The sequence below is a fragment of the Candidatus Xiphinematobacter sp. Idaho Grape genome, assembly GCF_001318295.1.
In the GTDB taxonomy this organism is placed as follows: Bacteria; Verrucomicrobiota; Verrucomicrobiia; order Chthoniobacterales; family Xiphinematobacteraceae; genus Xiphinematobacter.
In genome coordinates, this window is record NZ_CP012665.1 from 115,343 (window position 1) to 173,013 (window position 57,671).

Annotated in this window: 48 protein-coding genes (1 of these 48 cut by a window edge); 25 read left to right on the plus strand and 23 right to left on the minus strand. The window is 47.8% G+C overall.

Annotation, left to right across the window (positions count from 1 at the left end):
• The first annotated feature begins 388 nt into the window (after positions 1-388).
• The 4 genes from ruvB to pheA all read left to right on the plus strand — a co-directional run bounded on the left by ruvB (position 389) and on the right by pheA (position 4,238).
• Complete coding sequence (gene ruvB / locus AMD24_RS00530; protein WP_062100200.1) at positions 389-1,390, plus strand: Holliday junction branch migration DNA helicase RuvB; 1,002 nt, start codon at positions 389-391, stop codon at positions 1,388-1,390.
• A 973-nt stretch (positions 1,391-2,363) separates the two neighbouring features.
• A complete protein-coding gene (gene hpf / locus AMD24_RS00540) occupies positions 2,364-2,717 on the plus strand; it encodes a ribosome hibernation-promoting factor, HPF/YfiA family (RefSeq protein ID WP_158404303.1) in 354 nt (117 codons plus the stop codon).
• Positions 2,718-2,769: 52 nt separating this feature from the next.
• A complete protein-coding gene (locus AMD24_RS04390) occupies positions 2,770-2,928 on the plus strand; it encodes a hypothetical protein (protein WP_158404305.1) in 159 nt (52 codons plus the stop codon).
• Positions 2,929-3,350: 422 nt separating this feature from the next.
• Positions 3,351-4,238: a chorismate mutase gene (gene pheA / locus AMD24_RS00545; RefSeq protein WP_082382979.1), complete on the plus strand. Its 888-nt coding sequence runs from the start codon at positions 3,351-3,353 to the stop codon at positions 4,236-4,238.
• A gap of 257 nt (positions 4,239-4,495) precedes the next feature.
• Here pheA and AMD24_RS00550 read toward each other — a convergent pair whose 3' ends face one another.
• The 3 genes from AMD24_RS00550 to mnmG form a co-directional block, all read right to left on the minus strand.
• Complete coding sequence (locus AMD24_RS00550; protein ID WP_158404307.1) at positions 4,496-6,151, minus strand: TolC family protein; 1,656 nt, start codon at positions 6,149-6,151, stop codon at positions 4,496-4,498.
• A gap of 703 nt (positions 6,152-6,854) precedes the next feature.
• Positions 6,855-7,736 carry a polyprenyl synthetase family protein gene (locus AMD24_RS00560; RefSeq protein WP_062100206.1) on the minus strand — a complete coding sequence of 294 codons (882 nt, stop codon included), beginning with the start codon at positions 7,734-7,736 and terminating at the stop codon, positions 6,855-6,857.
• Between the two features lie 482 nt (positions 7,737-8,218).
• A complete protein-coding gene (gene mnmG, locus AMD24_RS00565) occupies positions 8,219-10,099 on the minus strand; it encodes a tRNA uridine-5-carboxymethylaminomethyl(34) synthesis enzyme MnmG (RefSeq protein WP_062100207.1) in 1,881 nt (626 codons plus the stop codon).
• Positions 10,100-10,667: 568 nt separating this feature from the next.
• On the opposite strand from mnmG, the gene pdhA reads away from it, so the two are divergent.
• From pdhA to AMD24_RS00615, 10 genes are all read left to right on the plus strand, one after another.
• Positions 10,668-11,765, plus strand: a complete 1,098-nt coding sequence (gene pdhA / locus AMD24_RS00570) for a pyruvate dehydrogenase (acetyl-transferring) E1 component subunit alpha (protein ID WP_082382981.1) — start codon at positions 10,668-10,670, stop codon at positions 11,763-11,765.
• A gap of 21 nt (positions 11,766-11,786) precedes the next feature.
• The gene (locus AMD24_RS00575; protein WP_062100209.1) at positions 11,787-12,761 is read left to right on the plus strand and encodes an alpha-ketoacid dehydrogenase subunit beta; all 975 of its coding nucleotides are present in this window, start codon (positions 11,787-11,789) and stop codon (positions 12,759-12,761) included.
• 40 nt (positions 12,762-12,801) lie between these two features.
• A complete protein-coding gene (locus AMD24_RS00580) occupies positions 12,802-14,022 on the plus strand; it encodes a dihydrolipoamide acetyltransferase family protein (protein ID WP_062100210.1) in 1,221 nt (406 codons plus the stop codon).
• Positions 14,023-14,042: 20 nt separating this feature from the next.
• Positions 14,043-15,422 carry a dihydrolipoyl dehydrogenase gene (gene lpdA / locus AMD24_RS00585; protein WP_062100211.1) on the plus strand — a complete coding sequence of 460 codons (1,380 nt, stop codon included), beginning with the start codon at positions 14,043-14,045 and terminating at the stop codon, positions 15,420-15,422.
• Between the two features lie 337 nt (positions 15,423-15,759).
• The gene (locus AMD24_RS00590) at positions 15,760-17,037 is read left to right on the plus strand and encodes a sugar MFS transporter (RefSeq protein WP_235503195.1); all 1,278 of its coding nucleotides are present in this window, start codon (positions 15,760-15,762) and stop codon (positions 17,035-17,037) included.
• Positions 17,038-17,155: 118 nt separating this feature from the next.
• A complete protein-coding gene (gpmI, locus tag AMD24_RS00595) occupies positions 17,156-18,697 on the plus strand; it encodes a 2,3-bisphosphoglycerate-independent phosphoglycerate mutase (RefSeq protein ID WP_062100212.1) in 1,542 nt (513 codons plus the stop codon).
• Between the two features lie 25 nt (positions 18,698-18,722).
• On the plus strand, positions 18,723-19,256 hold the full coding sequence (locus AMD24_RS00600) for an adenine phosphoribosyltransferase (RefSeq protein ID WP_148565155.1): 534 nt from the start codon (positions 18,723-18,725) through the stop codon (positions 19,254-19,256).
• A 307-nt stretch (positions 19,257-19,563) separates the two neighbouring features.
• The gene (locus tag AMD24_RS00605) at positions 19,564-19,851 is read left to right on the plus strand and encodes a FeoA family protein (RefSeq protein WP_062100213.1); all 288 of its coding nucleotides are present in this window, start codon (positions 19,564-19,566) and stop codon (positions 19,849-19,851) included.
• A gap of 256 nt (positions 19,852-20,107) precedes the next feature.
• Complete coding sequence (feoB, locus tag AMD24_RS00610; RefSeq protein ID WP_062100214.1) at positions 20,108-22,210, plus strand: ferrous iron transport protein B; 2,103 nt, start codon at positions 20,108-20,110, stop codon at positions 22,208-22,210.
• 42 nt (positions 22,211-22,252) lie between these two features.
• Complete coding sequence (locus tag AMD24_RS00615) at positions 22,253-22,435, plus strand: hypothetical protein (protein WP_062100215.1); 183 nt, start codon at positions 22,253-22,255, stop codon at positions 22,433-22,435.
• A gap of 476 nt (positions 22,436-22,911) precedes the next feature.
• Here AMD24_RS00615 and AMD24_RS00625 read toward each other — a convergent pair whose 3' ends face one another.
• Positions 22,912-23,856: a UDP-glucuronic acid decarboxylase family protein gene (locus tag AMD24_RS00625; protein ID WP_062100217.1), complete on the minus strand. Its 945-nt coding sequence runs from the start codon at positions 23,854-23,856 to the stop codon at positions 22,912-22,914.
• A 237-nt stretch (positions 23,857-24,093) separates the two neighbouring features.
• On the opposite strand from AMD24_RS00625, the gene AMD24_RS00630 reads away from it, so the two are divergent.
• The gene (locus tag AMD24_RS00630; protein WP_082382983.1) at positions 24,094-24,765 is read left to right on the plus strand and encodes a type I 3-dehydroquinate dehydratase; all 672 of its coding nucleotides are present in this window, start codon (positions 24,094-24,096) and stop codon (positions 24,763-24,765) included.
• A gap of 97 nt (positions 24,766-24,862) precedes the next feature.
• On the opposite strand, the gene AMD24_RS00635 is transcribed toward AMD24_RS00630, so the two are convergent.
• The 4 genes from AMD24_RS00635 to AMD24_RS00655 form a co-directional block, all read right to left on the minus strand.
• On the minus strand, positions 24,863-26,356 hold the full coding sequence (locus AMD24_RS00635; protein ID WP_148565156.1) for an NAD(P)H-hydrate dehydratase: 1,494 nt from the start codon (positions 26,354-26,356) through the stop codon (positions 24,863-24,865).
• Between the two features lie 12 nt (positions 26,357-26,368).
• Positions 26,369-27,511, minus strand: coding sequence for a molecular chaperone DnaJ (dnaJ, locus tag AMD24_RS00640; RefSeq protein ID WP_062100220.1), 1,143 nt, complete (start codon positions 27,509-27,511; stop codon positions 26,369-26,371).
• Complete coding sequence (locus AMD24_RS00645) at positions 27,508-28,104, minus strand: nucleotide exchange factor GrpE (protein ID WP_062100221.1); 597 nt, start codon at positions 28,102-28,104, stop codon at positions 27,508-27,510. The genes dnaJ and AMD24_RS00645 overlap by 4 nt, the downstream gene beginning before the upstream one ends.
• Positions 28,105-28,530: 426 nt before the next feature.
• Positions 28,531-28,953, minus strand: coding sequence for a hypothetical protein (locus AMD24_RS00655; protein ID WP_148565157.1), 423 nt, complete (start codon positions 28,951-28,953; stop codon positions 28,531-28,533).
• A 679-nt stretch (positions 28,954-29,632) separates the two neighbouring features.
• Here AMD24_RS00655 and AMD24_RS00660 point away from each other — a divergent pair.
• The 4 genes from AMD24_RS00660 (at position 29,633) to gatA (ending at position 35,292) form a co-directional block, all read left to right on the plus strand.
• Positions 29,633-31,336 carry an ABC transporter ATP-binding protein gene (locus AMD24_RS00660; protein ID WP_235503205.1) on the plus strand — a complete coding sequence of 568 codons (1,704 nt, stop codon included), beginning with the start codon at positions 29,633-29,635 and terminating at the stop codon, positions 31,334-31,336.
• 31 nt (positions 31,337-31,367) lie between these two features.
• A complete protein-coding gene (purH, locus tag AMD24_RS00665) occupies positions 31,368-32,891 on the plus strand; it encodes a bifunctional phosphoribosylaminoimidazolecarboxamide formyltransferase/IMP cyclohydrolase (RefSeq protein WP_062100225.1) in 1,524 nt (507 codons plus the stop codon).
• 660 nt (positions 32,892-33,551) lie between these two features.
• Complete coding sequence (gatC, locus tag AMD24_RS00675) at positions 33,552-33,839, plus strand: Asp-tRNA(Asn)/Glu-tRNA(Gln) amidotransferase subunit GatC (RefSeq protein ID WP_062100227.1); 288 nt, start codon at positions 33,552-33,554, stop codon at positions 33,837-33,839.
• A 4-nt stretch (positions 33,840-33,843) separates the two neighbouring features.
• Positions 33,844-35,292 carry an Asp-tRNA(Asn)/Glu-tRNA(Gln) amidotransferase subunit GatA gene (gene gatA / locus AMD24_RS00680; RefSeq protein ID WP_062100228.1) on the plus strand — a complete coding sequence of 483 codons (1,449 nt, stop codon included), beginning with the start codon at positions 33,844-33,846 and terminating at the stop codon, positions 35,290-35,292.
• Positions 35,293-35,313: 21 nt separating this feature from the next.
• Here the strand turns inward: gatA and AMD24_RS00685 are convergent, their stop codons facing one another.
• From AMD24_RS00685 to AMD24_RS00730, 10 genes are all read right to left on the minus strand, one after another.
• Positions 35,314-36,390: a 6-phosphofructokinase gene (locus AMD24_RS00685; RefSeq protein WP_062100830.1), complete on the minus strand. Its 1,077-nt coding sequence runs from the start codon at positions 36,388-36,390 to the stop codon at positions 35,314-35,316.
• Between the two features lie 82 nt (positions 36,391-36,472).
• The gene (locus tag AMD24_RS00690; RefSeq protein ID WP_062100229.1) at positions 36,473-37,399 is read right to left on the minus strand and encodes a D-alanyl-D-alanine carboxypeptidase family protein; all 927 of its coding nucleotides are present in this window, start codon (positions 37,397-37,399) and stop codon (positions 36,473-36,475) included.
• 89 nt (positions 37,400-37,488) lie between these two features.
• Entirely contained in the window at positions 37,489-38,412 is a 924-nt protein-coding gene (locus AMD24_RS00695; protein WP_062100230.1) for a bifunctional riboflavin kinase/FAD synthetase, read from the minus strand.
• Positions 38,409-39,131, minus strand: a complete 723-nt coding sequence (truB, locus tag AMD24_RS00700) for a tRNA pseudouridine(55) synthase TruB (protein WP_062100231.1) — start codon at positions 39,129-39,131, stop codon at positions 38,409-38,411. The genes AMD24_RS00695 and truB overlap by 4 nt, the downstream gene beginning before the upstream one ends.
• Positions 39,109-40,119 carry a DHH family phosphoesterase gene (locus tag AMD24_RS00705; protein ID WP_062100232.1) on the minus strand — a complete coding sequence of 337 codons (1,011 nt, stop codon included), beginning with the start codon at positions 40,117-40,119 and terminating at the stop codon, positions 39,109-39,111. Before AMD24_RS00705 ends, truB begins: the two co-directional genes overlap by 23 nt.
• 6 nt (positions 40,120-40,125) lie before the next feature.
• A complete protein-coding gene (rbfA, locus tag AMD24_RS00710) occupies positions 40,126-40,479 on the minus strand; it encodes a 30S ribosome-binding factor RbfA (protein ID WP_062100233.1) in 354 nt (117 codons plus the stop codon).
• 98 nt (positions 40,480-40,577) lie between these two features.
• Positions 40,578-42,698, minus strand: coding sequence for a translation initiation factor IF-2 (gene infB / locus AMD24_RS00715; RefSeq protein WP_062100234.1), 2,121 nt, complete (start codon positions 42,696-42,698; stop codon positions 40,578-40,580).
• Between the two features lie 268 nt (positions 42,699-42,966).
• Positions 42,967-44,259 carry a transcription termination factor NusA gene (gene nusA, locus AMD24_RS00720; RefSeq protein WP_062100235.1) on the minus strand — a complete coding sequence of 431 codons (1,293 nt, stop codon included), beginning with the start codon at positions 44,257-44,259 and terminating at the stop codon, positions 42,967-42,969.
• A 164-nt stretch (positions 44,260-44,423) separates the two neighbouring features.
• On the minus strand, positions 44,424-45,854 hold the full coding sequence (locus AMD24_RS00725; protein WP_062100236.1) for a glycosyltransferase: 1,431 nt from the start codon (positions 45,852-45,854) through the stop codon (positions 44,424-44,426).
• Between the two features lie 17 nt (positions 45,855-45,871).
• Positions 45,872-46,804 carry a glucosyl-3-phosphoglycerate synthase gene (locus AMD24_RS00730; protein WP_082383071.1) on the minus strand — a complete coding sequence of 311 codons (933 nt, stop codon included), beginning with the start codon at positions 46,802-46,804 and terminating at the stop codon, positions 45,872-45,874.
• Between the two features lie 151 nt (positions 46,805-46,955).
• Between AMD24_RS00730 and nth the strand changes: the two genes are divergently transcribed.
• Complete coding sequence (nth, locus tag AMD24_RS00735) at positions 46,956-47,696, plus strand: endonuclease III (protein ID WP_320408901.1); 741 nt, start codon at positions 46,956-46,958, stop codon at positions 47,694-47,696.
• On the opposite strand, the gene recA is transcribed toward nth, so the two are convergent.
• Complete coding sequence (recA, locus tag AMD24_RS00740) at positions 47,614-48,654, minus strand: recombinase RecA (RefSeq protein ID WP_062100238.1); 1,041 nt, start codon at positions 48,652-48,654, stop codon at positions 47,614-47,616. The two genes, nth and recA, sit on opposite strands and share 83 nt — an antisense overlap.
• A gap of 186 nt (positions 48,655-48,840) precedes the next feature.
• On the opposite strand from recA, the gene AMD24_RS00745 reads away from it, so the two are divergent.
• The 3 genes from AMD24_RS00745 to AMD24_RS00755 all read left to right on the plus strand — a co-directional run bounded on the left by AMD24_RS00745 (position 48,841) and on the right by AMD24_RS00755 (position 52,013).
• A complete protein-coding gene (locus tag AMD24_RS00745; protein ID WP_062100239.1) occupies positions 48,841-49,716 on the plus strand; it encodes a phosphatidate cytidylyltransferase in 876 nt (291 codons plus the stop codon).
• Positions 49,713-50,888, plus strand: a complete 1,176-nt coding sequence (gene dxr / locus AMD24_RS00750; RefSeq protein ID WP_062100240.1) for a 1-deoxy-D-xylulose-5-phosphate reductoisomerase — start codon at positions 49,713-49,715, stop codon at positions 50,886-50,888. The genes AMD24_RS00745 and dxr overlap by 4 nt, the downstream gene beginning before the upstream one ends.
• A 549-nt stretch (positions 50,889-51,437) precedes the next feature.
• On the plus strand, positions 51,438-52,013 hold the full coding sequence (locus AMD24_RS00755; RefSeq protein ID WP_062100241.1) for a CinA family protein: 576 nt from the start codon (positions 51,438-51,440) through the stop codon (positions 52,011-52,013).
• A 127-nt stretch (positions 52,014-52,140) separates the two neighbouring features.
• Here the strand turns inward: AMD24_RS00755 and AMD24_RS00760 are convergent, their stop codons facing one another.
• Together AMD24_RS00760 and ychF are read right to left on the minus strand one after the other, a co-directional pair.
• A complete protein-coding gene (locus AMD24_RS00760; RefSeq protein ID WP_062100242.1) occupies positions 52,141-53,031 on the minus strand; it encodes a carbon-nitrogen hydrolase in 891 nt (296 codons plus the stop codon).
• Between the two features lie 156 nt (positions 53,032-53,187).
• Positions 53,188-54,291, minus strand: coding sequence for a redox-regulated ATPase YchF (gene ychF / locus AMD24_RS00765; protein ID WP_062100831.1), 1,104 nt, complete (start codon positions 54,289-54,291; stop codon positions 53,188-53,190).
• A 66-nt stretch (positions 54,292-54,357) separates the two neighbouring features.
• Between ychF and AMD24_RS00770 the strand changes: the two genes are divergently transcribed.
• Together AMD24_RS00770 and AMD24_RS00775 are read left to right on the plus strand one after the other, a co-directional pair.
• Positions 54,358-55,113 carry a Nif3-like dinuclear metal center hexameric protein gene (locus AMD24_RS00770; protein ID WP_062100243.1) on the plus strand — a complete coding sequence of 252 codons (756 nt, stop codon included), beginning with the start codon at positions 54,358-54,360 and terminating at the stop codon, positions 55,111-55,113.
• Between the two features lie 815 nt (positions 55,114-55,928).
• Entirely contained in the window at positions 55,929-56,933 is a 1,005-nt protein-coding gene (locus AMD24_RS00775; protein WP_062100244.1) for an aspartate-semialdehyde dehydrogenase, read from the plus strand.
• Positions 56,934-56,979: 46 nt separating this feature from the next.
• Here the strand turns inward: AMD24_RS00775 and rsmI are convergent, their stop codons facing one another.
• Both rsmI and lptE read right to left on the minus strand, forming a co-directional pair.
• Positions 56,980-57,651, minus strand: coding sequence for a 16S rRNA (cytidine(1402)-2'-O)-methyltransferase (gene rsmI / locus AMD24_RS00780; protein WP_062100832.1), 672 nt, complete (start codon positions 57,649-57,651; stop codon positions 56,980-56,982).
• 9 nt (positions 57,652-57,660) lie between these two features.
• Positions 57,661-57,671, minus strand: partial view of an LPS assembly lipoprotein LptE gene (gene lptE / locus AMD24_RS00785; protein WP_148565158.1) — the end only. 514 nt of this gene lie beyond the right edge of the window; 11 of the gene's 525 nt are visible here — the last part of the coding sequence; its start codon lies off the right edge, out of view — the gene reads right to left on this strand; it ends in the stop codon at positions 57,661-57,663.

Genomic DNA, 57,671 nt, shown 5'->3' on the forward strand with positions numbered 1-57,671 from the left:
CATAGAATTCTCGCTACATTTGAAAATTACCCTGTCCTTCTATTGCTCCCCCTTTTTTTAAGGGGGCGTAGGGGTCAGTGGTAGATTAGCGATCCATTTACCGTTTTTCTCTCTAGCGCAATCCTTAAAAATTTGCTTGAGCCAGAATGGATTTCTTTACCCATATTTCTTGCTTTTTATTCCAGTTGGTTGGGGGTACAGTAGCAGCCCTGGTCTTTTTATCAACGGACCTTGGGATGTACTCTTCTGTCTTATTCCAATTGCCATATGTTTTCTCTGTCTTTTAAAAGTTTTGCTTTTGACAGGACTAGTGGTTTGTTTCTGGGTGACGTCCCTTTGTGTTGCTTATCCACACTGCTTCTCCTTATCGGAGGGTTGTTTCTCTTAGGTGAAAGGCCATCAAGAAATACCTAATACATCACTAGACTCTCTACGCCCTTCCGTATTTGAACAGTTTTATGGTCAAGAGAAGGCCGTAGGGCGGTTGCAACTAATGGTGGAGGCGGCGCAGAAGCGTGGAGATGTTCTGCGACACATCCTTCTGAGTGGTCCGCCCGGCTTAGGAAAGACTACGCTGGCTAACATTATCGGCGGTACTGTGGGCACTAATGTAAAGACCACTAGTGGACCTCTACTAGAAAAAGCGGGGGACCTTGTAGGTCTCTTGACGGATGTACCACATGGGGGGGTGTTGTTCATTGATGAAATACACCGCTTACAACCTGCCATTGAGGAATATCTCTATTCTGCCATGGAGGATTTTAGGCTGGATATTGTTATTGATCAAGGTCCTAGTGCGCGCAGTATCCGTCTCAATCTCGCTAAGTTCACTCTTATCGGAGCTACTACCCGTTCTGGGATGATTTCATCCCCACTACGTTCTCGATTTGATATGACCTGCAGATTGGATTACTATAGCGTCACTCATCTACAAAAGATTGTAGAACGTAGCGCTAGTTTGCTAGACCTTCCTATCGACGCAGCTAGTGCCTCGGAAATCGCCCGTCGCTCCCGTGGCACTCCGCGCATTGCTAACAACTTGCTCCACTGGGTGCGAGATTATGCTCAAGTTCGATTTTCCGGCATTGTCACTCAGGAGATAGTTGTTCGAGCACTGACAATGCTAGAAATCGATGAGGAAGGTGTCGACAGAATGGACAAGCACATTCTAGAGGTTCTTATTGGCAAGTTTGATGGGGGACCGGTTGGAATAAATTCACTTGCAGTGGCTGTTGGAGAGGAAGTAGGGACACTAGAGGAAGTACATGAGCCGTATCTAATTATGCAGGGATACCTCCAACGTACAGCTCATGGGCGTGTCGCTACTGCACGCGCCTACCAGAAAATCGGTATTTCCTCTCCCGTACCACATGAGTCCATTCCAAAGTAGGAATCATGGGCTTCCATTCTGAATAGAAGCTAAGGTTCATTTCATCCGGCTAAGAAAAGACCGTTCGAGGTAATTGATCATCTATCCCTGGAGGGTTTTTGTATCATTACCGTTTGGCTTTTCTCCCCGCCTCATTCGGTTTCTCGAGAAGCCTGCGTGGCCTAAACACAACAGGAATACACTCATACAGGCGCAATACGAATCCTGATAGCATCAGGAATTTAGTTCAGTTCTTCACTCCTAGCAGAGAGCAGGCGAGAGGCTACATAGCTGGCACCCTTCCTCAGGGAGAACCCAACCCCACTCGCAGTACTATTCTCCCCTGAAGCCATAGTCATGTTATTCCCTTCGAAGTAGAGCATCAATGCTACCCTAGATACTCTACATAAAGGTTTATATAGACTATAAAGAACACTGGCGGATCTGCCCTTAGGGCCGGAGGTTATTTTCCCATTTAGTAGCAGATTAAATTCTCAGTGTGTCACACTCTACACTAGGAAGTGCCTTCGGAAAGAATACACATATGCTGGACAGAACTTAGCCATCCATCTAGATCCTCTTTCCATCAGTGATGGTACTGGGATCCACTTGCTAAGCTAATACGATCACCTGGTTCTAGGTACTAGCACAGGGGGTATAGCCTTTTTGCAGGAGAGTTGCAAACGTTTCTTCTGAAAGGTTAAGTGCTAATGAAGTCTGCCTGCCCCCATGCATGGGGCGTACAGGCAGTTTTTTGGAAGTAAGACGAGAAAATCCTGCAGGAAGCATGCTCTGGTGTAGGACTGCACCGCACTGGGCATGGCCACAATCCATCCAAGAGACAACTTTTGGTAAACCCCCCATCAGCATTAAGTTTAGGGTGTCAGCTCTTCATAATTTATGGTGAAAACTATGCCTCATTTATGATTCCCGTCGATGGGGGCTATTGGTTATTTTCTCGCAGCTTCCTCTCCTATTTATTAGGATGCGTTTTATGCACATTCATCTCAGTCCTCGGCATCTAGTTCTAACTGCCGCTATTCATTCGTATGTAGCAAACAAAATTTCTCACTTAGAAGAGATGACAGAGCAGATCCTAGCAGCTCATGTGGTTCTTCTCCATGATGAGACACGAACGAAAAAATATGTAATTAAGGTTCACCTAGCAATTCCAGGTCCAGACATTTACGCAGAAGATGCTGAGGACGACCTTTATGCTGCTATCGATAAGGTCTCCACAAAGCTAGCAAGGCTTTTGCGTAAGCGTAAGACAAAAATCCAAGAACGGAAGAAGCACATTTCACAACTTGCAAAGGAGAGCAGTAAACGTGGATATGGAAGACGGTAGAGTAATGACAGCTCTTTAGAAGTGGGTATCAGCCAAAAGTTTTCAGGTGACCTTGCAGTTCATACTTCGTCCTCTAACTGGAGAGGGAGGATGGCACGAGTATAACCACAACAGCTTCGCCAAGGTTAGCCTGCAGATTTTCTTTTCAAGTCTTCAGCGCGAGGAATCTGCTGATGATCACGGTCTCGTTATGGCGGTCCGTACTTGCTGAGAAGTAGCTCGCAGCAGAGATTACCTTCCGGGATTACTTTGTTGCTTTCCCTATAGAAATCTCTTGAATGAAAGGGCTTGGACGTATTCGCAGGGTGACTACCAATGGAGAATTTTGTACTCTGGCATTTACTATACTGGATGCCTGGTTTCCTTGACTCTCTGTGGTGGAAGGGGTTGCTTTTACCTCTTCCCCTCTCCCAGAGAAAAGACGGCAGTATTCTACTTCTACTGCATCGTGCTAGATGAAGACAAAAAACAAATATTCTGCCTAAAATGAAGGGAACACGAGAGTTTGTTGCAGACCAAAGGGCAGACCTCAACAAGTCAGAGGTCTATTCAGACTATAGATCTAATAGGTTTTTGCTTCTTCCAAGAATCTAAACCATGGGAAGTAAAAAGTGAAAAGTAGGAGCTGAAGTCATGGCTGACACAATGCCCATTATCCAACAGAAGGCAGCCTCTGCTGCAGAAACTCCCGTTAAATTGGAAACGCTGAGAGAACAAATTGATGCAGTAGATGCACAGATTTTATCACTTTTAAACAAACGTGTGACTATGGTTCGCAGGATAGGAGAGCTAAAGCAGCAGGAAGGTCTTCCCATCTACGCTCCCGATAGGGAGGAGAAATTGCTTCGCCACTTAGTAGAAAAAAACAATAGCGCTTTATCTGCAGCATCGGTTCATGCTATCTATCGGGAGATTATCTCTGCCTGCCGCGCCCTGGAAAAGGAGGTAGTGGTGGCCTGTTTAGGACTTGCAGCTGGAATAACTCATCAGGCGGCCTGTCGTCGTTTTGGTTCTACTGTGCAATATGCCTTTTGTCAGGAAGCTGCGGAGGTGTTCAGACGAGTTACTAAAAATGAAGCGGATTGTGGAGTAATCCCTATCGCTACTGGTACTACTGAAGTAAGAAGTTCAGTAGCAGCACAACTATTAAGTGACTTAGCAAGGACTGAGCTAAGCATATGTGCCGAAATCTCACTAGATTCTAGGAATGGGGGGAGTGATCGGTTTTTAGTCCTCAATCGCGTTCCGACCCTCCCTTCGGGAGCGGATCGCACACTTGTCTTGCTTCGCTTGGAAAACAAACCTGGAGCACTAGCTACCTTAGAGTCTTTCAAGGAGCATTCCACTAGTTTTACCCCGTTAGCCAGTCAATCATCCACTGAGAAGAACGGTACTGGAGACCTTTTCTTCCTAATGGAAGCAGAAGGGCACAGCACGCAGCTACAAGCTAGCAACTCCCTTCTAGAGCTATCCAGATACTGTCTGACTGTAAAAATTCTAGGCAGCTATCCTAGGCAATAGTACGGTGGAATTAACACGCGAACATCATGACTTAGGGTACTGCACCAACAATAAAGGGAAAGGAGAATAACAAAATCCAAATTTTGGGCACGGACTAGCATGATAGTCAAGAGACTAGGTGGGCTATACAAGTTCATTCTATGATAGTACTATCCAACTGATAGTGGGTGTCGCCGCGGGTTGTGTGTGGTAGGCCAAATGGGGTTAAGGAACGCTTGTCTAGGCATCTCACGCGCAGGGCGCAGATAAGGGGGGATCTATCCGGCGCTATTTAGTTTCTCAAAATGTTGCTGCTCTTTGTTAGTTAAGAGGGCTTCGGTCTCTTTATACTGCGTATTGATAGAGAGCATGGCTTCATACTGTGCCAGGGCTTGGATATAACCAAACCGTGCTTGGAGGACGGCGGTTTGCGACTGGAGTAATTTGATCTTGGCATTAAAAACTTCCAGTTGGGTTCCTACGCCACTGTCAAATTGCTCGCGGGCCAGTCGAAGTGTTCCCGCCGCCTGCACTACATTGGCTTGTTGGCTCCTTATAACCTCTTGAGCCTGCCGTAAGTCGGCAATGCTCTGCTGAATACTGGCAATAACAGAGCGTGCACTGTTGTCGTATCTGATTCTAGACTGCTCCAGCAACGCCTTAGATTGTATGACCTCGCTGCTATAGGCATTGAGTCCACCAAAGACGTTCCAAGTCCCATTAAGACCGAAAAACCATCCACCCGTAGCTCTCCTAGGATGGGAGCGGGTATTGTTTTGAACGAGATATCCACCACCTAAAGTGATCTTAGGATACCTATTAGAAATAGCTTCCCTGACCGAAGCTGCTTGCGAGAGGATGCACTCTCGCTGGGCTTTTAGAATTGGACTTCTGGCAAGTCCTATTCGAACGGCTTCTTCTGAAGAGACGGCGCAGAACCTTACCTCTAGATCACCTACCACACGAAAGGGAATCTCTGCGTGTTTCGTATAGTTCATTCCGAGAAGTTTAACAAGTTGATGCTGAGAGATGCACAAGTTGTTCTGCACTCTCACCAGAGTAGACGCCGCACTAGCAACGGCTGCCTGAGCCTGGAGTACGTCCAGCTTTGGAACGGTGCCCACCTGGTAGTGCTTCTTTTGGCTCTCTAACTGGTCTTCTAGCAGGGCAACAGATTGCTCCTGAACTGCGACGAGAGCGCGATCGAGAATGACTCGAAAAAATGCAGTTTTTACCTGTGCAATAACACTATCGATTGTGCTGCGTAAGGTAAAGAAAGACATATTCTCCTGATGTTTTACGGCTCGCATGCCGGCTAAACTTCCTCCCCCGTCGAATACCAGCTGTTGGGCGGCGAGTTGTGTCTTCCAAAAAAAGTGATTCACCGTACCGCGTCCACTAGGGAATTTCATGGGAGAGCTATCTGTAACGGGCGGAATCTCATTAAAGGCGTTGGTAATTGAAGATGGCACATCTTGAAAAGCACTAGTTGCGACAAGTCGTGGCAGAAGCTGGGCACGTGTGCTAATAAGCTTTCCATGAACAGACCGGATTTGCTGGATGGAATTCAGGATTTCTGGATTGTGTCGAAGCGCATATCGCATGGCATCGTTGAGAGTGAGAAGCTTGGGATTAATGCCAAGTTTTTTTATCCTATCGGGACGGACATGAGGAACGCTATCACTGGCAAGCAATGGTGTTACAAAGAGTACACCAGAGGCGGAAAAATTCGCTACGGAGGCCAGTGACATCCGGTTAGACCGACGAGAACAGAAAGGTACTGGTAGAGACGTCAGTGGAAAAAAGGGAGTAGCTTGGTAGGATGCGACTGGAAAAGAACTTTGTGCCCCCGAAGAGGGAATAAGAAAAAATGACGGGGAAGTAATCGAAAGCTCTGCCTGGAGAGAAGTAGTAAAAAGGACAGTACTCAACACACTTCCCAGATGCCACTTTCTAACTAGCAGGCGTAGGTCTTCTTGAAAGTTACACCTGGCTAATTGACCTTCAGGACGGGTACTCGACAACTTGCCAACTGCTGTGACTCTTTTTTCAAAAGGGGAATTTCTTCTATAGCACTGACTATCCTGCCCTTCCAAGATGTTACTCCTCATAGTGTGAGCCTGGCAGCATGCAAGCGGCATCCTGCAATATTGGAACGGGGATTTACAGGGAACAGAATAAAAGAACATGACCGGGCGCCTCTCGCGAGGCTTCTCCAACATCCTACGCTACTGTTCACTTATCGACTCCTTGCTGAGGCTGGTTCCAAGAATGCAATTTGCGGATTTTGCCAAACTCTCTCAACTCTCTCCATAGCTGGAGGCTTTTTCAGGCCACTTCTAGCCCCGACGGACATAAACACAACACCTCCAAGTAGCGTGTGGCTCTTGCAGTCCCTACAAATGAGGCCGCGCGGGAACTGGATTCTAGCAGCAGAAACCCTCTAGGAAAAAACTCCAGGCGCGCCCAACTAACTAGCCCTTTACCTCGGATCAAGCAATGATGAACTTTATTCTCATGCGACAGCAGGGACTTCAGTAGAAGTGTGGGGGCATATTGGGCATAGCGGGAAGTTCGAGTTTCTTCACTCACACTACCTCCTTCCCGGTGGTATCGCTTTTCAGACTTGACAATGACTTAGCGCTTACGCTCGAGCAAAAAGAACGCAAGCTTCTGGAGAAGCTTGGCCCTAGGCCCGAAAGATTCAATGGCGCGGCGAGCGCTACAAGTGAAACGCGCGGCCTCTCGCCTTGAGGCCCCAACTCCCATGAGTGCAGGATAGGTAGCCTTTTTAGCAGCAACATCCTTGCCAGCACTCTTTCCAAGACATCCGCTAGTCTGCGTGACGTCGAGGATATCGTCAACAATCTGGAAGGCAAGGCCAAGGTTTTCACCAAATGTTGTGAGCGAAGCAAGGTTTGATGGCGTTGCGTTAGCAACCATAGCACCAAGACGTAGAGAGACAACAATCATTGCGGAGGTCTTACACCGATGAATGAAGTAAAGCTCCGAAAGCCCACGCTTTTGCCCCTCTCCCTCTAGATCTGCTACCTGTCCAGCAATAAGCTTGCGACTGCCAGCAGCACGAGAAAGCTCGGAGAGAAACATCTGAGGAGAATAACGCAGTGTGGGATGGGCCTGCGCTAAAATTTCAAATGCGAGCGTCAATAATGCATCACCGGCCAGGAGGGCGATAGCTTCACCAAAAACCTTGTGGGCAGTGTAACAACCACGGCGAAAATTGTCATTGTCTAAGCAGGGAAGATCATCATGAATAAGCGAGTAGGTATGAACACACTCAAGGGCGGCAGCTACTGGCAGTGCATCTTTTTCTTTTCCACCACAAATTTCACAAGCGGCTATGCATAAAATGGGACGTAGACGCTTCCCCCCTGCAAAAAGGCTGTAGCGCATAGCGCGATGCAAGCTCTCCGGCTTGATGGATGGATGAGGCAGAAAGTTGTCTAGTGTTTTATCTATCAAGCGAGCCTTTTCGCCAAGATAGTGAGTCAATTCCATAACCAAAGACAGTCTAATCCTCCAGGCTGTTGCAGTTTATTGGATGGCACACACCCAAAGCCATTCTGATATAATTTAAGTGATATGACTGAGTTCAGGGCCTTAGGAGACACCACTCCGGAGGCTGTTGCAAACTTATCTGGCAGCAGCTGGTATAGGCTCCTTTAGGCAGCCCTTCCCCTACTTTAACCTATTATGTGGGGGTTACACAGTTTTGTGGTGATTTGATGCTAACACTTCAGTTGGAACCGGAAGAGAAGTAGACGGCCCTAGGAATCTGTGGTCTCGCGCCCAGCCGCAACTTCACCCCAACGCATTTCCTTTTGCAATAGGAAGGGCCTTTGTATGAGGCTAGGACCCCATCAGAAACTCGAGGAGGAGCCTTGCCGGAGTCCTCCTAGGCGTCGCTCTCTTGTCCCATAAAATGTTGTGATATCCTCTTGTGCCTCACAATATTGGAGAGCAGCTCCCAAAATACCCCTCTACCTGGAATGCTCTAGATAGCGCTGTTTTTCTACCCAAATAGAAAGCAGAGCAATATCGGCTGGTGTGACTCCGCTAATGCGTGAGGCTTGGCCAAGCGTTTCCGGGCGTACCTGAGAAAATTTTTGAATTGTTTCATTCCTTAGCCCAGTAACTTGAGAAAAATCTATCCACTCGGGGATACAGAGAGCCTCCTGACTGTTGGCGCGAGCTACTTGTTCTTTTTGGCGGTGAATATATCCCTCATATTTCAGTTCGACTTCTACTGATTCCCAAATAGAGTCCGGGTACTTATTGCGCCATGCTGGGTCTACGGCAGAAAAAGAATTTTCTGGGCGACGCAGCCATACAGAAAGAGGTACTCCGTCCTGTCGTATCCGATGTGCTTCCAGCATCAATTCCTGAAAGGCGGAATTCCTTTCTTCATAACAGTGCTTACGGATTCCCCCTACTAGTCCTACTCGAATTCCTTTTCCTGTTAGGCGGAGATCGGCATTATCCTGGCGGAGGAGTAGACGAAATTCAGCCCGGCTAGTGAACATCCGATAAGGTTCTAGTGTTCCACGGGTTACTAAATCATCTACCAACACCCCTATATAGGCTTCAGAGCGTGATAATATCCACGGTGGCCTACCTTGCACCTGTAAAGCAGCGTTTGCACCAGCCACAAGTCCTTGAGCTGCAGCCTCTTCATAGCCAGAACTTCCATTGATCTGACCAGCAAAATACAATCCAGTAACCTGATGGGTCTCCAAAGTGCGCTTTAATTGTGTGGGTGGACAATAATCGTACTCTACGGCATATCCTGGCCTGAGAAGCTCTGCGTTTTCTAGGCCACGAATGCTCCGTATCAGTTCATATTGTACCCCAAAAGGCAGGCTGGTAGAGACACCGTTCACGTAGACCTCATCTGTGTGATGCCCTTCTGGTTCCAGAAAAACCTGGTGCTGGGACTTATCAGCAAATTTTACCACCTTGTCCTCTATAGAGGGACAATATCTAGGCCCCACCCCCTCAATACGTCCATTATAAAGAGGAGACTGATGGAGGTTCTCTCGAACAATCGCGTGTGTCTTTTCATTAGTACAAGTAATCCAACAGGGAATTTGCTTCACGTGAAACCTTCCATGCTTCCAAGCATTAAGGGTAAAGATATCATTTACACCTCGTTTTAGGGTATGAGAGATGGCACTAAAAAGTGGAGGGGGCTCTTCGCCATCCTGTCGCTGACAGGCTTCAAAGTGGATAGATTTTGCCAGAAGGCGGCAGGGTGTGCCTGTCTTGAACCGACCAATTTCAAACCCCAACTCCTGCAGGCATTTACTTAACCCTGAAGCTGTCTCTCCCAGTCTTCCTCCTTCTTGATTGCATGTGCCAACATGCAACAACCCTTGCAAAAAGGTGCCTGTGGTAACCACCGCAGCTGATGTACGGTAACAGACTCCCAATTGCGTCCTAATACCAACTATGCGTCGTTCCTCAACATAGAGATGAGCCACAGCCGCCTGATGAATCTTCAGCTCTGGCTCCCTTTCCAGTAAAGCCTTCACCCGAAATTGGTAGGCCTTTTTGTCACATTGGGCTCTCGGTGCCCGGACGCTGGGGCCTTTGCGCATATTGAGCATGCGGAACTGGATACCTGTGGCATCTGTATTCAGTCCCATTATCCCCCCCAAGGCATCAATTTCCCGAACTATGTTTCCTTTGGCCAATCCACCGATTGCAGGATTACAAGACATCTGGGCAATAGTATCTGCATTCTGAGTCAGCAAAAGAGTGCGACACCCTAACCGCACAGAGGCCATGGCCGCCTCTACTCCGGCGTGCCCGGCACCGATTACTACTACATCAAAGTTCTCGGGATAGTTGAAGACTGACATGTCTACTTTATCTTTATGAAGGAAGTAAGCACCCAGCAGTAGATCAGTAAATTACTGAAAGTCGAGCTTACTCACCGCATCAAAAAAACAAGCGGGATCACTCGCTGAGAACGAGTTTCTCTATACTGTCCTGTTTAGCCCGAAGCTCTAGAGAGTGTTCCCTCTCTCCGAAGAGCGTTGGCTTCCTCCGTCACTCTCGATATTAGGGAGGGGCATGACAAGAAACTTCCGAATACTCGAGTGGGAAAACACATAGAGACTTATGTCTAACTTTATCGTCATCGGCAGTTTATCTAGTTGCGTAAGACTTGTCAGACCTTTCTGCCAATGGAACTCGAAGCGGAGATTTCAAGAGAGAACAATAGCACCTCCGTCCACTAAAGTTAATACGCGCTTCTTCTTATCACTTAGTAGGAAGGCAGAGGTGAGTTTCCCAGGATTGCTATTGTCAAACTGCTAGCCTTCATTGAGAATGGTGAGGCGCACTTTTGTAGTGCAATTAAGTTACGAAATAGGGTATCACGGCACGCCCAAGCCGTGCTCAAAACTCTCGAAGACACGCGTACGGATGAACAAAACTAGTGTTGCAAATAAAACCCAAAAGGAAGTGAATCTCCTGGACTTTTCCAAAGTTAGAACTAACGCGATATTAACATCCGACCAGAAGGTTGGGTTTCTCCGTGGAATGATGCGCATTCGACGCTTTGAGCAGGCTGCTCTAAAATACTACAATCAGGGGTGTATGGGTGGGTTTCTTCATCTCTATATTGGCCAAGAGGCTGTTGCCGTCGGCGCATTATCCCTCTTGAGTGTAGATGATCATGTCATTACTGCCTACCGTGACCATGGCCACGCCCTCGCCATAGGAATGGACATGAATGGGTGTATGGCCGAGCTATTTGGGAAAGCCACTGGTTGTTCAAAAGGAAAGGGTGGGTCCATGCATTTTTTTTCACCGGAAAAGCACTACTGGGGAGGACATGGGGTAGTGGGCGGACAAATCCCATTGGGATTAGGTGTTGCCTACGCTTTAAAGTACAAAAAAATCCGGGGTGCTGCGCTCTGTTTTCTAGGAGATGGGGCAATTAATCAAGGGACATACCATGAATCCCTTAATCTTGCTGGTCTTTGGGACTTGCCAGTTGTTTATATCATCGAGAACAATCAGTACTCGATGGGAACGAGCGTGGAGCGCTCTTCTGCTTTTAGGAATTGCCTGGCTCAACGCGCAGAAGGTTATGGAATTGCCTGGGATACAGCCAATGGAGAGGACCTCTATGAAGTCCGGGCAAAAACTCAGGGAGCCATTCAACGAGCCCATGAAGATTGCCGTCCCACTGTCCTAGAAGTCAGAACCTATCGCTACTATGGACATTCGGTTGCTGATGCAAATGCAAAAAAATACAGACCCACTGAGGAAATTGAGCGCCACAAGAATTTTCACGATCCTATTCGGCTTTGGTGTGAGCGTCTACTTGATGAGGCAGTTATCACAGAAAAGCTAATAGATCAAATCGATGAGGAGGTTAAGTGTGAGGTAGAGCTTGCTGTTCAGTTTGCCACCAGAAGCCCTTCTCCAAGGGAAGAAGCCATTTTTGAAGATGTCTATTATGAAGTAGATCATGCGACCCAAGCTGGTCGTAGCGGTACACATTTTTTCCGGTAACTTTTTCCGATAGTTGATTTCATGCCTTTGATTACCTACCGCAAAGCTCTTAATAACGCACTTGCTGAAGAACTTTTGCGTGATGAGAATGTAGTAATTGTTGGTGAGGAGGTTGCTGAATACGACGGAGCTTATAAAGTTACCGAGGGTTTGTGGAGACGTTTTGGAAGCAGGCGTGTGGTGGATACTCCCATCAGTGAGGCTGGATTTATCGGGCTAGGAATAGGGGCCTCTATGCTAGGAATACGCCCAGTGATTGAGCTCATGTTTTGGAGTTTTGCCTACGTGGCCTTTGACCAAATCATTAACAACGCAGGATGTATTCGGTATATGTCAGGAGGTCTTATTCACCTTCCACTCGTTATCCGTGGCCCTGCGAATGGTGGAACGAATGTAGGGGCTACTCACTCACACACTCCGGAAAATTTCATCGCTAATACTCCGGGCTTAAAGGTGGTTTGTCCAGCAACAGCCTATGATGCAAAAGGGCTAATGAAGGCTGCTATTCGCGATAATGACCCGGTCTGTGTAATGGAAAATACCCTACTTTATGGAGAAAGCTGGGATGTCCCTGAAGAAGAGTATCTTATTCCTCTAGGCGTAGCAGATATTAAGCGCAGAGGAACAGATGTTGCACTCATCGCCCACGGTCGGGCTGTACTTACTGCTCTAAAAGCTGCTGATATCCTGGCGAGGCAGCACTGCATCCACGCAGAAGTCGTCGATCTGCGCTCCATTCGGCCACTGGATGAAGAGGCGGTCCTGAATTCTATTCGTAAGACTCACCGGGCTGTCTTAGTCGATGAGAATAGACCCTTCTGCGCAGTGTCTTCCCAGATCGCTACCCTCATTCAGGAGAAAGCCTTCGATGAATTGGATGCCCCTGTGGTTCGCGTCTGCACCTTAGATGCTCCGGCAATCTATAGCCCTGAGCTTGAGAGAGGGCAGCTTCCCACTGCGGAACGGGTGGTCAATAAAACTCTTTCTATTTGCTAATAAGCCTTTCCGATCCTAATCCTATCATCCTGTACATTTTATGTCCTCCATTCCCATCGAAATGCCTAAACTGAGTGATACCATGACTGAAGGGACACTCCTTCACTGGCTTAGAGAAGAGGGTGATAAGATCGAGATTGGCGATGTGCTCGCCGAGATAGAGACTGATAAGGCCATTATGGAAATGGAAGCTTTTGATGAAGGTGTATTAGAAAAAATTCTCGTACCGGATGGCACAAAAGTCCCAGTGGGTGCCCCAATTGCTCGACTTTCTGGGAAAACATCTGCGACTTCTCACGCTGCTCGCTCAGCAGCTGCTCTCCACACTCCAACTATCGTCGCCTCTTCTCTACTAGCGACCCCTTCATCCCTCTCCTCTAAGTCCTATAGACGGGTAATGGCCTCCCCGTTAGCCAAAAAGATTGCTGCAGAACTAGGAGTAGACCTTTCCCAACTTCAAGGCACCGGTCCTGGTGGACGTATTGTCTCCAGAGATGTAAAAACTATAGCAGTAAGTTGGAGCAGAGGCAGTAGTTCGTCTGCTACCTCCCCCCATATTCCAGTTCTCTCTCGCCGGATTGAACTCAGTGGTATGCGACGCTCAATTGCCTCTAGGCTATTGGAGAGTAAAACTAAAATCCCTCACTTTTATTTGCAGTTGGAAGTGGATGCTGCACCACTCACCAGACTCCGAAAACAACTCAGCGAAGATATGCAAGCCACTAACAATCAGAAAATTACTGTCAATGACTTTGTGCTACTTGCAGTTGCTCGTGCGGCTACCTCTTATCCTAAAATCAATGCAACCTTCACCGGGGATGCTATCTTACAGTATGAAACCGTTCATCTAGCTATAGCAGTTGCCGTAGAGGATGGAGTAGTAACACCGGTCGTCCGAAATGCCCAAAACCTTTCCCTCCGGGAAATCAGCCTAGCTGTTAGAGATCTTGCTATTCGTGCCAGGGGAAAAAAGTTGAGACTGGAAGAGTACCAGGGAGGTACCATTACCGTTTCCAATTTAGGTGTGTATGGGATAGAGTCATTCTCCGCAATTATCAATCCTCCTCAGGCAGCCATCCTTGCTGTGGGAGCTATCGTGAAAAAGCCTGTGGTAACCTCCGAAGGTCAAATTATTGTTGGCCAACGGATGTCGCTTTCACTAAGTTGCGATCACCGCATAATAGACGGTGTTGCAGCTGCTGAGTTTCTTACAGCTTCTCGTAAATTTCTTGAAATTCCTGAATCCCTGCTTTTCTTGTAGTACCCTACCCTGATCCTATCATGGCTTACGATCTTGTTGTTATTGGAGGAGGTCCAGCTGGCTATGTTGCTGCCATCCGCGCTGCTAAGTTGGGGAAGAAGGTTGCCTGCGTTGAGGCAACCCGGGCAGGAGGAACCTGTTTAAACTGGGGCTGCATTCCAACAAAGTCTCTGCTACGCAACGCCGAGCTCTACCACATAGTACAACGACAAGGGGAAGAGTTTGGGCTTAAATTTGATCATCTTTCCTTTGATTGGAACAGGGTTATTGACCGTAGCAGAAAGGTAAGCGACAGACTTGCAGGAGGGATTGAACAACTATTTAGGAAGAATAATGTTGACTACATTCTTGCTAGTGGATCTATCCCTCAGGCGCACCTCGTGGAGGTAGTAGATCAGGAAGATAGGCGTAAAGTGTTAGAAACCTCTAAAATCCTTCTTGCCACCGGGGTCGTTCCACGCGAAATGGTCGGCCTACCATTTAACGACAGAACGGTTGTCAGCAGTAAGCAAGCCATGGTTCTTCCACAGCCTCCGAAGGAAATCCTCATTGTTGGAGGGGGGGCCATTGGCATTGAGTTTGCCTACTTCTTTAATGCTTTCGGCGCCAAGGTAACTGTTATAGAGGTAATGCCAAATATTCTCCATCTAGAAGATACAGAAGTTAGCGAAGTACTGGCAACATCTCTTGCTAAACAGGGTATTCGCCTTTTGACTAGCACTAGGGTGGAAAAAGCGGAGATTAAAGGTGGAAGTGTCTACCTCACCCTTTTAGGGAAGGAGGGCGAGATGGCTCTACAGTCACCCACCGTATTGGTAGCGATTGGCGTGTCCCCCGTCCTGCCGTCTGGCGTATCGTTTGAACTTGATCAACGTGGATACCTCAAAACCGACGATTACTACGCAACCAGTGTCGATGGGGTTTATGGTGCTGGGGATATTATTGGCCCACCATGGTTGGCTCATGTAGCCAGCTATGAGGCAATTCAGGCGGTTAATGGTATGTGGGGATTATCAAAACCCAAAAAAACTTCTGTCTTCCCAAGCTGTGTCTACTGTCAGCCCCAAGTGGCTAGTGTTGGTATGACCGAAAGGGCTGTTAAAGAAAAGGGACTGCAGTATCGGGTGGGAAAGTTTCCATTTTATGCCAGTGGAAAGGCATTAGCTGTCGGAGAAAGTGAGGGATTTGTAAAACTTATTTTTGGCGAACCCTATGGGGAACTGTTGGGAGCTCATATCATCGGTAGTGATGCTACGGAGATCATTGCAGAACTTGGCCTCGCAATCACTCTTGAAGCCACGTTTCACGATGTGATCGATACTCTTCACGCACATCCTACCTTAAGCGAGTCCATTAAAGAAGCTGCAGAAACAGCCTATGGGTTAGCTACTCACATCTAACCCAAAAACAACTCCATCCTAAATCTTCCAATTATACAAAAAAATCGTCGAATGCATTTGCATTCCTCAAGGCATACTATCCACTAAGGGGGTTGAGTACTTGTAGTTTCCAAGTTTTTTGCGTTGGGGATGTCTACAATTACATTCGAGAGGGATCAGTCTTGTCCTTGTGCGTAAAGGGGAGTAGCAACGCCAGGAAGGGAATATTTTGCGTGTACTTTGTGCAAAAAAGAAGTTACCGTGGATGCTGGGTGGCAGCTGCTTGTGGTGTCGTTGGTGGTGCGGCAGTGCGCTGTAGAGAAAAAAACCAGATCTTGTTTATCGCATGTCCAAGCTTATGAAGTCCTCGTCCTCTACTCAGCAAGCAGCCACAGCTTCTTGTGAAGAGGCTGTTGTACCGACGGCTCAGGCATTAGGTGAGGCAATGGTCGTCGTGACTAGCCTGTTTTTTGTGTGGGGGTTTCTCACCTGCCTCAATGATATTTTGGTTCCTCATTTGAAGGCAGTGTTCAACCTTAACTATGCAGCGGCTGCACTCGTTCAGTTTGTCTTTTTTGGTGCTTATTTTATGATGTCCCTCCCTGCTGGAAAAGTTGTAGGACGGTTAGGATACCAGCAGAGTATGGTAGTAGGGTTGCTAACAGCGGCGGCGGGAACACTGCTTTTCTATCCGGCAGCCGGTTTTGCCTCCTATCCAATTTTTCTTGGAGCCCTCTTTGTATTAGCCTCTGGGATTACGCTTCTCCAAATAGCAGCGAATCCCTTTGTTTCCTCCTTGGGAAAGCCGGAAACTGCCTCCAGTCGATTAAACTTGACCCAAGCTTTTAACTCCCTGGGGACAACTGTCGCTCCCTCATTTGGTGGGTGGCTAATCCTGGCTGGGACAGAGGCGGGGGCCGTTATAACAGACAGGGTAGCTAGGGCTGCGTCGGTGAAAGTTCCCTATCTGATTATCACAGGGATTCTCCTGCTTATGGCTTGGTTTCTCAACAAGTTTCAATTGCCGAGGCTAGCCGCCATAGAGGGGGATCAGAAGCGCCACGGTAGCCTTGTGGAAGTACTATGCATTCCAAACCTATTTCTTGGTTGCGTTGGAATTTTTCTCTATGTGGGGGCTGAGGTAGCAATTGGGAGTTATCTCATTAATTTTATGGGTGAATCTACCGTAGCAAGTCTCTCTCCCAGGACGGCAGCTACCTATGTATCTTATTACTGGGGTGGAGCGATGTTGGGACGCTTTCTCGGATCTCTCCTCCTTCGAAAGGTTGATGCTGCCTGGCTCCTCAGGTTCAACGCTCTTGTTGCTGCTTCGCTCTGTATGCTAGCATACGTTTCGCGCGGAACGATTGCCATGTGGGCGATACTACTGGTTGGTCTCTTCAATTCTATCATGTTCCCGAATATTTTTACCCTTAGTATTCGAGGGCTAGGACGCCTTACTAGTCATGGTTCTAGTCTGCTCATTATGGCGATTGTAGGTGGTGCCATTATCCCAGTTCTTATGGGGCGCGTGGCAGACGTTATAGGATTGCACCAATCATTTTTTATCCCGGCAATATGCTATCTTTATATTGCCTATTATGGGTTCTATAGCTTAAAGGCCAAACGTGCTTGAGCTATTTTTAACCTTCTGCAGAAGGAAGTAAGGTGGATGTCAAGTAGTAGGCGGACGTATCTATCCCTGAAGGGAGAAGTTAAACGGACGGGAAAAGCGCTAATTGGATCGGATCGTAATGAAAAGGCCTGTTGTCCTCGTCGTTCGAGACGGTTGGGGGATTAATCCAGAAGGGAATGTTAAAGCAGTAGAAAACGGTGATGCTACTCTTCTTGCAGCGACTCCTTACCATAACTACCTTTACGGTGCATTTCCACACAGTACACTCAGGGCAAGCGGAGAGGATGTCGGTTTGCCATCCGGACAAATGGGAAACAGTGAAGTAGGACACCTAAATTTGGGAGCGGGGCGTATTGTTTATCAAGACTTAACTCGAATCAATAAGGCCATCCAGGCAGGAGTTTTAAGCACCAACCCTGTTTTACAACAGGCTTTCTCTAAGGCGCGCTCAAACCGGCTTCACCTTTTAGGTCTTGTATCGGATGGGGGCGTCCATAGCCAACAAATGCACCTCGTAGCACTCGCCAATGCTGCTCGTACAGCAGGAGTAGCAGAAATTTTAGTGCATGTCATTACGGATGGGCGTGATTCCCCTCCTACAAGCGGAGCGCAATATTTGACTCAGTTATCTCAGGAGTTAAGTGCGAGCCAAGCGAGAATTGCCACCGTAGTCGGCCGCTACTTCGCTATGGATCGCGATAAGCGGTGGACAAGAAGTAAAGTAGCATGGGATGCAATAGTCTTGGGACGAGGGGAAAAGACGAAAGACTCACCGTCCATTGCGCTAGCGGGCCATTATGCAAGTGGCGAGACAGATGAATTTATAAGACCGCTTATTTTTTTGTATGCGGACCAGCCGCGTATTCACGACGGGGACGTTGTACTTTTCTTCAATTTTCGTTCAGACCGAGCTCGGCAGCTGAGCATGGCATTTCTACAAAACGACTTCAGCGAGTTTTCTCGAGAAGTAACCCCAGCGGTGCACTACATTACACTGACCGAGTATAGCTCCGACTATAAGTGTCCAGTTATCTTTCCCCATCAGACTTTAGAAAACGTTCTTGGAGAAGCTGCTAGTAAGGCAGGACTGCATCAGCTTCGTATAGCCGAAACGGAGAAATATCCCCACGTTACCCACTTTTTTAACGGGGGAATAGAACAACCCTTTCTTGGAGAGGACCGTATAACCATCCCCAGTCCGAGGGAAGTTCCAACATACGACCTAAAGCCAGAAATGAGTGCTACTGAGTTGGCGCATACCGCAGTGGAAGCTCTAGCTCACTATGATCTAGTTATCATGAATTTTGCCAACCCAGATATGGTGGGACACACCGGAGTCCTAGAAGCAGCAATTCAAGCTGTTGAAGTTGTCGATAAGGGGGTAGAGAAAGTTGTGGAAGCGACGCTTGCATTGGGTGGGTGTTTGTTGATTACAGCTGACCATGGCAATTGCGAGAAGATGCGTAATGCAGACGGGTCGGCACACACGGCCCATACAACTAATCCTGTCCACTTGGTTTTTGTTTCTAGAGATGCCTGTCGCTTTACAGTAGACAATGGGATTTTAGCAGATATTGCCCCTACGCTTTTATCTCTACTCAATCTGAAACGGCCATCCCAGATGACAGGTAAAAATCTCCTTAGACGTAAACTGCCATAAAAGTCTGCTGAGCTGAGAGCTCTTTATGATGGAAGCAACTCTCATTTCAGAGTTGAAGGCAGCTATCCGGGATATTCCCGATTTTCCAAGGATAGGTGTTACTTTTAAAGATATTACGCCTATCCTTGGGAATGGCACACTTTTTCAGGCGGCTGTGGCTCAAATGGCGGAGGTCTGCAAAAGGGAGCAGGTTGCAAAAGTCGCTGCTGTCGAAGCACGTGGTTTTATCTTTGGAGCTGCCATAGCAGCCTTCCTGGGAATCGGCTTTATTCCAATACGGAAAAAAGGGAAACTTCCTTTTCTAACCCGCGCAATCCGTTACTCCCTAGAATATGGCTCTGGGGAGCTAGAATCCCATAAAGATGCATTCCTTGCTGGCGAACGAATCTCCATTGTAGATGACGTACTAGCTACCGGCGGCACTGCTCGTGCTGCCGCTACCCTTGTGCAAGAATCTGGAGCGCAAGTCGTTATTACACAGTGCTTCCTCGAGATTTCTCTCCTGAAGGGTAGATACGCACTTGCTCCATTGCCAGTTTTCTCCCTCATTCAATTTTGAGATATTCGCTGTGTACAATCTTCTAAGAACCGCAGAGAACACATCAGGAATCGAAATAACCTGAGCCCACAGCAAGACGAGCGGAGAACTTATCTCCGCCTACAAGTGTTCCATGGAAAAGTGAACAAACTCTAGTGTGCCACGTCGCTCTGAAGCATACCGCGGATCGACAAGATATGGCACTGATTTTCTGGAGTAGAGCAAGATTTTTCAAATTTTTGCGAGGTAGATGTAGTTCCTAAAAAGCACTGTTGTTTTTCTTTGTTTTCACCAAATTGTGTTGACCTTCCTTCCGGGGAATATTGAGATGTTGTCTCAAAATGGAGAATCACCAGTGAAAAGCACAATCAGCAGCGAAATTTGCACCACTCTACGGCATGCCAAAGTAGGTCAGTCTCTCCGCCTAATTCGACTTAATGGAGAGCCTACCTTTTGCCACCGTCTGAGAGAAATGGGTCTCTGCGAATCTGTTCAGTTTCGTAAAGTCTCGAGCGGGGTGTGCCTTATTTGTTGGGTCTGTGGAGTGCGTCTTGCCTTCAGCCATCAGCTGGCTGATAAAATTGTTGTCATTCCATATGAGGAGACTGCTGCTTAACTCTCCTGTTCGAATAGCACCGAGCACCGTTCTACAGCAGTCCCTGTAGTCCTCTGTCTCATTGGTCTCATGGATCTGAGGAATTTTGGGGGAGCAAAGGGCCCCCTCTTCGTATCAGCGCCCACGCATACCTGCACTGGGTGCTATACCACAGGCGCTGGCATTAATGTAAGCTTTTCCCGAGAGGGGTGTTTATGTTTTCGTTCCCCGTATATTACCGGGAACTCGTCATAGATTGAAGTCGGTGAGATAACCCATGATCTCTGTGCTTAATACTGCCTGTTCTTCTTCCAAACAGATTACAGCTGCTTTAGTTGGGAACCCTAATTGTGGAAAAACAACTCTCTTCAATGCACTTACTGGACTACGCCAGAAAGTAGGTAATTATCCGGGGGTAACTGTGGAAAAAAAAACTGGAAACTTTAGTGGCCCACATGGGGAGCCCATACGGCTAATTGATCTCCCTGGCACCTACGGCCTCAATCCAACCTCGCCTGACGAGCGTATCACTACAGAAGTTCTTCTCGGATTACGAACCGATATCTGTCCTCCTGATTGTATTATGTGCATAATAGATGCCACTAGTCTTCGGAGACATCTGTTTCTGGTAAGTCAAGTCTTTGAGCTAAGAATTCCTATTATCCTTGTTCTTACCATGATGGATCTTCTCAAGGGACGGGGGAGGGCCATCCATGCTGCAAAGCTTAGTAAGGAACTTGGATGTCCGGTTATTCCGTGTAATGCTGTTGACCGCAGCGGGTTAGTAGAACTACGGCAGCTTGCTGTTAAATACAGAAAGAACTCTCCGTCCCCTTTTTCAGAGTCTTTCCCACTTTTGAGAGAAGCTACAGCGCGCTTGTCTAAAGTAGCGACTCCGAGCCACAGGGCGGCTGCTCACCTTGCCCTGTTCGAACCTTGCGCCAGTCGGCTCTCGCTCTACAGACTACCGGCGCCGCTTATAAATGAAGTTCTTCAGGAACAATCTATCTTGGATAGCAAGTGCGTCGGATGGAGGCATATAACTGCTGCTGCTAAGTACCATAGGATTCAGAGAATTTGCTCCAGGGTTCTTTACCGCTATTCACACCAGCAGGCAATAGTAGATACGACTGACCAGCTTGATCATTTCCTTACACACCCAGTTTGGGGTTGGATGGCATTTTCCTTTGTGATGACGGTCATGTTCCTGACCATTTTTATCGTTGCTGCTTATCCAATGGACTGGATTCAATCTGGGATTTCCTTTGCCAAGAATTGGGTCAAAAGCACTTGCCCAAGAGGAGATTTGACAGATTTACTTTCAGACGGCGTGATGGCTGGTTTAGGTGGAGTTCTTGTCTTTCTACCACAAATCTTGATCCTATTTTTCTTTATTGGGCTCTTAGAGAACACTGGATATATGGCTCGAGCAGCCTTCATGATGGACCATTTAATGAGTCGAGTCGGTCTACACGGAAAATCATTTATTCCACTTTTGAGTTCATTTGCCTGTGCTATCCCAGGCATTATGTCTACCCGTGCTATTCCTGATGCTAGAGATCGCCTGGCAACTATTTTAATTGCACCGTTTATGAGCTGTTCTGCAAGAATACCGATCTATACACTGATGATCGCATTGCTTTTGCCTGCCAACATGCCTTTTGCCTACCTGGCCAAGGCTAGCTTGATGTTCTCTATGTATGCCATAGGGGTCGCAGCAGCCTTTACCTGCGGGTGGTTTCTAAAAAAAACCATTCTCAAGGGTGATCTCTCCTGCCCTATGGTGATGGAGTTACCTCCTTACCGTTTCCCCTTATTTGCATCTATACTCCAACAGGTGTATCAGCGTGCCGTAATCTTTTTAAAACGTGCTGGCACTGTGATTCTCGGGATTTCTATTCTTCTATGGTTTTTTTCCACATATCCAAAGTCAGGCGTCCAGTCTCCAGAGGATATACTGGAACACAGCTTTGCTGGAAAAATAGGATTGACTCTAGCGCCTATCTTCCAACCGCTGGGATTTAACTGGAAAATCAGCATCGGTCTTCTTTGCGCTCAAGCGGCACGAGAGGTTTTTATTAGCACCCTCAGCATAGCCTACAGCGTAGGGGGGAGAACAGAAGAAATGAATAAACCGCTACGTGAAGTACTTCTCAGAGACCACTGGCCAGACGGGCGACCTGTCTTTACCCCCCTCGTTTGTATTACAATCATGGTGTTTTTTGCTCTTTCTCTCCAGTGTATTGGTACCATCGCCATAACACGTCGGGAAACAAACAGTTGGAAATGGGCCGCGTTTCAGCTTGGCTACATGTTTGTTGTAGCATATGGAGCGGCACTGCTAGTTTACCAAACCGGTTGTCTCCTTTCGCTGGGATAAAAAGATTTACGTGATCTAATTAAAGTATCTACGTGCTAATGAATGAATGCCGAACTTCAAAGCATTGAAGCTATGGGGATTGTGGCCATTTCTGCCGTGCTTCTCTTAAGGGGGGCAATGAGAAAAAGTGATAAGCCCTGTAAGGGGGGGTGTGGCTGTCATATGCTTAAAAGGAGTCTTTTAAAGAAAAGTAAAATACAGAAGAAACCCAACGGCGTCCGCTAAATATTCCATCGACTTGTATGAAAGGGGACCACGGGAGAAAAAAGACTCAACAACCACCCAACACCTGATTCTACCGTGGTTATCAAGTAGACTTAGATTAACAAAACGGCTGCGCTGTCGTAGACTCAGGGATTTTGCTAACTCTACAAATGACTAGCGTAGTCCTTTTGTAGCCCTTTTTCACGAGGCAGGGAGCTTTTCGAGCGTTATTTCGTTTGGGCAAAAGAAGCCTTCCTAGGGAAACTTCTAGTAAGCAGCCAAGGAGAAAAGACAATAGCCCACGCTCAAAAAAACTCTCTAGAAGGCCGACTACCCTGAGTGAGGAGGGTTTCGCAGCTCTCGTCCTAGATCGTTCGAGTGTATACAGCACAATGGTCCGCGAGGGAGGCATCTCATTTCAACAATGCCCTCGATGCAGGTAGAACGTAAGAGCCTGCAGAAGAAGCACGCGAGAAGAGCACTCCCAAGGTGGGCTCCTAAATCTTTGTCCGAAAGAAATCAATGGTAACCTGCATGCCCTCTTCAAGGGAAACTTTTGGTTCCCATCCAAGAATCTTCCTAGCCCTAGAAATATCAGGTCGTCTCATCTTGGGGTCGTCCTCTGGGAGAGGGCAAAACTCAATTCTTGAGGGCTTCTCTGTAAGGCGAGTAATTTCTCTGACAAACTGGAGAATACTCATTTCACTAGGGTTTCCGATATTCACTGGTTGGTGATAATCACTTGCCATCAGGCGGTAAATGCCCTCAATGAGATCTGTCACGTAGCAAAAACTACGGGTTTGGGATCCATCACCAAAAATAGTGAACGGGTTTCCGTTAAGGACTTGGTCAATGAAAGTCGGGACCACGCGCCCATCCTTTAGTCTCATGCGCGGGCCATATGTATTAAAGATACGGACAATTTTAGTATCCATCTGGTAATGACGATGGTAAGCCATAGTCATGGCTTCTGCGAACCGCTTAGATTCATCGTAAACTCCACGTGGACCAATCGGGTTAACATTGCCCCAGTAGTCCTCGTTTTGTGGATGAACAAGAGGGTCACCGTAACACTCTGATGTAGAAGCAAGTAAAAATGCGGCTCTTTTTTTCTTTGCAAGCCCGAGTGCATTATAGGTTCCAAAAGCCCCTACCTTCAAAGTAGGGATGGGGAGTTCTAGGTAATCAACAGGGCTTGCCGGGCTGGCGAAGTGCCAGACAAAATCTACGTGATCTGGAAGGAGGATACACCCAGTGACGTCATGATAGACAAACTCGAAGTTTCTGTTGTTAGCTAAGTGCTCGATATTGGAAGCGTTCCCAGTGGCTAGATTATCAATAGCAATGACTCTATGCCCCTCAGACAGAAGGCGATCTGTGAGGTGGGAGCCAAGAAATCCTGCTCCGCCGGTGACCACGCTTGTTAACAGTTGGGGAGACATGGTTTAGGCTTGTTCTTCTTCCTGTCTCTAACGGAATTCTTGCGAGCAGAAGGAGAAATGTTCCTTCTTGTTAAGCCAAGAGACATGCACTCGTACTAGAACTCAAGCGAGTTCAACTTTCCAAAAGAAAAAAAGTGCAAGGATAACTATCCCTCTAAGGGGAATTGATAGCTCCATAAAACCCCGGCGCCGTGCTAGTTCCGTGTATATCGCGAGAAAAGTTAAATATCCAACAAAATGTCCTCCCCTTTATGTCTTAACCGTCCCAATGTGATAGGAGTTCTCCACTGCCTTGGATGTTTGGTAGAGACGCAGCTTTATGGAATAGATGCCATTGAACTTCGACTAGATTTGTTGGAGGGTTTGCCGTGCCTACAGGAAATTACTAGCTGCCGCAGACCTTTTATTATTACAGCACGTCATCCAAAAGAAGGAGGCAACAAGGACTTAGCCGTGGCGCACCGTCTAAAACTTCTTAGCGCGAGTATGCCCCTTGCGGCTTTTGTAGATCTAGAGTTGCAATTTTGGGAAGAGTTATCTCCAATCCTGCAGATGGCCAAAAGATCTGGTGTGCGGGTCATTGCTTCATTCCATCATTTTTCGGAGACTCCCTCTATCACTGCACTTCTAGAGAGGGTCTTCCTGGCAAAGCAACTCGGCGCGGACATTTTCAAGGTAGCTACATATCTAAACAATCCCAGCGACCTGGCGTGCCTCCTCCGGCTTTTAGACTGCACTACATCTTTGCTTCCTGTGGCAGCAATGGGGATGGGTCCACTAGGAACAGCAGCCCGTCTGGTGCTAGCCAGGTGCGGTTCCACATTCAACTATGGATGGTTAGTACGTCCTATGATTCCTGGTCAATGGCCAGCAAAAAAACTTGCCGAAAGACTTAAAGAAATAGCCTAAAGGAGGACTGATTTGCTTCCTAAGAAGGAGAGAGGGTTACCTGAGAAATGTCGAAGTGGAATACCTTTTTAACTAGGTTTGTGGTATGTCAAAAACGTTAGTAAGTTCCTTGATGCAGGCTACCGAAGGCTTGGCCGAGTAATTGGACTATATCTCCCGCCAGAAGAGATTGAGGGGATTGCCCATGAGAGAAGATGGCAATCTCAGCTGCTCTCCCACACAGCCAGGTGCCAACGCTTGCAGACTGCCGGGGAGTCAATCCTTGCGCAAGAAGGGAGCCGCATACCCCAGTTAGGACATCCCCCATCCCTGCTGAACCCATTCCGGGGTTTCCCGTGCTATTTATCAAGGGAGGTGTGTCCATCTCTGCCACGATGGCACGTGCTCCTTTAAGGAGCAGAGTGACGGCAGGGCAGCCAGATACGAAAGCTTCTGCAGCTTCTCGCCTTGGAAGTTTTGCTAATTCAGGAGATAAGCGAGTAAACTCACCAGGGTGAGGAGTAAGAAGTCGCAATCCGCGGCATGCGCGGAGTACCTGAGGTTGACGGGAAACAATGTTGAGCGCTCCTGCATCCACGACAGTTGGCATTTGCGCATTCCTTACTATCTCTAAGATCTCCTCTGCTCCCTCTTCTTCCTCTATCCCAGGGCCAATGCAAAGCGCATCCAAACACTGCTGGAAAATCTCATTGAAAGATCGAATAGGTAAGACAATAGCCTCTGGAGGCAAAGAAGCTACCATGGATAAATACAATCCTAATTTCTCCTGGAGGAATAACATTACAACACCAGCCCCAGCACGAAGCGCTGCATGAACACATAATCTAGCTGCCCCAGGATAGCACCGACTTCCAGCCAAGATGCCCACTCGGCCATATAAGCCTTTATGTGAATTAAATTGGCGAGGTGATAACCAATGTTTAAGAAAACATGGCGTAATAAGCTCGGCAGGATCCCCCTTTCCTGGGGGAAGCTCTATAAGAGTAATCAGAGCTAACCTACCAACATAGTTAGTTGCAGTATCAGCTACCAATCCCCTTTTTACGAATCCTACAGTAGCTGTGAGATCAGCCGCTACACAGAAGGCACTCGGTAGACCGCTATCGGCGTCAAGGCCTGTGGGAATATCTATTGCCAATACCCAAGCACCTGCTTCACGGAGGTGATGGATTTGATTGATAGCAACACAAATCTCCATACATGGAGGGCCATTAGTTCCTATACCTAGGATACCGTCTAGCACGACCAACGGAGCACCAGAAAGGTGGAGAGGGCTATTTTGTTGGGCTAGGACGGACTGGCGGAATTCCATTAGCTTGAGGGAAGGGAGCTCACCTAACATTTCCTCTGGAAAAGCGCAACGGAACTGGGCATGCCATCCCCGATTAACTAGGAGGCGAGCAGCAACTAGAGCATCCCCCGTATTATTACCCTTTCCACCGAAGACCATCAACCGGCCAGGATGTGGATAAAATTGGTTAACGATTTTTGCAACCGCTGCTCCAACTACCTCCATTAATGCCTCTACTTTAACCCCTTGCGCAAAAGCGGCTTCTTCGCTAGCCCTCATTTCTAAGTTAGAAACCAACACGTTTTCTCTTCTCTAAGAGAATAAGCCCTTCAGTTTTTCGTAAAAAGATCGATGTAGAGGCATATTATGTTCCCCGCAGAGTTCAGCAAATTCTTCCAATTTCCTGCGTTGTTCACTATTAAGACTCGTAGGGACTTCCACCTGGACCTTAACATGCAGGTTGCCGTGGCCAGAGCTACGTAAGAGGGGCATTCCTCTGGAAGTGATACGAAAAAGAGTGCCGTTTTGCGTACCCGGTGGGATCCTCAGCGTCGCAGTGTTCTCCAAAGTAGGGACACGGACTTCTCCACCTAATGCTGCAATGGTAAACGGAATTGGGATTTCGCAGTGTAGGTCTGATCCGTCTCTCTGAAACATGCGATGCTGTCGGATGTGGACAACAACATACAGATCTCCTGGAGCACCTCCCCGGATACCAGCTTCCCCCCTACCCAAAGAGCGCAAACGAGATCCGTCTTCAATGCCTGTTGGAACCTTTAGTTTCATGCGTGAGCTCTTTTCTACGCGACCTTCTCCACCACAGGGTCGACAAGGCTTCTCAATGACACGTCCAACTCCCTGGCAAGTAGGACAGGTTTGTGAAATCTGGAAGAATCCCCTTGAGGCTACTACCTGACCCCGGCCGCGACACATGGGGCACGCTATATTGCGGGATCCCGCCTGCGCCCCAGTACCCTCACAGCGCTCGCACACATCCAATTTCCGAATTTCTATCTCCTTCTCGCATCCCTGAGCAGCTTCTTCAAGCGAGATCTTCATATCATAACGTAGGTCAGATCCGCGTTGATAGCCTTCCCCGTCCCTGCCTTCTCTCCCTCCAAAAAACTGCTCAAAGATTCCTCCGCCATTCTCACTACTGCCAAAGACTTCCCGAAAAATATCAAATGGATCATGGAAACCAGTCCTTCCCTGAAAACTTGCTTCTTGTTGGAAAGCAGCATGCCCATAACGATCGTAAGCGGAACGCCTCTCCGGGTCCATAAGGACATCATAGGCTTCGCTAACTTCTTTAAAGCATTCCTCTGCTTCTTTATTACCGGGATTTTTGTCTGGATGAAACTTTACCGCAAGTTTTCGGTATGCACGCTTGATTTCGTTAGCATCCGCGTCTTTGGAAATTCCAAGAATTTCGTAATATCCTTTCTTCTCCCTCATGAGCCTGCCACGCCTTTGGAGGTTACCACCGTAGACGGTCGCAGAAGCCGGTCACCCAGCTTATAGCCGCACCGAAGTTGGCGAATGATGTAGCCATCTTTTATCTGATGGCTATGTTCATGACTCACTGCTTCATGTAGATTGGGATCGAAGGGTGCATCTTTCACATCTATAGCTTGCACCCCATTCTCCCGCAGAAAATCCTGAAGTTTTCCACGTACCATATTCATACCAACGAGGATTCCAGCAGTATCAGAGGCATTTTTTGCAGCCTCCAAGCCTAGCTCAAAACTATCTACTACGGGAAGAAGGCGCTCCAGGAGATCTGTATTTCCATAGCGGATGGCTTCATCCTTTTCCCTAAGAACGCGTTTACGATAGTTCTCTAACTCTGCTTGGCAGCGTAAAGCTAAATCCTTAGACTGCTCTACCTCCATTTTCAGCTTGGCAATTTCTGCCTCCAGCTCTGCCAGCGGAGGGATACCAACACCTTCTCCTGCAGAAGGTGCGTGGAGGTCTTTACCCTTGACTGTTTCCAGCGCAGTCTCTTCTTGTATTTCCGTTTCGTTTCCTACTGGTTCAAGCGTAGTCATATCTTCTTAGTGAGAACAAAGATAACATCGTCATGCTGTGGAAAAGTGTCTCCGCACCTCCACAAATTTTTCTGTCACCGCCTGCTTTCTGCGCCATCCCCTCGGGGACATACCAGACCATCGGAAAAAGCACCGAAAGAATCCTTGAGCTCCCTTTGGCTCCCACAGTCATTTCCAGAGTGCATCTGTTGCTTCTGTCCGTACAGAGCAGTGGATAATCGTTTTGTGATAACTGTGTACATTTTGCCCCGGTAGAGCAGCGAGCGCAGCAGGCAATGCCGCCAGAGGATCTGTACAAGTTCCTATAAGCACCTAGATATAAGCACCTAGAAGGGCGAATTACCTACGAAGCAAGCGGACCTATGCGGCCCTCATATAGTTTCTGGAACGAAAAACGCAAGATTTTTTTCTTGCTGCTGGAAAGGACTACTGTCTCCACAAAAACGATCGGCGGAGAGCCACAACCTTTCCTTCCACAATAAGCAGCGCCCTCCAGGAGACAACTCTTCCAAACTTTAAGTAATCTTCCCCTACCACTCTGAACTTGGATTCATAGGAACCAAGCGCATTAGGGTAGAAACACTCCAATGCCTGCGTCTTGTTGCCTAAGGAATTCTGATGGTACTCAAACCGCACTATAATGTTTGCCCTTGTTGAAGTACGCCATAAAAATGAAAAGTAATTTCCGCGTAACTGGTTAAACTGGTTTTGAGAGATTGCGCCGTGGTTAATTAAGTTACGTTCAAAGTTAATTGCTTCACAGCTTGTAGGAATAAAGGAACTTGGCTCATTAAAAAATTGTCGAACTTTTTTCAGCTGAAACTGGCTATTGGGTGCCAATGGAAGCACTAGTAGCTTGCAAGGTACGACCGGTGGTTGCAAGGTAGTGGCACAGCTTGTAACGGAAAGGAAAAAGAGAAGAATTTGGCCTCTTCTTACCCATTCGCCCCCGTTAGACGGGATGGTGGGGGTTTTCCCCCTCTTAAGACTCGAGTATATGTACTGACAGAATGCACGAACGAGCCTACCCTTCTGTAGGTGATAGTCTGCCATCTTGCTTGAAACTATCTTGCCTCTCGCGTTGGAAGGAGCCGAAGATTGCATCAGCCACATGTATTGGTCGTTGCAGTCTCCTGGGGTAGGTAGATCTGGCAATTCTTTTCCAAGCGTAAAAGTTTTACCTTGTTTCTGAATGAAACTGATAGAATGCCGTGATCCTTGGTGTGTGGCTCCGCTTGTCCACTCCTTCCAACAGGGACAACGGTGGTAGCGATGCCAACACTTTATTTTGCCCTCTTCAGCGGTGGGTTCTCTTTTATATGCTTTGTGCTTTGTTATTCTGCTGCTGGCCCATTAGGTAGTTTTCCGACACGGCTGTTTCTGGGCTCTAGACCATTCTTCTTCCCCTATGTCCCACTCTCCAAAAGCAAAACTTCCCTTTCTCAAACTGGTGAGAGCGGCCTGGATACCCTATCTACAAATGCTGCCCTTCTTAGGGCCATATCGAAAACGGTTTACACTTGGGCTAATGTGTGGGATTGGGTTTGCGCTTGTAAACGGGTGTGTACCGTTAATTATCAGGTATGTAGGGGAGAAAGTTTTCCGTACAGGAGCTAGCCAAGCTGAATTGATACATGCTGCGGAGTCTAACCAGGGGGACAAATTAAGCCTGTCAGTTATCTTGATTTGCCTGCTCATTCCACTGACAATGCTGACGCGTAGCGTCCTGTCCTACCTAAGTACCTATTGCATGCGGTGGGTTAGTCTCCGACTTCTGACGGACATGAGGCAGGCATTGTTTCTACACTTGATTTCACAGTCAATGGACTTCTTCAACCAAGCTAGGGTTGGCAAGCTAATTTCTCGCGTAATGCATGACACACGCACGGCGCAGGGAGCCCTTGTTTCGATAGCCTCAGAACTTACTAAAGCCCCTCTCTCCGTGCTGCTAGGAGTAGGCGTCCTTGTGCGTATCGACTGGAGATTCAGTTTAACTACTCTCGCACTCCTTCCGCTTTGTATCGTACCAGTTCTAATATGTGGCAAAAAGGTTCGCCGTGCCGGGAGAGAGGAGGAGAATGAGGTTGGGGCCATGTCTGTAATCCTCCAAGAATCTCTTACCGGCATCCGCATGGTCAAAGGATTTGGGCGAGAAGCCTACCAAGCCCAACTCTTCAACAAGTCCAGCGAGGCCCAATTGGAACATAGCCTAAGGATCTGCAAAAGTGCTGAAATCGTCCAACCACTTATTGAAGGTGTCTCTGCCTGCGGCGTCTCTCTTGCGTTGATGTACGTGTACTACTGGGAAATGTCAGCTGTAAAATTTCTTGTTCTGCTCGTAGGCATCTTCCTCCTCTATGAGCCTGTTAAGAAGCTTAGCAAAATTCCTCTTGAACTCCAGAAGTGTCTAACTTGTGCTGTAAACATCTTTGACCTTTTACGATTGAGGCCCTCTACTCAGGACTGGTCAGAGGCACGGCAGCTTGTCAACCCGCAAGGGAATGTACGATTTGAGAGGGTGTCATTTTCCTATAGGGATGGCAAAAAGGCACTGAGCGACATCTCACTTTCAATCCGTTCCGGATGTCAATATGCCCTGGTAGGAGCTAGCGGTGCAGGCAAAACCACCATACTTTCGCTTTTATTACGCTTCTATGACCCTCAGGAAGGGCACATTCTGCTTGATGGAATAGATATTCGGCGTCTCACTCAGGAGTCCCTTCGCAAGAATATCGGACTAGTCAGTCAGGACATCTTTCTTTTTCATGACACGATTCACGAGAACATTCGCTACGGGCGTCTAGATGCTTCCCAAGAAGAAGTTGAGGAGGCAGCTAGGCTTGCATTTGCGCACGATTTTATTCTAGAACAGCCAGAGGGCTACAATACGATTATCGGCGATAAGGGGTGTCAACTTTCTGGGGGACAAAAGCAGAGGCTTTCCATCGCTCGAGCAATTCTCAAAGATGCTCCTATTCTGTTATTGGATGAAGCGACGGCAGCATTGGACTCCCAGTCTGAACGTATGGTTCAGTCTGCCCTGGAACGCCTAACACGAGGCCGGACAACGATAGCTATTGCTCATCGTCTTTCGACCATTTTAAACTCGGACGAGATCATAGTAATGGATTGTGGTCACCTCGTTGAACATGGATCTCATATTCAGCTGCTCCGTAACTCTGCGACTTATCGAAAGCTCTATGAGTTGCAATTTTCTGCTCATCCTCATTAGCAATGAATACATCTGTTGTCTCTACTTCCCCATGAAAGTTTCTCGCGCTCTCATTTCCGTTTTTGACAAAGCTGGCCTGGTCTCCTTCGCTTCTAGGTTGGGAGAGCTAGGCATTGAAATGCTTGCTACTAGTGGTACTGCCAGAACGTTACAAGTTGAGGGGATTCCCGTGATGGAAATCTCCGAATTCACTGGATTTCCAGAAATTCTAGGGGGAAGGGTAAGAACTCTGCATCCGAAAGTACACGCCGGGTTACTTTATTTGCGAGAGAGGGAACAGCATGTGCAAGAGGTACTAGCCCACGGAATTCAGCCAATAGATCTTGTTATCGTTAACCTTTACCCTTTTGCAGAAACCGCTTCTCGTAGAGGAATAACCCTTGAAGAGGCTCTAGAGCAAATCGACATTGGCGGCCCTTCTATGATTCGCAGCGCCGCCAAAAACTACCGATACGTAACTGTGGTCACGGACCCTGCAGACTATGCGAGCGTGCTAGAAGACCTTGAAACAAATGCTGGGGAAACAACATGCAAACTGCGCAAAAGACTTGCCGCTAAAGCCTTCTCCACCACATCCTCTTACGACGCTGGTATTACCAAGTACCTCAGCCAGGAACAAGAAGCCCACAACAGATTTATGCTGGATCTACCCCTCGCCTGTTGCCTAAGTTACGGGGAAAATCCCCACCAGAACGCAAAACTCTACGGGTCATTTTTCGATTATGTCGATAAACTTCATGGTAGGGAACTTTCCTACAACAACATCCTGGACATTAGTAGCGCGGTGGCACTGATTGTAGAGTTTACTGAACCAACTATAGCCATTCTAAAGCACACAAACCCCTGCGGGGTGGGCTCCGATTCTGACCTTAAGGGGGCTTGGATGAAAGCCTTTTCCACGGATCGGCTGGCATCCTTCGGTGGGGTTGTCGTCATAAACCGTCCAATCACCCTCGCACTAGCGCAAGCTATTGCAGAAGTCTTTATCGAGGTTATTATCGCCACAGGCTTTGAAACAGGAGCCCTCTCACTTCTACAGAGGAGGAAAAATCTCCGCCTCATGCGGATACTTCAACGGCCTCCCATGGACACGTGGGAAGCCCATTCTGTAGCAGGAGGTATGCTTATTCAGGACATGGATCCGCCCAATGTGGGTGGGTTAGGACATAAAGTAGTTTCCTCTCGTCCTCCCGATCCAAGGGAAATAGAAGCCATGTCATTCGGATGGAAAGTCGTTAAGCATGTTAAGTCTAACGCCATTGTCTATTCTGCCAGAGATTGTACCCTTGGAATCGGGGCCGGGCAAATGTCGCGAATTGATGCGTCGCGTATCGCGGCCTGGAAAGCACAAAAGGCAGGGTTATCGCTACAGGGCAGCGCGGTCTGTAGCGACGCATTTTTCCCGTTTGCAGATGGGTTAATTGCGGCTGCCGAGGCTGGAGCAACTACTGCAATACAACCTGGAGGTGCCATACGGGATAAGGAGGTAATCGAAGCTGCGGATGCGCGGGGAATGGCTATGGTTTTCACGGGAACCCGGCATTTTAAGCATTAATTCCCCTACTGCCTCGCAGCTTTCCTATCCGTTCATTTTGCTGCCTGGACTTGGAAGTAAAGGCCCTCGGAAACCCCGCAAAATTTGCATGTTCTCTGCCTTTTGCGCAATATACACACCAGGAAGATGGGGTTACAGCAGAAGGGACCAGGCTGTACTTTGCGATAGGGCCCGTTTTCTTTCCTGCTTTAGGAGATCCCCACTACTTTGCGGGAACCCGTTTGAGAGCTACTACCCTTTCATCAGGAACGACTGCTGCTTATTTTAAGCATACATCCCAGCACGGCTACGTGTAGGAGATATTATCCCTGATTAGGAGGGATCTATCCTCTTAGCCACAGAAAAACCTCTATACCACAATGTTAATGAAATAGCCTCTCTCCTGGGTCGATAATTTCCCCTCCTCCTAACATTCAGGATAAGCCAAGCTACTTCATTTTCCCTACCCAAAAAATTCTGTACTCTTGGAAGACTTGTAAATTCTTGTTTTACGCTTGATACACGGCTACGAATACAGCCCATCTGGCTTCTCTACTTCCTTAGATACCCCAGGAGGGCTTTTAGCAGGTTATCTCCAAACATACTCATATAAAACGATATGATCTTTTCTAGAAACATTTCTACGGAGCTTTAGATAGCTCCAACCGACTTACACTATTCATGGGTAGTCCTTACTTCAATGTACATGATGTTGCAGCCCTCGCTCGCATCGCGCTCACTGAGCAGGAGGAATCCCTTTTTCAGATCCAGCTGGAGCAAATATTGGAATGTATAGAACAGCTGAAGGCCGTAGATGTTTCTGACGTGGAGCCAACGGCCCATGCGGCGCCAATATACAATGTATTTCGGAAAGATGAACCTATAGATGGTCTTACCAAGACAGCTGCTTTAGAGAATGCTCCACGTTCATCCGATGGGCTGTTTGTGGTGACCAAAGTTGTCGAGTAACTGAATGGAAATTACAAAGCTAACCCTGCACGAGTTGCAACAGAAGTTTCGAACTAAAGAGCTCCACCCACGCGATGCCATTAAAGCATTAGAGGAACGGATTGTCCAGGTAGAGCCAAAGGTAAGAGCCCTTTTACACTGGGATGTAGAAGGCGCCATGCAATTGGCTGAGCGGGTAGATATTTCGCTCCCACTGGGTGGGTTGCCTATTGCTATCAAGGATGCCATTCATGTAGAAGGGGACCTTTGCACTTGTGCCTCTAGAATGCTTGCTCGCTACCGTGCCCCCTACGATGCAACGGTTATCACTCGGCTAAGAGCAGCCGGTGCTATTCCGTTCACACGGACAAATATGGACGAATTCTCTATGGGGTCTTCTAATGAAACCTCAGCTGTACAGCCTACCTATAATCCTTGGGATCTGCAGCGTACTCCGGGAGGCTCCAGTGGGGGATCTGCTGCGGCTGTTGCTGCTCGTGAAGCCTTCGTAGCCTTAGGCTCGGATACGGGCGGCTCTATTCGGCAACCAGCTGCTTTTTGCGGCTGCGTGGGTCTTAAACCAACGTATGGTCGCGTTTCACGCTATGGACTCGTTGCCCTCGCCTCGTCGCTGGATCAGATTGGTCCACTTGCTCGTTCTACACGCGATTGTGCTATGGTATTTAACGCTATTGCAGGAAAGGACCCAAAAGATTCCACCTGCTTAGAATGTGCCCAGGAGGATTTTACGCGTGAGTTTAATCTTGGTGTGAAGGGGCTACGTCTTGGTATTCCAAAAGAATATTTTGTAGAAGGAATGGATTCTCAGGTGCGGTCTGCTGTAGAGAAGGTTATCCAGCAGTGTAGTGAGCTGGGGGCTGAAATTGTAGAACTTTCTCTGCCTCACACACAATATGCTGTCAACGCATACTATATTTTAGCTACGGCTGAGGCTTCTTCAAACCTTGCTCGGTTTGATGGCGTGCGCTATGGTTACTATGCTGAAGGTCCTCAAAGTTTGTTTGATCACTATCGACGTAGCCGTGAGGAAGGTTTTGGCAGTGAAGTCAAACGTCGCATTATCCTTGGTACTTATGTACTAAGCTCAGGTTACTATGATGCCTACTATCTCCGTGCTCAAAGAGTACGTACCCTCATTCGTGAAGATTTTAAAGAAGCCTTTAGTAAAGTGGATGCCCTTGTTTGTCCTACATCGCCGGACGTTGCCTTCCGTCTAGGGGAGCGCAGGGATAACCCTCTGCGTATGTATTTGGCGGATGTTTTTACCATTGCTACGAATCTAGCTGGAATCTGCGGTATTAGTGTGCCCTGTGGCTTTGCAATAGTGGAAGGGTCGTCTCTTCCAATTGGAGTTCAGTTCCTTGGCAATGCCCTTGAAGAGGCGAAACTGCTGCGTCTTGCCAATGCCTACGAATTAGCCTCCGGATGGACTGCCTGCACAGCAATTCTTTAGGCACTTATTAAGAAACAAATCCTAGTCGCCAAAGGAGATTTCCGAGGCACGGGCATCTTGAACTATCTGGCAATCTGGGGGAACCTGTCGCAGTTTATTAACTGCTTCATTAATAGGTACTTCTGTGATGCAGTCGTCTGCATAACTTACCATCATGCCAAATTTATTCTCATGGATAAGTTTAACGGCATGAACCCCAAAACGAGTGCCAAGGATACGGTCCACAGCGGTAGGGGCCCCTCCTCGTTGGAGATGTCCCAAGACACAGACACGAGTTTCCTTTCCAGTACGGTTTGCTATTTCGTGTCCCACCACTTCTCCTACTCCACCTAAGCGGTACTCTCCGCCCATGACAGTATGAAGATACTGTCCTCCTTGCTTTGGACGAGCTCCCTCAGCGACAACTACCATAGTACTTTTTGCCCCAAACTTATCACGTTGCCTAACTGTCTCTGAGACTCTATCTAAGTCAAAAGGAATTTCTGGAATTAGGATGACATCTGCTCCCCCAGCCATACCTCCATAAAGAGCAATCCAGCCTGCGTGGCGCCCCATGACCTCTAAAACCATGACGCGCCGATGGCTTGTTGCGGTAGTATGGAGGCGATCCATAGCATCCACTACACAAGCAACGGCTGAGTCGAAACCAAATGTAATAGCTGTAGCTTCCAAGTCATTGTCGATTGTTTTCGGAACACCCACGATAGGCATCCCGTTTTCAAAAAGCTGCAGGCCGGTAGTTAGTGAACCATCGCCGCCAACAATGATGAGAGCGTGCAGACCGCAGGTATCAAAAGTTTGGCGAACCTTTTGAATAGTTTCTTGTGGAATGGCAGCTTTATCTCCTGCTCCTATTTTTGCAATGAAGTGCCCCTTGTTTGTAGTACCAAGGATAGTCCCACCGAGGTGCATTATGCCTGCAGTGGCAGAGCGGTCAAGCGAAAGGAAATTGCCTGGAGGCAGGAGCCCTTCAAATCCCTCACAGCATCCAAGTACTTCCATCCCATAACGATCTGCAGTGCGAGTGACAGCTCTCACAACTGCATTAAGCCCTGGACAATCTCCGCCAGTAGTCAGTACACTGATTTTTTTTCTCATCTGGTTATGAATGTTATCTCCATCTCTTTTCCTAAAGAGGACACTAGTCTTTTGTTTCTCCCCGAGTGAGTAGGAAGGGAGTTTAGAGAAAATCGTGCTCTCTAATAGGACGCCCTTGGGTAATCCACTCATCATATAGCCTCCATCCATACCGTAGAGATGCCAAGCCGTCGTTCAAGCAATTAGTAGATCCCAATAGAACAATGAGAAGGCGCCGAGGGGTAATAATGATCCATCTGTTCTCGTGTTGCGTAGCAATGGGGAGATGATCAGTTGTTAGTACAAGGTGGCTCCTGTTTATTTCACCACAGCAGTTGTTGCCTTTTACCCCATCGATGCGTTTGTAACCAAGAAATTGGTTGGTATTTTGGAGATAGAAAGAATGCACCACTCCCTTTCGGACAATTTGAATAGTCCGTGAGGCCTGGCTGGCATAGAAACGGAACTGGGCTTTCTGGTGAGCATAATGAGTCAAGCGGGCAATATCCACTGCTGTTGAATAGGGTTGTTGCTTTTTTGTAAAACATGACCCACCTGGATTAAGAAAGTGGGTATGGTGCATTCCTAAACGGTGTGCTAGCATGTTCATTTGTGAGACAAAGTTTCTTTCTGCAGAAAGACCCCTAGGATTATGAACGCGCGAGCCGATATATTCGGCCAGTGTGTGAGCTGCCCCACAGTCTGAGGAGAGAATTATGCAGTAAATCAGGTCTCGCAGAGAAATTTTATCTCCGGGTCTCAGGATAGAATTGAAATCTGAACCGTTTGGAACCACAGCTAGGGTGGAGAGGGGGGTCCTGTTAACGTAGATCCAGTCGAGTGCTACCGCTACAGTGGCAATAGTCGCTAGGGTGCCGATGTGGAGTCTGTGCTCGATGCTTCTGCCGTGCAAAATGTAGCCAGTTTGATTATCTGCTATGAGCACACTTTCCTGAGCTGGTATGACGGTAGCAAGGAGTGAGGCGATGGATCCCCAACTAAAAAAGGAGCTGTATTGATGAAACTGCATGCTATGCTCGGGTGGAAACTTATTGGGGAGCAGGAGGAAGCAGCAACAATCCTCGCTTTTTAGACGAAGGCAATGCAGCAGAGAGGATCCTACTTTTTAAGTAAGGCTCTAGCGAGGTGGATGTCTTTTTCAATCTGCGTACGCAGCAATTGAAGGCTGTGGAATTTGTGCTCTTTACGGAGAAAGACCTCAAAGCATACTTTGGCATCTTTTCCATACAAACTGCCAGAATAATCTAAGAGATGAACCTCTAAAGTCCGCTGAGAGGCAGGAGGGAAAGTTGGGCGGGTGCCAATGTTGGTTACACCTGAAAAAATAGCGCCGTCAATTTGGGTGTGGACCGCATACACACCATCTGGAGGGAAAAGTTCGTTATGCGTGGCCAGATTTGCAGTTGGAAACCCTATGGAGCGCCCCCTCCCTTCTCCTCTTACAACTGTCCCTAAAATGGTGTATTTACGACCAAGAAATTTAGCAGCAGAGTGAAGATCTCCGGATTGAATAAAGTCTCGAATGCGAGTGCTGCTGATAGTCTCACCACCCATTTCCACGGCGCCAATTTCTGTGACTCGAAATCCAAACTTTGTACTAAGTCGCCGGAGGAGAGGGATGTTCCCTTCGCGTCTTCTCCCAAAAGACCAGTTATATCCAACACAAATTTCTCGGAGGAAGGGGGCGTGCAGACTAAGAAGATAAATAAACTCAGCAGCAGGGAGTGCGGCAAGTGCTGCATTGAAGGACAAGAGAAGAATGTGCTCTGCGCCAAGTTGCTGTATCAGACGAATTTTATGGGCTGTAGAGGTAAGGAGACGTGGAGCAGAAGCAGGGCGAAGGAATTGAGCGGGATGTGGATCAAAAGTTAAAATGACGCAAGAGGCGTCTCTGCAGCAGGCGTTTTCTAGAGCGCGGCGGATAAGGGTTTGGTGGCCAAGATGAACTCCATCGAACACTCCAGCAGCAACTACAAGAGGAGCTGCAATGGTCTTTAGCTCTGAGATGGAGCGAAAGATCATGCGCTACGTAGCCTAGAAACAACTGGAAGGCTAAGAACACGCCTCTTTAGGAGGTCCCAGGAGGAATTTTTAACCTCTTCGACAGTAGTAGCTCCATGGAGGGAAAATTTCCCAGATCGAGTCCGGCGCAGAGACTGGAGGTATGCACCACAGCCAAGGATCATGCCGATATCGTGAGCATAAGTACGCACATAGAACCCCTTGCTGCATTCCACACAAAAATCTACCTCTGGTAGTCGAACCGACAGAATTTCGAAAGCATGTACATGGACAAAGCGGGGCGTCCTTTCGACATTTTTCCCCTCACGGGCAAGTCTGTAGAGAGGAACTCCATTCCTTTTAATTGCTGAGACCATAGGTGGTATTTGATAAAAATCTCCAGTGAGTTGGCAGAATGCTTTTTCGATTTGTAGAGCAGAAAAATGCGGTACAGAACGCCTCTCGAGTATCGCCCCTTCTGCATCCTGGCTATCGGTAATGCTTCCTAATCGCAAGGTCCCTATATATTCCTTATCCTCACTCATAAGAAGATCTTGAATTTTGGTCCCCTTGCCTATTGTCACAAGGAGCAGACCAGTGGCCAGAGGATCAAGTGTGCCGCAGTGGCCGACCTTTTTTGTAGAAAAAGCGCGACGGACAATAGCTACGACATCATGTGAAGTCATTCCGGAAGCTTTGTCTACAGGCAGTATGCCATCAAGTGAGACCCTGGATTTCATGGTAGGTAGCAGTAAGAAATTTTTCTCGAATAGAGGACAGAGAACCATGAGTGCACGCTCCTGAGGCAAACGGGTGACCCCCACCACCAAACCGCATGCAGATTTTGCACACATCAATGCGTGCATCTTTTGATCGGGCACTAATGCGTACTCTGACACCAGGTAGTTCTTCAAAGAAGAGAGCCACCATAACATCTTCTACGGAGCGTAAATGGTCAATGATGCCCTCATTGTCTTCTGGGAAAATCTGAAGATGTTCAAGGTCAGAAAGAGAGAGAGAAAAGTGAGCAATGGTCCCGTTACAGGAAAATTTGGTGTTATTAAGGGCATGCTGAAGAAGACGAAAACAGCGCCGGGGTTGGTTGTGATACATTGCCAGAGAGAGCTTTGTAACTTGGACTCCTGAACGCACGAGATATGCGGCGGATTCAAAAGTGTGTTGAGAAGTTCCTGTATACTGAAAGGAACCAGTGTCTGTGGCGATAGCAGCATAAAGATTAGTAGAAATTTCTGGGGTAAAATCCGCTTCCGCATAGCGGAAGAGGTCAAAAAGAATCTGTCCAGTAGCCGGAACAGAAGGATCTACATAGTTGAGATCCCCATAACGTTGGTTGCTGATATGATGGTCAATATTGATCAGGATACCAGCGGATTTGATAGCTGTAAGTACCCTTCCCAATCTACCACGAGTAGGACTGTCAAGAACGATTACTCCGTCGAAAGAATGCTTGTCCGTAGGAGGTATAGAAACGTAGGAGTGAAAGGGGAGATAGTGAAACCGACTCGGTACCCCATCTTCATTCCAAGTAGTTACTTTCTTTCCGAGACTGCGAAGCCAGAGGGCGGAGGCAATAGCAGAGCCTAAGGCGTCTCCATCTGGTCTTAGGTGACTTGTTACTAAGATATTTCTAGCCCAGTGGAGAGCGGATAGAATCTGGTTAAAGCAGACATTGGCTGGTATTGGAGAATTAGACAGTGCTGAACTCATGAGACGTCAGTCAGAACGGAGATCTGGGAATCCCAATTCATCCATCAATTTAATGATGCGAATGCCTCGTTCAATAGATTTATCTGATCGGAAGTGGAGATGAGGGGTATACCTGAGGGTTATTCGCTTTGAAACGGCATGCTGTAGGTAAACGCGGTGGGATGCTAGAACCCTGAGAGCATCTTCCCTTTGTTGATTATTGCCTAAGGCGGAAATATAAACGTAGGCATGCCTGAGATCCGGAGTGGCGTCTACGGAACTGACAGAGACAAGCGGCGCGCGAAACTGGAGTTCTTTGAGAATCAAGATTCCCAACTCCCGCCTCAGCGTTTTACAAACCCGCTCAATCCGATATTTCATGCCAGATGGGGTGTCACTTCAGGGAGGAGTTCCTACTAAGATTAGCTCCTATACATTTATAGCGCGACCTACCTGTCTAGAATTAAACAGGCTCTGTTTTATTCTAGAAATTGCTGCGTTTTTTCTAAAAAATAGCACTCAATAGTATCTTCCAACGAATATTCGGAGAAGTCACCCAGCTTAACACCGCATTCAAGTCCTATCCTAACCTCTTTGACGTCGTCTTGAAAACGGCGCAGTGTAGCGATACTGCCATCATAGATAGGCTGACCCTTCCGCAGGATTCGCGCCCGTGCAGTACGAATAATACGGCCATCTGTAATTACACAGCCCGCTACTTTACCTCTGGAGAGTTCAAAGACCTGCCTTACCTTGGCATGACCGATAACAGTTTCGCGTAACTGCGGGTCAAGCATTCCAACCATTGCCTCCTTAATCTGGTCGATAAGCTCGTAGATAATGCTAAAGAGCTTGATTTGTATACCTTCGCGTTTGGCGATACCGGAAGCACTGTTCTCTACCTTGGTGCCGAAACCTATAATAATTGCATTGGAGGCACCGGCCAAAAGTACGTCCGATTCGGAAATCGGACCTACGCCAGCGTGGATTAGTTCCACGGCAATCTTTTGACTAGGTATCTCCCTTAAAGAGGCAATAATGGCCTCCATAGAACCCTGTACATCTGCCTTTAAAACGACTTGAAGGGATTTTTTCTGGTCGCCTGCAAGGCTTTGAAATAGGTTTTCCAGCGTAGCACGCTGTGGAACAGCAAGCTTATTGGTTCGGACGGTCTCTAACTTTTCTTTGCTAAAGGCCTTGGCAGAGCGCTCTGAATCCACGACGATCAGCTCATCGCCTGCGCTAGGAAGTCCACTAAGGCCAAAAATTTTAACAGGGGTAGACGGGCCAGCTTCTCGGATGGGCTTGGCGTCGTCATTAATAAGCTGTCTAAGCTTACCCCAGTAGTTTCCACAAACAAAGGGCTGTCCAATTTTAATTATTCCCGCACGCACAATGAGTGTAGCGGTGGGACCACGGCCTGGCTCAAGTTGAGCTTCAATGACGGTACAACGTGCTGGGGCACGTATATTAGCCTTAAGCTCAAGAATTTCTGCTTGTAAGCACATCATTTCTAGGAGCTCATTGATGCCAGTACCCTGAGTGGCGCTTACTGAGACACAAATGGTGTTTCCACCCCAGTCTTCTGGGGTGAAACCCTGCCCTTGCAGCTGTTGTTTAACTCGATCAATATTAGCGGCGGGTAAGTCCACCTTACTAATAGCTACAATGACAGTAACTCCAGCTGCTCTAGCGTGACTGATGGCCTCAATGGTTTGCGGCATCAGACCATCATCGGCAGCCACGACAAGGACCACGATATCCGTGATATTAGCTCCACGCATGCGCATGGCAGTAAAGGCAGCGTGGCCTGGAGTATCAAGGAAGGTGATGCGGTGACCATCGCGCTCGATACTGTATGCACCAATATGCTGAGTAATTCCACCGACTTCCCCAGCAGCGACCTTCGTCTTGCGAATAGCATCGAGCAAAGAGGTTTTTCCATGGTCTACATGCCCCATAAAGGTGATAATGGGAGCCCTAGGACGGAGTTCCTCGGAGGCTCTGTCGGTAAAAAAGATAGGAGGTGTCAGGACAGAGTAGGGGACCGCCTTACGGTGTCCCTCTCCAGCCTTGCGTTTCTCCCGCTCAAGGTGAAAGCCGTGTTTTTTGCAAAGTTTAGATGCTATGTCTGGTTCAACGGTTTGATTGATAGCAGCGAAGATATTTAGCTTCATCAGATCATGGATGATCTGGAACGGCTTGATGCCAAGTTTTTCAGCAAGTTCTCTGACGATAATTGGCGGCTTAATATGAAGGACCTTGGAAGCAGGAAAATTCCCTTCAGCCGGAGTACCTTCTTCTTCCACGTGAGAAGGGGATATTTTTGATTCTTGGGAAGCAGCGGAAGTTCTAGCAGTAATTGGAGCCAGCGGTCTGAGCTTAGAAACCTTCTCTCTCTCTGCATTCTTAGTATCTTTCCTCTCGGGTACAATCAGGGAAAGGGGCTCCGTTGCTTTGCCAGATGGGGCAACAGGACTATCTGTTTTCGGCCGAACGGGTGCGGCGGTGTGCTCTGCCTCAGAGCAAACTGCCCTGTGCCCTCCCCTCCCAGTAGGAGTACCACCCTCTCCCTTTCTGCTATTAAGTCGTGTGGCCATTGGGATTTATGCACCTCATACCGTATAAGGCCGGATTGCCTTCTTATCTAGCCTGTTCATTATTTACTAAGATTCCTGACCTACAAATCTTACATGGACCCAATCCCCCTAAGGCCTGACTGGTGTCGGCGGAGAAAATGCAACCCGCAACAGCCTTCCCCCGAACCGGTCTAGTTGAGGGGAGTCGCCAGCGCCCCTCCCTTCTCCCCAGACCTCCCTCCATAACATATAATTAACATATATGGGGAGTGGAATGAGTGAAATTACTCTAGGTTCCAACCGAAAAAATAGGGGCATTTTGCTGCTGCAAAGCATCTTTCTGCAGACTTTTTGCAGTTGCTAGAATTTGAGCAGCACGCTTCATATCTCCATCCAGGATGCCTGCGATATCTTCTGCATCAGACATGGCAACCACTTCTACTGAATTCATACCAGCACTAGCAAGGAAAGAGGCGTCTTCCTCGCTAAGACAGAGAGATTCTGCCAGGGAGTGAGCAGCCTGCGCTTTTTGGGATTCGAGCGCCTCCTCCCTAGATTTATCTTCCTGGATATCAATGTCCCAGCCCGTTAGCCTGGCGGTCAGGCGAGCATTTTGACCTCTCTTGCCGATTGCCAGAGAAAGACCCTCTTTAGCAACGGTAATTCGCAACTCCTTCTTGGCTTCGTCCATCGCTATACTTTTAATCACCGTAGGGCGGAGGGCCTCTTTTACAAATTCTTTTGGGTCAGGATGCCATCTAATAATATCCACCTTTTCATTATTCAGTTCACGCACAATGTTCTTGACACGTCCCCCACGCATACCTACGCAGGCCCCCACAGGATCAACTTTTTCATCAGAGCTGAACACAGCAACCTTAGTACGGTAGCCAGCTTCACGGGCAATACCCCTCAACTCCACAGTGTGATCCGCGATCTCACTTACCTCAATTTCAAACAACCTACGAACAAAATTCGGATGACTGCGTGAAAGAATGATTTCAGGGCCGCGCGAACCGTTCTCAACCGCGACGACATAAGCACGGATGCGGTCACCGACGCTATATTCCTCAGTGGAGACGCGCTCCCATCCTGGCATAACAGCCTCAAATCTGCCGAGGTCAACGATGACATCAGAGCGCTCAAAACGGCGAACAGTTCCGCTGACGATCTCTCCTGCTCGGTCCTTAAACTCCTGATAAATCATCTCTTTCTCAAGCTGTCGCAAACGCTGCGTGATGGCTTGGCGAGCAGTTTGAGCTGCAATGCGTCCGAAATCCCTGGGAGTGACTTCGACATCTAATTCCTCCCCCAGATGCACATCCAGCTTTAAAAGGCGCGCCCTGGAAATGGCAATCTCATCGTGGGAGTTACGCACAGGATCTGCAACGATTAACTTGGCCATCGCACGTATATTACCATTTTTTGGATTAATTTCGATACGCAAATTCCTGGTGCCAGCGGTAAAACTGCGCTTTGACGCGGCAAGGAGAGCAGACGAAATAGCTTCCACCAGCACCTCCCGACGGATTCCCTTCTCCCTCTCTAAATAATCCAGAGTTGCAATCAATTCAGCGTTCATAACCAGTACAGACAAAACAGACAGGGCGAGACGGCATTACCCGTCTGGGTCACTAGACTTACCGATGGATACAGGCACCGGTGATTGTGAGCGTGAGAACGAGTGTAGTCAAGAGGCAAAGTCGCGTCCCTTAGTAAGGGAGAGAAATGGTAACCAGCCCCAGTCTAGATAAGCAGAAACTCCCTAAAAATGTCTAAACTTTTCCCTGCTGAATTGACGGGAGCCATTGGAGCGGAGACAATAGCGGAGTAGATCTCTAGGAGACGGGCTAGATATCTTTCAAGAGAATATTCTCTCTTCACAACGCTACGGTTAAGTTGGATGGTTTCCAGTGAAGTCGGAGTAGGGGGTTTAGGAAAAAAATCTCGAGCAACTGCGGAAGACTGTGAGGCTAGGTAGAGAACACGCTCTTGGAGGGTAGGATCTAGCCAACTAAAGTCCACCTGGTCGCCGCGGAAAGCCCGTTGCAACATTCTTTCACATAACTGAGCCTCTACTGGCATACCAACTGCGGTAGCATTTTGCCACAGATGGTGGAAGAGGGACTGGTACACTTGCTTCTTTCCGATAAGAGAGATTGGAATTCCTAGAAAGTCGTATAGGGAGTCTAGGATAATGCCAGTAGAGCGGAGATCCGCAGTGATTAATGGAATGTCTCTACCTAAGATAGGCTTGTTAAAGAGCCAGCATTCCAAAAAAACCATACCAAAACCTTCCTCAAGACTGGTAGTAAGTAGGGCTTCAGAAGAAGACATAAGATCCCCAATGGACATATTGAGACTGGAATGTATGAATTCGGCTGGAATAAGCCATCGATTAGCAATGGACTTCCAACGTGCATAGGAAAGACGTTCATTTGAGGCCCGAGGAGGCATAGCAAGCGCAAGTCGGCTGCCTTTTTTTGGCAAGGTACAGGCAAAAAGAAGGGCTTCGCCGATGTTTTTTCTTCGGATAGATCGGCACGGATAGGTGATGAAACGTGCAGCTCCCCGTCTTTTTGGATGGGGATGGTGAGTGACTGAGGGGGGGAGAGTAGGATTGGGCAGAAGAAAGAGTTTTCCTGAGAATCGTATTCGTTGCAAAAGGGTCATATCGCGCGAGTTGAGCAGTGCGTAGGCAATGCGGGGGGCAGAGGGATATAACAGGTTTCCTACTTCTAGCGGACTTCCGTACGCATGGATTAGATGTTGATAGTTTTCTAGGCGTTGATTCTCCGCAAAATCGTGGATTTGGAGGAGCATAGCATATCCCTCCTTGGCCAAGGATGCGGTGGCTTCGATAAGCGCGAGGTTTTTCCCCAGGGAATGGTTATGCAGGTGCCAGATATCTGGAGCTCCCTTTAAAAGGCGGCAGGCATTTCTTTTCAGCTCCTGGAGGAGTTCTGTTTTTTGTAGACTGGAGGGAGGATTTTTGTAATCCAGTCCTGGTATCCTGGCAACTGGTACCAGATTAGGAATAGGTGAGAGGGGTGCAACATCTCCTGCCAGCACGGCAAGGGAAATGTCTGGCCTTTTCAGTAAGGCCCGGCAGGCTAGTTCGATAACACGTGAAACCCCTCCTATGCGTAGATGGTAGTGGACAATTGCAATGCGCATTAAGTGAGAGAGGGGCGTCACTTTTTCCGGCAGGCTTTCACCAAGAGCATTGGGGGATATTCCTTACTAGACGAGTCGGTCTCAAGGAGGTGATAACCGTCCATGCCAAGATAAAATTGGCGAAGAGAATTTTTTGGAAAGAAGTTTTGGAGCTTCGGGATCCGTCTCAAAAAAGTTTGCAGAATGGAAAAGGCCATAGCGCCGAGAGCCAAAATATCTTGGTGATGATGAAGACGCTCTCCCAAATCCACTTGGGCAATTTTCCCGATCCCCACTTTGTGGTAGATGTCCAAGAGAAGAGCGGTTTCTACTCCATACCCAGCAGGAAAAGAAAGATTCTCCAAGAGGTGGCGTTTTGCTGCGTACTCTCCAGAGAGAGGCTGAATAATTTCAGAAAGACTGGGGAAAAAAATGGAAAAGAGCGGACGGACTAGAATTTCAGTGACGCGTCCACCACCTATGGGTCGTGGATCTTCGTCTATCAAAATTGGACGGTTATAGAAAGCCTTGACATAGTCAATCTCCGGATACATTAGCAAGGGTCCAACAAGACCGTAGACAAAACGAGGATGTATGTTCCGAATATCTCCGTCTAGGAAGCAAAGAAGGTTCCCTTTAGCCACAAACAGGGATTTCCAAAGGTTAGTTCCCTTTCCTGGAACAGAAGGCAGTTCCGGCAAGATTTCAGAAGCGAGAAAAACAGAAGCGCCAGCAGCTTGGGCTTCTTCTCTTGTATGGTCACAGGAACCAGAGTCCACAATAAGGATTTCATCCAAGATGGGGATGGCTTCTATAAGCGCCTTTCTTAAGCGACAGATTAAGGCACCAATCGTAGACTCCTCATTGAGAGTAGGAATACAGAGTGAGAGGATGAAACCCTGTTGGAGCTTACGTTTTAATAGGAGGGTCAGATCCGAGAATTCACCGTGGTGGAATATTCGAGACATCATCCTTCCTAGAGGGGTCATGCTAGACTTATGCAAAGACACGACACGAGGATGGAAGGAGTGCAGGATTATAGCAACTCTCAACGAGAATTGGAATGCTTGTTAATTGAGTTTCAGACGTAGGTTGGTGCATCCCAAAACCGTTGATATGGCTATGACACAGGAGGAACGGGTTTTTGTTCTCTATCAAAGGCTAAAGACGATATACCCCAAGGTGTACTGCACATTAGCTTACTGCTCACCTTTCGAGTTGTTAGTAGCCACTATTCTTTCCGCTCAATGTACAGATAAGCAGGTAAACCTGGTAACACCAAAACTTTTTGAGGCACTGCATACAGTACACGCTTTTGCGGAGATCTCCCAGGGAGGGCTGGAATCACTAATCCGCCCCACTGGGTTTTTTCGAAGAAAAGCAAAAAACATCCGCAATGCAGCTAGAAAGATTCTGGAGTGTCACGGTGGGAAAGTACCAAAAACACTTAAAGCCTTAGTGACTTTACCAGGAGTGGGCCGAAAGACAGCCAATGTAGTTCTTGGCAATGCCTTCAGAAGAAATGAAGGCATAGCAGTGGATACCCATGTGGCGCGCCTTTCAAAGCGCTTGGAGCTGACTCCACATGTGAACCCGGTAAAAATCGAGCAAGATCTTATGGAGCTTCTTCCGAGGAGGCATTGGAGCAATCTTAGCCACCGACTCATCTTGCATGGAAGAAGATGCTGCACAGCCCGTAGGCCCAATTGCGCTACCTGTCAGCTAAGAGACATCTGCCCCAGTGCTTTCTCGGCTCCACCTATAATTAGAGCGAAGAGAGCTATTTCTTTTCCTGGAGCTCAGCATTCAGGGCCGAAATTACCTCTCTCTCAATTTTTGTATAGAGCTCAACATTTTTTCTAAGAATGTCCTTGGTGGCATCACGCCCCTGAGCAAGCTGCTCTCCCCTGTAGTTTAACCAGGAACCTCTCTTCTCTACAACGCCCTTTTCTACGGCGATATCTAGCAGGGTGTTTGTGCTAGAAATACCCTCATTGTAGATGATATCAAATTCAGCTTCAGCAAAGGGAGGAGCGACCTTGTTTTTAACTACTTTGAGGCGAGTACGATTTCCGCTGATACTTCCATCGCTGTTCTTAACGGGACCAACACGCCTGATGTCGACACGCATGGTAGAGTAGAACTTTAGAGCTTTTCCACCAGGAGTAGTTTCTGGATTCCCGAATACAACGCCAATTTTTTCGCGAAGCTGATTGGTAAAAATACAGCATGCACTCGCCTTGGAGATAAGAGAAGTAAGTTTTCTTAAAGCGGCACTCATTAGGCGGGCTTGAGCTCCCACTACAGTGTCTCCAATCTCACCTTCTAGTTCAGCCTTAGTGACTAAGGCAGCTACAGAATCGACTACTAGGATATCTAGGGTATTAGAACGGATGAGGGTCTCGCAAATACGCAGGGCTTCTTCTCCTGAGTTAGGTTGAGAGATTAAAAGATTGCCCAGTTGTACCCCCAGGCGATTAGCGTATTGTGGATCTAGAGCATGTTCGACGTCAATGAAACCAGCTAGTCCTCCACGCTGCTGGGCCTGTGCGATTACGGTCAGAGTAAGAGTGGTTTTCCCAGAAGATTCCGGGCCAAAAATTTCGATGATGCGGCCACGCGGGAATCCCCCGACACCAAGAGCGCGATCAATCGCAATATTGCCGGTAGGAATTACCTCTATAGAGACAGCCGAGGAGCCTCTTAGTCGCATAATCGCCCCTTCCCCGTAGGCCTTAGTAATCTGCTGCAGAGCTATGTCAAGATTCTGACTACGCTGGACCTGGGCTTTTTCTTCAGCAGTGGTGTCTTTAGGAGCCATAAACAGCGGTGTAATTCACCGGAGAAGGTTCATGGTCGCAATAAGAGGGCGAAAAATCCAGTGTTAAAAAACGGGCTTCCTGCTAAAAGCCAATCCAATTGGATTTATACGAGCCACATGGCCGATTGAAGGAAGCTAATGCGCTGGCTTATAGAAGTTATCCACTTTTCCCTTTGGTGCATATGAATGGCTAACAGACGGCTTACTTTTCTGCTTCGACTGGGGAGTTCTATCGCTTTGTGGGTAGTCATTGGACTAGCACTTGCATGGAAGGTACCCATATTCTATTTGGCGCTAATCTGCGGACTGGCGTTAGTTGCCCAATGGGAGTTTTTTCAGATGCTACGGAGCGCTGGTATACAGACATTTTCAGTAACAGCAACATTCCTTTCAGCAGTATTTTTGATAGGAAGTTTTCTTTACTATCGATCCCACACTATCCACACTGGCTTTGATTCTGTGGTGGTTTTGCTGTTAGTAGTAGCCCTCCTCATTCGGCAAATATTCACTCCGACCGGGCAGTTAGCATCCTGCCAGGCTACTGTCTTTACACTGTTTGGCATTCTCTATATTCCATGGACGTTCCATTTTTTGTCCAAAATTATTTTCCTTACACCACCCTCAGCAAATGGGGATCCTACAGGGCCCTTTTATGCGCTCTTTGCAATTATAGTTACTAAGTGTAGTGATATGGGAGCGTATGCATTCGGCAGCTTCTTTGGTCAACACCGATTAGCGCCACAGATCAGCCCTAAAAAGACATGGGAAGGCCTTTTAGGTGCTATTGTCTCAGCTGGAATGGTGGCTCTTGTTGCACATATACTTTTCTCGGCTTGGCTGCCTCTCTTTCACAGAACAAATGTTCTTTTCCTAGGGTCCTCATTGGGTGGGGTGGCTATTGTAGGAGATTTGGCCGAATCAGTCATTAAGCGCAGTATACAAGCCAAGGACTCAGGTTGTCTACTGCCTGGTATTGGTGGAGCACTTGATTTGGTAGACAGTTTGCTCTTCACTGGACCGTTTTTATTTTTCTATCTACATTGGATTATGCACTCTTTATGAGAAAGCGCAGAGTAGTTATTCTCGGAGCCACAGGTTCTATTGGAAATAAGGCCATGCAGGTGGCGCGTGCACTTTCTGATCGCATAGACATTGTTGGGATGTCTACTCTCCGTAATGTGACAAAGATGGAAAAGGCCATACGGGAGTTTCATCCCAAGGCCGTTTGCGTGGTAGATCCAGTTTCTGCCAGCAATTTGGATAGAAGCCTTGGAAAAGAAGTAAAAATTTTCTGCGGAGAGGAAGGGTTGGTAGATCTCATTGTGGAACTTACCGCAAATATAGTCCTTATCGCTATCACAGGCACCAGTGGATTGCGTCCCGCTTTGGCAGCAATTGAAATGGGGAGAGATCTTGCCCTTGCTAGTAAGGAAATACTAGTCACAGCAGGGAGTATTGTCACCCGTGCCGTGCAAGAAAAAGGAGTACAGCTGCTGCCAGTAGACAGCGAGCATAATGCTATTTTCCAATGTCTAGAGGGACGTAGTATGGGAGAGGTCAGCCGATTGATACTGACCTGTTCAGGCGGGCCATTTCGATCCCTTCCTTCAGAAAAATTAGCAGGGGTGACACCGGGGAAAGCACTATGTCATCCCACCTGGAGAATGGGACGCAAGGTGACAGTTGACTGTGCCACCTTATTTAACAAGGGGTTAGAATTAATTGAGGCACATCAGCTTTTCGGGGTCCCTATGTCCCGCGTCGAGGTAGTAATCCATCCTCAGAGCATTGTTCATTCTATGGTGGAATTTGTAGATGGATGCATTCTTGCCGAGATGGGTGCCTCAGATATGTACCTTCCCATTCAGCATGCACTTATGTGGCCAGAACGTGTAGGACCTCCAAGGAAGCCGTTAAACTTTGCAGTCTTGAATCGCTTAGAATTCTTTTCTCCCCGTTGGGATGACTTTCCTGCCTTGCGTCTAGCGCAGCGCGCTGGAGAAAGTGGAGGTACCGCGCCTGCCATCCTAAATGCTGCAAATGAAGTGGCAGTGGAAGCCTTTTTAAAAAAGGAGATTCCCTTTCCAAGAATTTGGGGTATCGTGGAGGAGGTTTTAGACCGAATGGGCGATGGTATATCCGCACCGGATCTCGGACAAATTCTTGAAACGGATGCAGAAGCACGGCGGCTTGCGGCGTTTCTATGTGAGGCCCCCTTACTGTCCTCCAGATAGACCTGCAGGTTTGGAGGTAGACGGAGTAGTCTGTTCTTAGTAAGCACCTTCCCTCTTGTGTTTCCACTTACCTGCATACCCCTTCTAAGAATCCCCCTCCAAAGTACATAGAGTCTCAAAGCAGCTAGTCGCTGCCACTAGGAAACACGGCCCGGAGTGTTTTTTCTTCAGCCCAGAAGTTTTCTCTAGCCCTAGAGGGGGAGATGTTCCTATAGGAACGGGGGAACGGGACGGCGTATAGCCTAAGCGGCAAAGGTATTCGGGCGGTCTTTTTCTACCAGCGATTTATGTCAAGACCAAGCAGCGCTTACTCTGTTTTGCAAGAGAACCTCTCGCTGTGGATACAGCTCCCACATATTACAACGGCGATAGGTACAGGAGAAGTAGGGACATATACAACAGTCCTTTATAACCTCCTTGGTAAGAGGCTCCACACTCTGCACCACAGCTCAGCGGAGTAAATTTATGAAGGTTAGTCCTTGAAAAGGAGCACACTCCCATTATCCTGTAGGACAGTCTCTCGGCGCGAGGCTGAGTGGAGCGTGGATAGTGAGGACAGAAACCAGATACAGTGGAAATCTTCCCTTGGTTGGCCAAATAAAAAGGGGACCACCGCTAGAAAAGACGGTGGTGGAGTGCCTTCGAAAAACGAAGAAGACTCTGGCCACTGCGGAGTCTTGCACTGGCGGCCTTCTGGCAAATCGTATTACCAACGTGGAGGGTTGTTCGGAAATTTTCTTAGAGGGTTTTATCCTCTATTCCAATGAGGTCAAATCAAAAAGGCTACATCTACCTAAGTCGACCATCCAGTCACATGGCGTGGTAAGTGAGGAGGTAGCTGCAGGGATGGCAGAGCGCTTGTTGTATGTTAGCGGCGCGCATTATGCCTTATGCACAACTGGCATAGCTGGCCCAACCGGTGGGACACAACAAGTGCCAACTGGCACAATCTTCATTGGGCTAGCCTCTCATCAAGCACCCGTTCAGATTCACAGAGGATTTTTTCCTGGAAGCCGAGCAACTTTTAAACGGCTGGCTGTAGATGCTGCCCTTGGCATGCTCTACTGCCAGTTGCTCAAATGTTTAACTCTGGAGCCGGGTAGGAATCTCATCCTACCTGGATGAGGATAAGCTTATACCACCAGAAATGGTGTTTGTTTCGTGAGGTCAAAGGCGCGTAGGGGGCACATCGGTATAAAGTGATCCCGGGTAGTTGAGTAACCGGCTCCCGGGAGTTCTACAGGAAAAGAACTCATGAGTCGATAAATCGACGAAGAATCTCTCTGTAGGCGTCAATCCTACGATCACGTAGAAAAGGCCAATGCCTTCTCTGCACGTCTATGAGACTTAAGTCTACTTTTGCGACGATAATCTCCTCATCAGAAGTCGATCCCTTTTGAAGGATCTCCCCAAAGGGGTTACAAATGAAGCTTTGCCCCCAAAACTCAATTCCGCTGCCACCGTAGACTTCGTGGCCTACACGATTAGCCACAGCCAAGTAGCAACCATTAGCTATAGCATGCCCACGTTGAACAACTTCCCATGCTGAGCATTGGCGTTGTCCATAACGAGATTTTTCGATAGGGTGCCAACCGATTGCTGTAGGAAAGAAGAGGATTTGCGCCCCGCGTAAAGCAAGGAGCCGAGCGGTTTCTGGGTACCACTGATCCCAACAGATGCCCACTCCAATGCGTGCATACCGAGTGTCCCACACAGAAAACCCCAAATCGCCAGGAGTAAAGTAAAACTTTTCATAAAAAAGAGGGTCATCTGGAATATGCATTTTCCGATATTTTCCTAACAAAGTTCCGTCTGCATCAACCACTATAGCGGTATTGTGATAGAGTCCCTGAGCGCGCTGCTCGAAGAGGGAGGCAACTAGCACAATGGCAAGTTCTTGAGCAATTGCACAAAGACGTTCCGTCCCAGGACCAGGAATGGCCTCAGCCAAAGCGAAGTGCCTATAGTCCTCAACCTGGCAGAAATATTGAGAACGAAATAATTCCTGAGTAGAGATAATCTGCGCACCTTTGGAAGCCGCTTGGCGGACTCCATGCTCCAAGAAAAGTGTGTTGGCCTCTCTGTCTGGGGTACACCGATGCTGAATAAGCCCTATACTCAGCTTTTGTCGTCTGTCTAGCATGGTATTAATTAACTCCGTAAGGAGCACTGGCGTAAGACGCTAAGCTAAGGCCTAGCTTCCAGCGCCCATTGCCTCATCAACTATGAGCGGTTTTGTGATACGTATGTTGCCTCTTCTCAAGATTCTCGCAGAGAAAAATCACAAAACTAGCAAAAGTTACACATTAAACCGAAACTCTATGATATCCCCATCACGGACTATATACTCCTTTCCTTCTATGCGAAGGCGCCCGGTTGCTCTGGCTTTTGCCCAAGATCCTAGCTGTGTAAAATCTTCATAGGAGATAGTTTCCGCTGCTATGAAACCACGCTTTAGATCTGAATGAATAGCGGCAGCGGCAGTAGGAGCCCTATCTCCACTATGGATAGTCCAAGCGTGCGTTTCCTTGGGACCAGTAGTAAAGTATGTCCGCAGTCCCAAGAGGGTACTATAGGCAACGCGAATCAACTGCTTGATACCACTATCCGCAACTCCAAGCCCCGCTAAAAATTCCTCTGCTTCTGTAGGCGGCAGTTCTGAGAGCTCGCTTTCAATCTGGGCACTGACAGCAACTGTTTCAGTACAGAAACCACCGGTAACGTAAGCCTTCACATTCTGGACAAAGGAGGCTTCGGCTAGATTATTCTGGTTGGCTAAATCCTCCTCACAAACATTGCAAGCGAAAAGAGTAGGTTTAGAAGTAAGAAGGCAGAGGGAGTCAAGGAGAGGCCTTTCCTCTTTTAAAGGCTTCAAAGAAGAAGCCGGGTATCCTTTGTCTAGGTGTTGGATTAATTTTTCTAGGAGATGGAGTTCCACTTCCTGTGCCGGGGTTCGCACTTTCAACCTATCCTCACGCTTCTGTAAAGAAGCAAGGTCTGCAAGGACTAGTTCAGTGCCAATAGTTGCTATATCCCGGATGGGATCTACAGTACCTGCTATGTGGTGAATCTCTGTATTTTCAAAGCATCGTACTACCTGTACAATGGCGTCTACTTTTCGAATATGACTGAGAAATTGATTACCAAGTCCCTCTCCTTCACTAGCTCCCTTAACAAGTCCGGCAATATCTACGAATTCGATGGTTGCAGGTACGACTCTTTGGGATCTCATTAGCGAGGAGAGAATGTCCAGGCGAGTATCTGGAACATTGACGGTTCCAATATTTGGTTCAATAGTGCAAAAGGGGAAGTTTGCAGCTTGTGCCCTGTGGCTACGGGTAAGCGCATTAAAAAGAGTCGACTTTCCTACGTTCGGCAGTCCGACTATACCGATCTTAGGCATGAGAGGAACTCTCATAGATTGATACCTGATGCAAACCTTTTTCTCCGAAGATTTTATGACGCTTGTATGGCTTTCCTTAGAGACATAGTTCCCTATTTGGATCATCTCCTGTATATTCATAGATTTGGAGACGCTCCAGGTGCTTACAATGGTCTTCAGTTAGAGAATTCTGGAAAGATAGAGAAGATTGCTGCTGCTGTGGATGCCTGCGAAGCAGTGATTGATCGTGCTGCTCAAGTGGGACGTACCCTGCTCCTTGTCCATCATGGACTATTTTGGGGAGAGAATAGGCGCTGGATAGGAGCAACTTACAGGAGATTTCGTTCTGCCATCTCCGGAGACCTTGCTATTTATAGCGCCCATCTTCCATTAGATGTCCATCCAAGGCACGGAAATAACGTTTTGTTGGCACAGGCCTGCGGGTTCACCCGTTGCCAACCTTTTTTGGAAGTCTCTGGAACTTATGTTGGAGTCCGTGTTGAAGTGAAATTGAGTCGGGTGGATGTGCTAAACCGCGTAGCAGAAGCGGTATGTGGAGGTGTGCATCTAGCTTCCGGTGGGCCAGAGACATGTTGCCATGTTGGCATTGTCAGTGGTTCCGCTGGCTCTAAAATCGCACAAGCCGCGGCGGATGGAATTGATACTCTAATTACGGGTGAGGGGGCACATTGGACCTGCATAGCAGCAGAGGAATCCAGAGTAAATCTGATTTATGCAGGGCACTACGCCACAGAAACATTTGGGATCCGATCGGTGGCCAAACATCTTTCTGAGTACCTTAACTTACCATGGGAATTTATCGATCACCCAACGGGGCGATAATATAATCTACCATCCTACGCATGACTCTCTTTCATACGCAAACATATCCCCACGTGCCCCATACTCTCACTGCCTCAGGGGGTTCTAGTGTCACACGAAAAGAAAAGTAAAGTGGCAGCTACGAGCAATGGACAAACCAAAAAACTAATAATCGGAGAGAGACTATGAGAAGAGGCCAGCCACGACTGGGCTACTTTATTTACCGAGAAGCAAGCGGAATAACTCATGTTTCCAGCCGGCTCATAGGGCTCTTCCAGCGGATCTGGGGAGTGGCCATCCACTCCTCAAAACCAACTGTGCAGGACTCTTAGAATATCCGGCTGGGTTGAGTTATGTAATAGCTTTTAGCTTTTGACAGATGGGAACTACTTGGCAGTCCCAACGGTAGCTGGTGCTGGCGGAATTGGCGGCGACTTGTGGCTACAAGCTCCGAGTCCAAAAATTGCGCTGGCCATAGCGACGGCAGCGAGGACTTTAACAAAAGGCATAGAGTAATTCCCTCCTTTCTTTGCTGGTTGCGAAAGGTATTCTGTCGAATCCCCTGCAGCTTACAACGAAAATCTGTTTCATTGGTTCCAGAACGAAAAAACTCTCTCTATGTGCTAGAGAAACTTACCGGATTTTCATATCCAATGTTACCCTCCCATAACCAGTTTGACCATTCTTACGGAGTTCAGTCTAAGAATCCTTGAGGCCAGACCATGAGTAATAATGGAAAAGGATGAATTCTGGCGGAGAGAGTGGAACAATTAACTGGAATCGTTAATTCTCTTTACGAATCTTCCTGTAAGCTTGTTTTGTGATAGATTGCGACGATGAGTAAAAGATTTCATGTGGCAGTTGTGGGTGCTACTGGAGCTGTAGGGTTGGAACTTATTCGAGTCCTGCAGTGTCGTAATTTTCCCGTCTCTCAGATAACTTTGCTAGCGTCCCCGCGCTCTTCTGGAAAGATATTCCCCTTCCGTAAGGGAGAGGTTACAGTGCAAGTATTAGATACAAGCTCCTTTAGGGGGGTAGATTTTGCTTGGTTCTGTGCTGGTAGCAAAATCTCCAAGCACTATGCTCATATTGCGGCGGAAGCGGGTGCCGTAGTTATCGACAATTCCTCGGCGTTTCGTATGGATCCTGCGGTGCCACTAGTAATTCCAGAAATTAATGGAGAAGAAGCACAGCACCACAGGGGAATTATCGCCAACCCTAATTGTACAACTACTATCACTCTAATGGGGCTTTATCCTCTACATCGGGCTTTTAACGTAAGGCGCGTTTTTGCTTCCAGCTATCAGGCAGTTTCTGGTTCTGGTACGCGGGGAATTTCAGAACTCCATCAGCAGGTTCGCGCTCTCCTTGTCCGCCATAAAAATGTGGAGAGAAGGGTTTATCCTTACCAAATTGCCTTCAATGTGCTTCCTCACGTTGAAAATTTTCTTGACTCTGGGTACACCCAGGAGGAGGTGAAGATGCAGAGTGAGGGCCGCCGAATCTTGCATTTGCCAAAGTTTCTTGCCTCTGTTACCTGTGTACGGGTACCAGTGTATCGGGCACATTCGGTCGCCGTCTTTGCAGAATTTGAAAAACCGGTCTCCCTGGAGGTAGCTGTGGAAACTCTTAGCAGAGCCCCGGGACTGAGGTTAGTGGACGATATGGCAAGTCACCGTTATCCGACTCCTCTAGGTGTAGAGGGTAAAGAGGAGTGCGAAATAGGGCGGTTGCGTTTAGATTCCGCCATGGAAAATGGCTTGGCCTATTGGGTCTGTGGAGACCAACTACTCAAGGGAGCAGCTTTAAATGCCGTTCAAATTGCAGAATTACTCATTTAAGTCAAAGCCCCTCTGGGGAGATGTGTCTAAAAAGCAGGTGCTATCTTTACTTTGGGAGGGTGCCACAAATTAAAAGGACAATTTCTCCCCTCGGGGGATGGATTGTAAAATAAGCTAGTACCTCGCTAGCTGTTCCGCGTTTGTACTCTTCGAACTTTTTGGAAATCTCCCTGGCAACACACACAGAGATAGAAGGGTGAGTTTCTGTAAGAATGGCAAGCGACTTCACCAGTCGATAAGGGGATTCAAAGTAGATGGAAGTCCATGGGCGGATGGCAGCTTGACGGAGTTCTGCGGCACGTTTTCCTAGTTTTACTGGCAGAAACCCTGCGAAATAGAATTCATGGCAAGGAAGTCCAGAGCCCACCAATGCTGTCAGTACTGCCGAAGGGCCAGGGAGCACAGTAAATGGTAAGCTCTCCTGAATGCAGGCGCATATCAGGCGATAGCCTGGATCTGAAATAGCTGGCATACCTGCGTCGCAACTCAATGCCACCCTATACCCTGCCTTAATATGTGTTATAAGCTGTGCAGTACGTGAAGCCTCGTTATGTCTATGAAAACTGATAAGCGTCTTGGAAACTCCTAGGTATTGTAGGAGAATAGAGGTGTGCCGTGTGTCCTCAGCTGCAATGTAGTCCGCCTCCAGAAAGGCTCTAACAGAGCGAAGAGTGATATCTTCAAGATTCCCGATAGGTGTGGGAATAACAGTAAGCACTGTCAAAGTTTACCACCCCT

Bases quoted from the DNA above. Each gene is read 5' to 3' on its own strand.
- AMD24_RS00575 (WP_062100209.1), top strand. From the start codon at position 11,787: ATGCCTTTGATTACCTACCGCAAAGCTCTTAATAACGCACTTGCTGAA.
- AMD24_RS00580 (WP_062100210.1), top strand. From the start codon at position 12,802: ATGTCCTCCATTCCCATCGAAATGCCTAAACTGAGTGATACCATGACT.
- AMD24_RS00770 (WP_062100243.1), top strand. From the start codon at position 54,358: ATGGCTTTCCTTAGAGACATAGTTCCCTATTTGGATCATCTCCTGTAT.
- dxr (WP_062100240.1), top strand. From the start codon at position 49,713: ATGAGAAAGCGCAGAGTAGTTATTCTCGGAGCCACAGGTTCTATTGGA.
- gpmI (WP_062100212.1), top strand. From the start codon at position 17,156: ATGAAAAGGCCTGTTGTCCTCGTCGTTCGAGACGGTTGGGGGATTAAT.
- AMD24_RS00605 (WP_062100213.1), top strand. From the start codon at position 19,564: ATGTTGTCTCAAAATGGAGAATCACCAGTGAAAAGCACAATCAGCAGC.
- AMD24_RS00760 (WP_062100242.1), bottom strand. From the start codon at position 53,031: ATGCTAGACAGACGACAAAAGCTGAGTATAGGGCTTATTCAGCATCGG.
- AMD24_RS00685 (WP_062100830.1), bottom strand. From the start codon at position 36,390: ATGAGAAAAAAAATCAGTGTACTGACTACTGGCGGAGATTGTCCAGGG.
- feoB (WP_062100214.1), top strand. From the start codon at position 20,108: ATGATCTCTGTGCTTAATACTGCCTGTTCTTCTTCCAAACAGATTACA.
- dnaJ (WP_062100220.1), bottom strand. From the start codon at position 27,511: ATGAGGGAGAAGAAAGGATATTACGAAATTCTTGGAATTTCCAAAGAC.
- ychF (WP_062100831.1), bottom strand. From the start codon at position 54,291: ATGCCTAAGATCGGTATAGTCGGACTGCCGAACGTAGGAAAGTCGACT.
- AMD24_RS00695 (WP_062100230.1), bottom strand. From the start codon at position 38,412: ATGATCTTTCGCTCCATCTCAGAGCTAAAGACCATTGCAGCTCCTCTT.
- gatC (WP_062100227.1), top strand. From the start codon at position 33,552: ATGGGTAGTCCTTACTTCAATGTACATGATGTTGCAGCCCTCGCTCGC.
- AMD24_RS00775 (WP_062100244.1), top strand. From the start codon at position 55,929: ATGAGTAAAAGATTTCATGTGGCAGTTGTGGGTGCTACTGGAGCTGTA.
- AMD24_RS00560 (WP_062100206.1), bottom strand. From the start codon at position 7,736: ATGGAATTGACTCACTATCTTGGCGAAAAGGCTCGCTTGATAGATAAA.
- pdhA (WP_082382981.1), top strand. From the start codon at position 10,668: ATGAACAAAACTAGTGTTGCAAATAAAACCCAAAAGGAAGTGAATCTC.
- rbfA (WP_062100233.1), bottom strand. From the start codon at position 40,479: ATGAAATATCGGATTGAGCGGGTTTGTAAAACGCTGAGGCGGGAGTTG.
- AMD24_RS00660 (WP_235503205.1), top strand. From the start codon at position 29,633: ATGTGTGGGATTGGGTTTGCGCTTGTAAACGGGTGTGTACCGTTAATT.
- infB (WP_062100234.1), bottom strand. From the start codon at position 42,698: ATGGCCACACGACTTAATAGCAGAAAGGGAGAGGGTGGTACTCCTACT.
- AMD24_RS00705 (WP_062100232.1), bottom strand. From the start codon at position 40,119: ATGAGTTCAGCACTGTCTAATTCTCCAATACCAGCCAATGTCTGCTTT.
- mnmG (WP_062100207.1), bottom strand. From the start codon at position 10,099: ATGTCAGTCTTCAACTATCCCGAGAACTTTGATGTAGTAGTAATCGGT.
- recA (WP_062100238.1), bottom strand. From the start codon at position 48,654: ATGGCTCCTAAAGACACCACTGCTGAAGAAAAAGCCCAGGTCCAGCGT.
- gatA (WP_062100228.1), top strand. From the start codon at position 33,844: ATGGAAATTACAAAGCTAACCCTGCACGAGTTGCAACAGAAGTTTCGA.
- purH (WP_062100225.1), top strand. From the start codon at position 31,368: ATGAAAGTTTCTCGCGCTCTCATTTCCGTTTTTGACAAAGCTGGCCTG.
- AMD24_RS00630 (WP_082382983.1), top strand. From the start codon at position 24,094: ATGTCCTCCCCTTTATGTCTTAACCGTCCCAATGTGATAGGAGTTCTC.
- AMD24_RS00730 (WP_082383071.1), bottom strand. From the start codon at position 46,804: ATGATGTCTCGAATATTCCACCACGGTGAATTCTCGGATCTGACCCTC.
- AMD24_RS00725 (WP_062100236.1), bottom strand. From the start codon at position 45,854: ATGCGCATTGCAATTGTCCACTACCATCTACGCATAGGAGGGGTTTCA.
- truB (WP_062100231.1), bottom strand. From the start codon at position 39,131: ATGAAATCCAGGGTCTCACTTGATGGCATACTGCCTGTAGACAAAGCT.
- AMD24_RS00645 (WP_062100221.1), bottom strand. From the start codon at position 28,104: ATGACTACGCTTGAACCAGTAGGAAACGAAACGGAAATACAAGAAGAG.
- nth (WP_320408901.1), top strand. From the start codon at position 46,956: ATGACACAGGAGGAACGGGTTTTTGTTCTCTATCAAAGGCTAAAGACG.
- AMD24_RS00690 (WP_062100229.1), bottom strand. From the start codon at position 37,399: ATGCAGTTTCATCAATACAGCTCCTTTTTTAGTTGGGGATCCATCGCC.
- AMD24_RS00615 (WP_062100215.1), top strand. From the start codon at position 22,253: ATGAATGCCGAACTTCAAAGCATTGAAGCTATGGGGATTGTGGCCATT.
- AMD24_RS00590 (WP_235503195.1), top strand. From the start codon at position 15,760: ATGAAGTCCTCGTCCTCTACTCAGCAAGCAGCCACAGCTTCTTGTGAA.
- pheA (WP_082382979.1), top strand. From the start codon at position 3,351: ATGGCTGACACAATGCCCATTATCCAACAGAAGGCAGCCTCTGCTGCA.
- nusA (WP_062100235.1), bottom strand. From the start codon at position 44,259: ATGAACGCTGAATTGATTGCAACTCTGGATTATTTAGAGAGGGAGAAG.
- lpdA (WP_062100211.1), top strand. From the start codon at position 14,043: ATGGCTTACGATCTTGTTGTTATTGGAGGAGGTCCAGCTGGCTATGTT.
- AMD24_RS00625 (WP_062100217.1), bottom strand. From the start codon at position 23,856: ATGTCTCCCCAACTGTTAACAAGCGTGGTCACCGGCGGAGCAGGATTT.
- hpf (WP_158404303.1), top strand. From the start codon at position 2,364: ATGCACATTCATCTCAGTCCTCGGCATCTAGTTCTAACTGCCGCTATT.
- AMD24_RS00600 (WP_148565155.1), top strand. From the start codon at position 18,723: ATGATGGAAGCAACTCTCATTTCAGAGTTGAAGGCAGCTATCCGGGAT.
- AMD24_RS00745 (WP_062100239.1), top strand. From the start codon at position 48,841: ATGGCTAACAGACGGCTTACTTTTCTGCTTCGACTGGGGAGTTCTATC.